This window comes from Streptomyces sioyaensis, from assembly GCF_004122735.1.
GTDB classification, from domain to species: domain Bacteria; phylum Actinomycetota; class Actinomycetes; order Streptomycetales; family Streptomycetaceae; genus Streptomyces; species Streptomyces sioyaensis.
In genome coordinates this window covers 1-53,082 of sequence record NZ_SDIF01000043.1, presented here as the reverse complement: position 1 = coordinate 53,082, position 53,082 = coordinate 1, and the positions used below count along the sequence as shown (strand labels likewise).

Below are 53,082 nucleotides of genomic sequence, written 5' to 3'. Positions count from 1 at the left end.
TCCTTCACCCCGTCGGTCGGCGGGGGCCGCGGCTTCTCCCGCCCCGCCCCCGCCGACCGACGGGGTGAAGGACGGCCGGGGCGGCGGCGGACCGGTGTACGGCGCGGGCGGCGGGGTGCCGTCCTCCCAGCGCTGGGTCTCGTTGTTCCAGCGGGCCTCCCCGCCGCGCTTCATCGTCAGCCCCCCGCCAGGGCCGCGACCGCCTGGCCGACCGCGGCGCCGGAGGCCAGCAGGCCCACCACGGCTCCGGCGTCGGCCAGCGCCGTACGCAGCCGGGCCACCCGGCCGGGCCCGGCCGCACCCGTGTCCGCGATCTCCGTTTCGGTCTCGGCGAGTTCGCCGCTCAGCGCCGTGACCTGCGGGCTCTGCACCGCCCGGGACAGGTCGTCGCGCAGCGCCCGGACGGCGCGCAGCAACTCCTCCTGCGCCGGGTCCGCGGGGGCGGCCCCGCCCTCGTAATGGGTCACGGTGTTGTGGTCGCCGATGGCGAAGGCGCCCCGGACGCTGCCGATGTGGATGCCGTTGCCGCGCTCGTCAGCCGTTGCCACGCTCGGTACTTCCCTTCTAAGCGGAGCCACGATGGGCGGTGTGGTGGGTGATCGTGTTGTGGTCGCCGACGCCGACGGCGCCCTGTGCGGACTCGATGTAGACGCCGCCCTCGGCGACATGCACCACCCGCTTCTCGAACTCGGCGGTCTGATAGCCCGCCTCGTGCAGCGCCGTGGTCACCCCCGCCACCACCCGCTGCTGCACGGTCCCCAGGTAGCGGGCGACGTCCATGTCCTGGAAGAGCGACGACTCACCGAAGGAACCCAGTTCGCGTACGGAGGCACCGGGGCCTTCGGGGAGCGCCGCGCCATGTCCCGCGGTGCCCAGCCGCCAGCTCGACAGCAGACCGCGCAGCAGCGTGAGGAGGGCGTGTCCGGCGGAGCGCGGGGTGCGGGACAGCGCCCACACCGCCTTGCCGAAGTGGTGGTGGTGCCGGTACTGGTGGGCGAGCCGGTCGGCGTCCTGGAAGAGCTGCCGCAGCGGCAGCAGCACATGCGGCGCCACTTCCAGCATCAGCATCCCGCCCTGCGTGTGCACCCGTACGAAGAGCGTGGTGACGATGCCCTCGTCCCAGCCGCCGATCCGGATGCGCAGGAAGTGCCGACGGGTCTCGCCGCCCTCCTCCACCGCCGCCGCGCGGTGCCCCTCGAACTCCGCCGGGGCGTACGGCGCCGCCGCGCGGGTCGGCAGCCCCTCGGCCGGCAGGAAGACGCACTCGTCGATCTCCAGCGACCGCAGCCGGTCGCGCACCGCGGCCGCCGCCGCCGGCGAGCCGTGCGGCGACGGCACCCGCAGCGCCGCCACCAGCGGGACGATCCGGGCCAGGATGGCGCCGTTGTCCAGCGGTTCGGGCTTGCGGTCCGCCCGGGGGTTCAGCTCCACCGGCAACGACCAGGTCTTGTACGGGTATCCGGCGCCGCAGAACGGGTCGGCGGCCCGGTACATCACCAGCGGCCCGTGCTGCTCGATCCGCACCCGCTCCCGCAGCCGCTGGAAGCGGTAGCTCTGGGACCGTTCGGCAGGGTCGGACATGACGTCGGGGAAGCGTTCCCTGGACAGTTCGCGCGCCAGCGCACGGGCGAACTGGCCGCGCTGCAGCGCGACCAAGGCGGCCAGCGCCAGCGGCAGCAGCAGCGCGATCCACACCCGCAGCAGGGTGGCCCCACCGCCGCCCCCGAGAGAGGAGGCGCCCATTCCCTGACTGAGGGCGTACTGCCATGACGGGCCGCCGGACGAGCCGTAGCCGTCCGGGTCGCCGCTCGTCAGGGGGTTGAGGGCGTCCGGGAGGGGCGAGAACAGCCATTCCACGCTCACGTTGGCCCCGCCGCACGCCACCGCCAGCAGCGACAAGCCGAAGAGCGTCAGCGACAGCCGTCCGTACCAGCGCAGTACGAAGGCGCACGGCACGGCCAGCCAGCGCGGAATCGGCGCCCGGCGGACGGCGCGGCCGAGCGCCATCAGGAGGATGGGGAAGACGTAGAGCACCACGAGGCCCGAGGACAGCGGGATGGCCACGATCCATAACAGCAGGATCGCCGCCGCCCAGCCCAGTTCCAGCCGCCGGGCGCGCAGCGCATGGGCCAGGACCCGGGCGGCGTCGATGCCCAGGGAGGGCGCGGCGAACCGCTCCTCGTGGACGTACAGCTCGTCGATGACCGCGTCACGGAAGGTGTCGTCCAGGTAAGTGCCGGCGCACAGCAGCCGGGTGGCCTCGCTGGCGCCCGGCGGGGTCACGGGGAGCGGCGGGGGTGCGGCGCCCTCCGGTGGCCGGCCCGAGGGCCGGGGGCCATCAGGCTCTCCTTGCTGCTCGGGCACATCCGTACGAGCCATGGTCCTCCCCCGAAACACCAACCGGCCGCCCCGATGGCCGGAGTTGGCGAGCGAGCTGCCGGTGGCCGGGCACAGGACGGTGCGAAGCCGCAGCATAAGCGAGCGGAGCGTTCCGTGTCAGCGCGATAACCCAAGGTTGCTCCGCGGCCCGCGGACCACCCGGCTGCGCGTCTTCCCTGCGGGGGTCAGACGGCCGCGGGGAACTCCCCGTTCTTGAGCGCCGCGACGAAGGACGACCAGCCGCCCGTCGGGAAGACCAGCACGGGGCCGTGCGGGTCCTTGCTGTCACGGACGGGGACGGCGTCGGGGATACCGGGGGCTATTTCGATGCAGTCCCCGCCGTCGCGGTCGCTGTAGCTGCTCTTCATCCAGGTGAGGGCCACTTCGATGCAGTTGCCGCCGTTGTCGCCGCTGTAGCTGCTCTTGGTCCAGGTCACCGCGCCGAGTTCGTGCCTGTCCATGCTGCTCGTACCCTTCCATCGCGTCGCTGATCAGAGCGGCGGACTCCCGGGCTGACAGAGCGTCCGCCCTGAGCACATCATAGGTCTGGCTGTGCCGGGCGTAGACGGCCGGATCATTGTTGAAGTAGCCACGGTCCACCGATTCCGAGTACACCCAGCGTTCGTCGGCCAGTTCGATCAATGACACGGAACTGAGAGGGCGGACGAGCCCGAAGAGGTCTGCCGGGGCCACCTGGATACGGATGTTGGAGCGCTGCCCGACGCTCAGCAGATGCGCACACTGGTCACGCATGATGTTCGGACTCCCCACCGCGTTGCGCAGACAGCTCTCGTCCAGGACAGCGACGTACAGCGGACCGCCCTCGGCCAGAAAGCGCGGCTGTCGGCTCAGTCGAGCCCGGACGCGTGACTCGACCTCGTCGGAATCCGTGCCACGGCGGCTGAACAGCACGCGCGCATAATCCGGCGTCTGCAACAGGCCCGGGATCACCTGCTCTTGATACTCCCGCAGCGCCACCGCCTCGGCATCCATCTCCGCCCGCCGCTCGAACCAGTCCGGATGCTGCACCTCCGGATACCAGTCGATCCGCCCCCATAGCCGCAGCAGCACTCCGCCCGTCGCCAGAAGCTCATCGCACTGCTTGGCGAACGTCTCCTGCGGGACGCGCGTGCCCGCCTCGACGCGTGCCACCTGCGAGCGGTCGCACGGGATCTTCTTCGACAACTCCTCCTGCGTGAACCCGGCCGCCTCCCGGAAGTGCCTCAGCACCTCCCCGAACACGGCGGCATTGGTGGCTGCCGGCCCCTTCGTGGTGCTGCTTCGTCGTCGGCTCACCGCATCCTCCCTGGTGACAGATGGTGAGTGTCACGCGTCTGACGTTGCGGCCCTGCACTACGGGGCGCAACGCTGAACACACCCAACGTAATGGGTCGTTCGGCCGCCTGTGCCGCCTTCTTGCGCAACCAACTTCTGGGAGTCAATGAGCATGAGTTACGACCGGGATGCCGTCCCCGCCCCCGCGCCGGGGCTGCGCCTGCTGCCGTGGGACGGCGAGGGCGGGAAGCCGTGCTACTTGTCCGCAGACGACGCCGGGGGTGTGCTGTCCCGGCTGGCCGATGAGATCGAGGCGGAGCAGCTGTGTGACGGTGCCGATGTCCTCAAGGGCGCGGTGGCCGTACTGAACGACGGCAAGGCCGGGGAGCATGCGGTGCGGCTGGCGCTGCGGGCGACCACGCAGTCCTTCTCAGATGTGCTGCGCGTCGCCGACAGCCGGGGCACTCGCCTGCCCGTGCCCGTATGAGCAGGTCCATATGACCGAGCCCGCACGGCCGTTGTGGACCGTGCGGGCTCGTCGGTGCTGCGGTGCTGCGGTGCTGCGGTGCCGTCCGGACGGGGCGGCCGCGGCGGTGGGTCAGCCGAGGAGGCCGAGACCGCGGACTGCCTCGCGCTCCTCCGCCAGCTCCTTCACCGACGCGTCGATGCGCTCGCGGGAGAAGTCGTTGACCTCCAGGCCCTGGACGATCTCGTACGTGCCGTCCTTGGTGGTGACGGGGAAGGAGGAGATCAGGCCCTCCGGGACGCCGTAGGAACCGTCCGAGGGGATACCCATCGAGGTCCAGTCGCCGGCGGCGGTGCCGTTGACCCAGGTGTGCACGTGGTCGATGGCGGCGTTGGCGGCGGAGGCGGCGGAGGACGCGCCACGGGCCTCGATGATCGCCGCACCGCGCTTGGCGACGGTCGGGATGAAGTCCTCGGCCAGCCACTTCTGGTCGTTGACGGTCTCGGCGGCGTTCTTGCCGGCGACCGTGGCGTGGAAGATGTCGGGGTACTGGGTGGCGGAGTGGTTGCCCCAGATCGTCAGCTTCTTGATCTCGGAGACCGGGGTGCCGGTCTTCTTCGAGAGCTGCGAGAGCGCGCGGTTGTGGTCCAGACGCGTCATCGCGGTGAAGCGCTCGCGGGGGACGTCCGGCGCGGCGGCCTGGGCGATCAGGGCGTTGGTGTTGGCCGGGTTGCCGACGACCAGGACCTTGATGTCGTCCGCGGCGTGGTCGTTGATGGCCTTGCCCTGCGGCTTGAAGATGCCGCCGTTGGCCTCCAGGAGGTCGCCGCGCTCCATGCCCTTGGTGCGGGGGCGGGCGCCGACGAGCAGCGCGACGTTCGCACCGTTGAAGGCCTCGTTCGGGTCGTCCGAGATGTCGATGCCCTGCAGCAGCGGGAAGGCGCAGTCGTCGAGCTCCATGGCGGTGCCCTCGGCGGCCTTCAGACCCTGCGGGATCTCCAGGAGGCGCAGCTTGACCGGCACGTCCGCGCCGAGCAGATGACCGGAAGCGATGCGGAAGAGGAGTGCGTAACCGATCTGGCCGGCGGCGCCGGTCACGGTCACATTGACGGGAGTGCGGGTCATGGCGATCTCCTGCGCGGTGTTTTCCGGGGGCAAGCCCCTGGACCACCATGGTTGGCGGTGGGTGTCCCTGCCCAGCTAGCGAGGTCTCTTGGTATCGAGAGACCCGGCCGTCAGGCTATCGGACCCCCGCCCGCCCAAGGCGCCGGGCCGGTGTGGAACACCTCACCGGGTGCCCCGCGACGTCCGTACGGCGGTCCGCGGACGACTGTGCGGGGGGGGCGCTCTACAGCGTGTCCCGAAGGGGCGGCGGCCGCCCGCGCTATGGAGGGGGGAGTGCGGGCGGCCGCCCAGTGGTGCCACACCCGTGGGGGGATAACCGTCGTCTGCCCGGGATACCGGAGGGCATGCCCCCTGTATTTCGGACAACCTCCGGGGGCGGTGGCACCTGGCCGGAGCGGGCCCGGCGGTCGCCCGCCGGGCCGGTCGTCGTGACGCGCTAGCGGGCCGTCCCGGAGGGGGCGCCGGAGGGGGCCGTGGCACCGGCCGCGGTCACCGGAAGGGGCCGTGAGCAGCCCTTCACGCCTGCCACGGTCGTCCCGCAGGCCGCGACCTTCGCCGGGTCCCCGGACACCGCGACCATCGGGGTGTAGGCGTCGCCGGCCCGTTCGGCGCGCGCCGTGGCGCGGTGGCCGCCGGCGCTGATGGTGGCCTGATCACCCTGTGCGGCACGGCTGATCCGGGCCCAGGCCGTGTGGCAGACGGTGCTGTAGCGGACCTCGATCAGGGTGCGGCCCGCCAGTCCGCGGGACGGCGTGACGGCATGCTGCCCGCCGCACCCCATCTTCTCCGGGTCCTTGCCGGCGCATTCGTCGCCGGTGCAGCGCACCCCGTCCGGCAGTGCCGACTGGACGCGCGGCGGCGGGGCGACCGGTGGCTTGGGAGCCGCCGCCTTCTTCGTCGCCTCGGCGCCCGGGTTCAGCAGCAGGACGGCCGCGGTGGCCATCAGCACGGCGCCGGCCGCACCGACGAGGATCATCGGCGTCCGGTAACGGCCGCCGCGCCGGCCGGTCTTCCCGTCGGCGGGCGCCGTGTCCGGGGACGGGGCCGCCGCGCCCCACGAGGGAAAGTCCGCGCTCGACGGCAGCTGCGACTGCGGCGCCGGTCCGGACTCCCCGGACTCCCCGGCCTTCCCGCCCTTTTCGGCTTTCCCGCCCTTGTCGCCCTTGTCGCCCTTCCCGGACTTCTCGGGCCTGGTGCCGGTCGCGGGCGGTGCGTCCCCGGCCGGCTCGGTGTCCAACTCACCCAGCGCGGCGCGCGCCTGCGCCACGCGTATCGCCTCCATGGTCACGTCCTGGCGCATCTCCGACCGGCTCCAGGCGCGTTCGGCCAGCTCCCAGAGCGTGGTGAGGTGCGAGGGGTGCGCGCCCGTCTGCTCGGCGAGTGCGAGCACGGCGCGCAGTGGCGGCAGCAGCCGGCCGTTGAGATAGCGCTCCCAGGACGTCTTGCTGAAGCCCGTGCTGTCCGCGACGGCGGCCACGCTCAGCCCGTTGCGGTCGATGAGCCTGCGCAGCTGCCCGGTGAACTCCCGTATCTGCGGATCGAGTTCCTCCGGCAGCGCCTTCCAGCGAGGCATTGCCTCCCCCTATCCCCCCGCTACGTGCCAATGCGCGGCTCCCCCGGCCCGCCCTCCTTGCCGCCCCCAGGACCGCCTCCTGGTCAGGACGGCAACCGCTTGAGGACACACGGAAGTATCCGGACATGTACCTCTCGTCCGCACACACTTCGTGCCCGTGCAGTGTGGCATTTCCGGTCGCGACCCTACGAATTCCGTACGAATTCCGATAAGAATCGGCCACGATCGAAGGAAAAAAGGCAGGAGTGCGCCGCTGGGGTGCGCCGCAGGCGTTCTCCAGCGCCCGGCCCAGCCCGGTCACCCCGTCACCCGTCACCCGTCCCCCGTCACCCCGTGACGCACTCCCTGGGGCCGCCGCCCGCCGGATAGAGGCACAGCCGGATGCCGTCGGAACGGGGGGCCGCGGCCATCGGCGTGACGAGGTACCCCTCGGCGTCGAACCGGTCGCGCACCCGCACCGACCGCGGCCGCGCCCCCGGAGCCGACACCTCGATCCGGTCACCGACCCGGCCGCCGCGGAGCCGGCCCCAGACCGCGCCGCACACCGTGCCGTATCGGATCTGAAGGTGCTCTCCCCCGGCGGCAGTTCGCTCGGCCGGCGTCACCAGCTGCTCCGGACGGTCGCAGTACATCGACTCCGGGTCCTTGCCGTCGCACGCCGCGCCCCGGCAGCCGGTCGTCTCGGCGGCCCCGGGCGCGGCGCCCTCGGACGGGCTCCGCACCCCGTCCCGGAAGGCCAGCACCATCACGACCGCCACTACGCCGACGCAGGCCCCGGCCAGCACGGCAACTCCCCGCCGGGGCGGCGGTTTCCGCCCCGCCACGGCCTGCGGCCCCGCGCCCTCCTCCGGGGGCACGCCCTCCGCCGGGGGCACGGCCGCCGCCCGGGGCAGTGCCTCCGCGATCACCGCCGCCCCCGGGGCGCGGGCCGCCGTCTCCCCGGCAGGCCCCCTCCGCGCCGCGTCGGCCGCGCCCCGGCCCGGTGTCGTGCCCGACCGGCCGCGTCCGCTCCAGTCCGCGTCCGCCAGCTCCCACAGCGCCAGCAGCCGTCCGGCCGGCTCCTCCGCCAGCCGGCACAGCGCCTCGACCGCGTCCCGCGGCGGCAGCTTCTTCCCGTTGAGATAGCGCTCCCAGGAGGACTTGCTGTACGGCGTGCGCGCGGCGAGCCCGACCAGGCTCAGCCCCGTACGCCCCTTCAGCTCCCGCAGCCCCGCGGCCAGCAGGGAACACCCGACGCCTTCGCGCAGTTCGCTGCCGGGTCCGCTCACCGGCGCAGCGCCTTCCAGGTGTCGGGACCGATGATCCCGTCCGTGGGCAGCCCCGCCCGGGCCTGGAGACGCTTGACGGCGCGCATGGTCTTCCCGCCGACGATGCCGTCCACCGCGCCCGGGTCACACCCCTGGTAGTGCAGCAGACACTGCGCCTCGACGACGTCCCAGCCGGTCGCGCCGCTGCCCAGAATCGCCGTGTCCGTACGGCTGCGCCCGGCGGACAGGACCCCCGCCCGGCTCCGGACCCGGCACTCGAAGGTCTCCCCGAGCCGGTGGATGAACGACGGTGCGGCAGTAGGAGTCCCGCCTGCCGTCCGGGTGTCCCCGCCCCGCCCGCTCGCCGGGCCGTCCTGCCAGGTCCGGGTGGCCAGCAGCGCCACACCGGCCACGACGAGCACCGCCAGCGCACTCAGGACCAGCGGCCCGACGGGTATCCGCAGGCCCGGCGCGGGAGCGGCCGCAGCGGCGGGCACGGCCCCCGCTGCCGGCTCCGGGGCTGCCGGTTCCGGGGCCGGCGGATCCGGGACCGCCGACGGCTCCGGCTCCGGCTCCGGCACCGGCGGGGCGGCCGGCTCCGCCCGCTCCGCGTGCCACCCCTCCAGGGCGACCTCGTGCAGCGCCAGCAGGCGGGTGGCATCGCCACCGCAGACCCGCGCCAGCTCCCGCACCGCGTCCCGCGGCGGCAGCTTCTTCCCGTTGAGATAGCGCTCCCAGGAAGACTTGCTGTAGGAGGTGCCGGCGGCGAGCGAGGCCAGGCTCAGCCCGCTGTGGTCCTTCAGCCTGCGTAACTGCACGACGAGCCGCACCACTCGATGGTCCAGCGAGTCGGGCAGCCCTTTCCAACGCGACATGTTCCACCCCATACGCGTTCGTTCTCCCCCGAGGCCGCGGCCCCCTGTGCCGCCGATGATGGCGCGAACGCCAGCTCCGTTTCCGCCTTTTACTCTTTCCGCACGCTATCTGGACATGCGTACCGCTCCCTTCGCGCCACCACTTGCGGCGCCGCCGCACGTTGTCGGCTTTCCCGCCGTGCGCTTTGCGGCGCGCCGCACGTTGTCGGCCGTCCCGCCGTGGTGGTTTCTCGCCGTTGCTCCCCCACTGCCTGAAGGGCGTGGGGGAGCAAAGGCGAACAACGCCCACGGCGGGCCAGCCGACAACGTGGGGGGCGGCCGAGGCGCCAGCCGATCAGCGCACGGTGAAGTGGACGATGTCGTCCAGGAACGGGATGTGGATCCACGGCTTGGGCTGCACCATCAGCGCCAGCATCACGATCACGAAGCCGAGCACCCCGTACGTCAGCATGTCGGTGAAGCGGGAGCGCACGGCCAGCATCCCGACCGACGGCAGCGCCCACCGCAGCACCGCGCCGGCCAGCAGGGAGAGCCCGATCACAATCGCTCCGATACGGAACGCGTCGAGCGCCACGAGCAGCAGCCCGACCGCGACCCCGCTCATCACGCTGAGCAGCGGCCACTGCCGGGCGGGCGCGGGGTAGCCGCCCGAGGCGGCCCGCCCGCCGCCCTCCGGCCTGGCGGTGTCGCGGGTCAGCGTCGGAAAGCGGCGTGAGCGCTGCGGCTCGGAGGCCCCCTCCGAATGCGCTTCGGCAGCCATGGCGGGCAATCCCTTCCGGTGTCCGGATCCGTCTGTCAAGGACAGGGTCTCAGGTCCTCGGCCCGACGTCGTCAGCCGGCCGCGCGCTCGGCGGCCTCGACGACGTTGACCAGCAGCTGGGCGCGGGTCATCGGCCCGACCCCGCCCGGGTTGGGGGCGACCCAGCCGGCCACCTCGGCCACGCCCGGGTGCACATCGCCGACGATCTTGCCCGCCTCGTCGCGGCTGACGCCGACGTCCAGGACGGCCGCGCCGGGCTTGACGTCCTCGGGCTTGATGATGTGCGGCACACCGGCGGCGGCGACGATGATGTCGGCCTGCTTGAGGTGCGACGACAGATCACGGGTGCCGGTGTGACACTGGGTGACCGTGGCGTTCTCCGACTTGCGGGTCAGCACCAGCGGCATCGGGCGGCCGATGGTGATCCCGCGGCCGACGACGACCACGTGCGCGCCCTTGATCTCGACCTCGTGCCGCCGCAGCAGCTGGACGATGCCGTACGGGGTGCAGGGCAGCGGGCCCTCGATGCCCAGGACCAGGCGGCCCAGGCTCATCGGGTGCAGCCCGTCGGCGTCCTTGGCCGGATCCATCAGCTCCAGGACCCGGTTGGCGTCGATGCCCTTGGGGAGCGGGAGTTGGACGATGTAGCCGGTGCAGGCCGGGTCCTCGTTCAGCTCCCGTACGACCGCCTCGATCTCCTCCTGGGTGGCGGTCGCCGGCAGCTCGCGCTGGATCGAGGCGATGCCGACCTGGGCGCAGTCGCGGTGCTTGCCGTTGACGTACCAGCGGCTGCCCGGGTCGTCGCCGACCAGGAGGGTGCCCAGGCCGGGCTGCACGCCCTTGGCCTTCAGGGCCTCGACGCGGGTGGTGAGCTCGGACTTGATGGCGGCTGCGGTGGCCTTGCCATCCAGAATCTGGGCAGTCATGTCCCCATCCTCCCGGATGAGGGCGGCTGCCTTCCAATCAGGGCACCCTGGGACGTCCGTGGCCGGAATTGATCATTGCACTTGGACAACGGCCCCCGGACCCAACTGGACAGAGTGAATGCGCAACTAGAAGGATTGACGCGCAGTGCCGCAGGCATCGTCGGGGGGTCGCCAGTGAAACCTGTTTTTCCTCCGCGTCGCGCCGCGCGGTCCAGAAGGACCCAACGGAGGAAAACCGCAGATGAGTTTCGGTGACCCGAACAACCCGTACGGCCAGCAGCCGCCGCAGGCCCCCTACGGCCAGCAGCCGCCGGTCCCGCCTCAGGGACAGCCCGGCTACGGGTACCCCCAGCAGCCCCCGCAGCAGCCGTACGGCTACCCGCAGCAGCAGCCCGTCCCGCCGCAGCAGGGGTACGGCTACCCGCAGCAGGCGGCGGCTCCCTACGGCCAGCCGGGCATGCCGGGCATGGGGATGCCCACGGGTTACGCGAGCTGGGGTGCGCGGCTGTGCGCCCTGCTCATCGACGGTCTGATCGTGGGCCTGGTGCCCGGCATCCTGTACGGCATCGCGGCCATCATGGCGGCGTCCTCCGTGAGCGACTACGACAGCTGCGCCTACGACGACTACCAGTGCCGGGCGGACGCGGCCTCGGCCGGCCCGCCGGCCTTCGCCTTCGTCCTGATCGGTCTGGCCGCCCTGGTGGCCATGGCGGGCGGCATCTTCATGCTCGTCAAGGAAGGCAACACCGGCCAGACCGTGGGCAAGAAGGCCATGAGCATCCGGCTGGTCCGCGAGGACACCGGTCAGCCGCTCGGCTTCGGTATGGCCTTCGTCCGCCGCCTGGCGCACTTCCTCGACAGCATCGCCTGCTACATCGGCTGGCTGTGGCCGCTGTGGGACGACAAGGGCCAGACCTTCGCCGACAAGGCCGTCGGCTCGGTGGTCGTCAAGACCCAGTAGCGGTTCGGGCCCACGCCCGCCGAAGTGCACCACTCCGTGAAGGCCCCCTCGCCACTGCGCGATCGGGGCCTTCGCGGCTCCGTTCACGTCGCTTGAAGGACACCGCTCGTGAGTTATCCCCCGCAGAACCCTTACGGTCCGCCGCCGGGTCAGCAGCCCGGTTACGGCTATCCCCAGCAGCAGCCGTCGCCGTACGGCCCCTACCCGGGCGGCGGCCCCATGCCCGGCATGCAGCCGCAGTACCCGATGGTGATGCCCGGCGGGGTCAAAGCCGCGCGGGCGATCATGTTCGTGCTCGCCGGGCTGAACGTCATCGGCCTGATCGGCGCCGTGATGGGCCTGGGCAGCGTCAGCAAGGCCGCGCACAACACCTCGCCGTACGCCTCCGCGGACGAAACCTCCATGCTGAGCCTCGGCAAGGGCGTCCTGATCTTCGTCATCGTGCTGATCGTGATCTTCTCAGCCGTCGCGATCACGCTGGCCCTGCAGTGCGGCAACGGCGGCAAGGGCGTCCGGATCGGCGCCATCGTCTTCGGTATCGCCAACACCCTCGTGAGCCTGATGACCTTTCCGTTCGGGCTGGTGCACACCGTCCTCGGCATTCTGGTCATCGCGTTCATGTCGAAGGACGAGAGCAACCGCTGGTTCGTCCGGCCGCGTTACTGACCGCGTCGCGCACACGGCGAAGGGCCGCACCCCGGTCGGGGTGCGGCCCTTCGCGCGCGGTGGCCCGCCGGCTCAGTGGAAGAAGTGCCGGGTGCCGGTGAAGTACATCGTCACGCCGGCCTTCGCGGCGGCCTCGACGACGAGCTCGTCCCGCACCGAACCGCCCGGCTGGACCACGGCCTTGATGCCGGCCGCCGTGAGGATCTCCAGGCCGTCCGGGAACGGGAAGAACGCGTCCGAGGCGGCGTACGAGCCCCGCGCGCGCTCCTCGCCCGCCCGCTCGACCGCGAGCTTCGCGGAGTCGACGCGGTTGACCTGGCCCATGCCGACGCCGACCGAGGCACCGTCCTTGGCCAGCAGGATCGCGTTGGACTTCACGGCGCGGCAGGCCCGCCAGGCGAAGGCCAGCTCCGCGAGCTCGGCGGCGGGCAGCGCCTCGCCGGTGGCCAGCGTCCAGTTCGCCGGGTCGTCGCCCGCCGCCTGGAACACATCGGTGTGCTGGATGACCGCACCGCCGGAGAGGAACTTCACGTCGCCGGGCCGGGTCGGCAGGCCCTCGACCTTCAGGACGCGGATGTTCTTCTTCTTGGCGAGGACCTCGACCGCGCCGGCCTCGTACGCCGGGGCCGCGATGACCTCGGTGAAGATCTCCGCGACCTGCTCGGCCAGCTCGACGGTGACCGGACGGTTGACGGCGATCACGCCGCCGTACGCCGAGAGCGGGTCGCAGGCGTGCGCCTTGCGGTGGGCCTCGGCGATGTCCTTGCCGGTCGCGATGCCGCAGGGGTTCGCGTGCTTGATGATCGCGACACAGGGCTCGTCGTGGTCGAAGGCGGCCCGGCGCGCGGCCTCGGTGTCGATGTAGTTGTTGAAGGACATCTCCTTGCCGTGCAGCTGCTCGGCGTTGGCGATGCCGCCCGGCTCACCGTCGGTGTAGAGGGCGGCGGCCTGGTGCGGGTTCTCGCCGTAGCGCAGGGTGCCCTTGCGCTCCAGGGTCGCGCCGACGAACTCCGGGAGCCCGTTGTAGTCGCCCTCGGGGGCGTAGAGGTTGGTGAACCAGGAGGCGACGGCGGTGTCGTACGCCGCCGTGTGCTGGAAGGCCTCCGCCGCCAGCCGCCGGCGGTCGGCGAGCCCGAAGCCGCCGGCCTCGACGGCCCGGAGGACCTCCCCGTACCGCGCGGGGTTGACGACGACGGCGACCGACGGGTGGTTCTTGGCGGCGGCACGGACCATCGAGGGGCCGCCGATGTCGATCTGCTCCACGCACTCGTCGGGCGTGGCACCGGAGGCGACGGTCTCCCGGAACGGGTAGAGGTTGACGATCACCAGGTCGAACGGCTCGACACCGAGCTCGCCGAGCTGCCGGCGGTGGTCGTCCAGGCGCAGGTCGGCCAGGATGCCGGCGTGCACCTTCGGGTGGAGGGTCTTGACCCGGCCGTCGAGGCACTCGGGGAAGCCCGTCAGCTCCTCGACCTTGGTGACCGGCACCCCGGCCGCGGCGATCTTCGCGGCCGTCGATCCGGTCGAGACGAGCTGGACGCCCGCCGCGTGCAGCCCCTGGGCCAGGTCCTCCAGCCCGGACTTGTCATAGACGCTGACCAGCGCGCGGCGGATGGGCCGCTGCGTACCTTCGGTGGCGGTCACGAGATACGTACCTTTCGTCCCTCAATGCGGTAGCCGTTCCGGGCCAGTTGCCCCACGACCTCGACGAGCAGCGATCGCTCGACTTCCTTGATGCGCTCATGCAGCGCGGATTCCTCGTCCTCGTCCCGGACCTCGACCACGCCCTGGGCGATGATCGGGCCGGTGTCGACGCCGTCGTCGACGAAGTGGACGGTGCATCCGGTGACCTTCGCGCCGTACGCGAGCGCGTCGCGCACGCCGTGGGCACCGGGAAAACTCGGCAGCAGCGCCGGGTGGGTGTTGACGATCCGGCCGCCGAAGCGGGCGAGGAACTCCTTGCCCAGGATCTTCATGAAGCCGGCCGAGACCACCAGGTCGGGCTCGTAGGCGGCGGTCGCCTCGGTCAGGGCCGCGTCCCAGTCCGGGCGGCTGTCGTGGTCCTTGACCCGGCAGACGAACGTCGGCAGCTGCGCGGACTCGGCGCGTTCCAGGCCCTTGATCGCGCCACGGTCGGCGCCGACGGCCACGACCTCGGCCCCGTACACCTCCGGGCCCTGCTCGGCGATGGCGTCCAGCAGCGCCTGCAGGTTCGTGCCGGAACCCGAGACGAGCACGACGATGCGGGCCGGACGGCCGGGTCGGGCGGACGGGGCGGGGGCTGGGGAGGAAGCCACGGCGGGGCTCTTTTCCGATCTCGCGTGCTTTGTGTGGTCGTACAAGACTGCGGGTACCGCAGATCCGGGGAACCCTACGAAGGCGCCGACCGTCAGCAACGATACCGGCACACCGCGCGGCCCCCACGGGACGGGGGCGGGCACGGGAGGTAGCGTCAGGCGTAAGACTGCATGCAGTTCGTGCTAACCGGGCGCCGGTCGCGAAGGCCCGCGAACGGACGAGACAAGGGGAAGACGCACACCAGATGACGGACCGACGCCGCCGCGCGGCCCTCCTGCTCCCTCCCGCAGCCACCGCTGGGAGGTACGCCCAGCCCGCCACCGCCCCCGGGACGGTGCTGGTGCCGCGCGAGCGCAAGCCGTCGTCGGCTTCCCCGGACCCTGGCGCACCGGATTCCGCGGGCTCCGACCGCGACAACCCCTTCGCACCGCCGCCGGCCGACGCCCCCGACCAGGAGTGGCGCCCGCGCCACCCCGCCGGCCCGGACGGCCAGGACGGGCAAGACGGACAGGACGAGGCGGGGGCGCCGTCGAAGGACGACGCGGCGCCGAGCTGGGGCAGCCAGTGGAGTCCGCGGCAGCCGGGCCGGCAGAACGGCGGCTTCGGCTCCCGGCCGGGCGGCCGCGGCGGCCCGCAGGGCGGCGGCCCCGGTGGCTCCGGCGGCGGACTGCGCTGGGACCCCACCGACCCGGCCCAGCGCCGGGCGCGCTATGCGCTGCTCGCCGGTATGTGGGCGTTCTTCTGCGTGCTGTTCAGCCTGCCGGAGATCGCGCTGCTGCTGGCCGCGCTGGCGCTGTATTGGGGCGTCAGCGCCCTGCGCGCCAAGCCGGACTCCTCGAAGGCCACCGCCGAGGCGACCACCGCCGCCATGGAGGGCCGCCCCGCCCCCGCCACCGAGCCGGCCCCGGGCGGGCAGCCGGGCGCACCGTCCTCCCAGGGCAGCACCCGCCCGCAGGTCACGGCGGCGATCGCGGGCCTGGTGACCGCGTCGCTGGCGCTGATGATGGTGGCCGCGACCTTCACCGTGCAGATCGTCTACCGCGACTACTTCACCTGCGTGAACGACGCGCTGACCCAGTCCTCCGGCAAGTCCTGCGAGAAGCTGCTCCCCAAGGAGCTGCGCCCGCTGCTGAGCAACCGGGAGTAGGGGGCGGGGGCCGCGCCGGGCTAGTGGCTGGTGGCCGGTGGCCGGTGGCCGGTGGCCGGACAGTGGGTCAGGCGACGGATTCGGGGGCGGCGGCGGGTGCGGTTCCGGCTGCGGCCGCCGCGTCGGGTCGGGAGGCCGTACCGTCAGCGCCGGCCGCGGCGTCCCGCTTCTCCTCGCCCTCCCCCGCGTCCTCCTCCTCGCCCGCGCCCTCTCTCCCGCCCTCGCTCCGCGCGCCCTTGGCGCCTTGCAGCGCCCGGGCGGCCTTCGCGGCCGTCGCGGCCTTGGCTGTTTTGGTGGCTTTGGCGGCCTTGGCGGGCGTCAGGCCCTTCGCACCCGCCCGTTCGCCCTTCGCGCTCGCGGCGCTTTCCGCACTCGCCGTGCTCACCTGGCTCTCCGCGGCCGCCGGCTCGCCCCGGCCCGACGGATCTGCCCCGTCCGCCCCGCCCGCCCCGCCCTCCCGCCGTCCCGTGTGCCGCCGCCAAGCTCGTAGTACGACAGCGCCGGGGATGCCGGTGAGGGCGGTCCAGCCCGCCGCCGCCAGGCCCGTACGCCACCAGCTCGGGCCGAAGGCGGCGAGCGCGCCGGTGCCCAGTGCGCCACCGGAGAGGCCGGCGAGCAGGGCCATGGCGGCGCCGCAGAAGCCGGCCCCCAGGGCGGCCACACAGGCCGTCGCCCACCATGACCAGGGCCCGCCCGCGCCGCCGGGCGGGCCCTGGCCCCCGGGCCGGACCACCGAACGGGCGAGCAGCACCCCCGCGACCATCGGCAGGACGGCCACCGCCCAGGTCAGCGGGCTTCCCGGGCCGGCGTCCGGCACCCCGCCGAGCAGCGGCAGCTGCGGCAGCACGGGATGGGCGGAGGCGCCCAGCGGGCCGACCGTGCTGCCCGCGCCCACCGTGAAGCCGGGCCCCAGGCCGTACGCGGTGCCCCACACGGCCGCGTTGGGGAGCAGCACCAGGCACAGCAGCAGCACCGTGGCACGGCTCGCCCAGTCGGGCGCCAGCTGGAGGAGGTCCTGGCCCACCCGGCCGGCGTGCAGGCCGAGCCCGAGGAGGGTGAGCAGTGCGCCGGAGCCGAGCAGGGCGGCGAGGGCGAAGCCGGCGGCCCGGCCGGCGACGGCACACCGCGCGCCGCTGAAGAAGGTGCGCAGGCCGTCGGGCACCCGGGCGCAGGCGCGCAGCGCCCGGTCGGGCAGCAGATCGGCGCCCGGGTGGCGCAGCAGGCGCCAGGCCGTGGCGGCGAGCGTGGCGACCGCGGTGGCCGGGACGTACACCAGCACGCTGAGGGGCTCGGCGCTCAGCCCGCCGGCGCAGGCGTAGAGCAGCGCGCCGGCCGCGATGCACAGGTAGCCGGTGAGCAGCGCCCCGAGCAGGGTGCGCGGCGCGACCACGGAGGCGGCGCCGGGAGCGTCGCCGGGGGCCGGACGGCCGTCGACCGCGGTCGCCAGGGCATGGCGGGCGGCCCGGTGCAGCAGCCAGACCGGAAGGACCACGAGCAGCAGCGGGGTCACCGCGACCGGGGCCGGGACGCCGGAGGGGGTCCCGGTGCGCACCAGATCACCGCCGTGCGCCAGCAGCCACAGGTCGGCGGCGAGATGCAGGGCCCCGGACGGGCCGCTGTCGGGGGCGGGAGAGGCGACCCAGAGCAGCAGCACGGCGACCGTCAGCGCGCCGAGCCCGAGGCCGGCTGCCGTCACCCCGCCGAGGAAGGCCGCGCCGATCGCCGACGAGCGCTGGGCGGCGGTGCGGCCGTGCGAGGACAACGCGGGGCCACGATCGGTGAACTGGCTCACGCGACCATGCTGCCAACAAGAGGCGTTTCCTCCATGGACTGGCGAAATGCCCGACGTGTCGCGGTGCATATGCTTCTGCGGGTTTTCCACACTGTTGTGTATGACCCAGCCGTGTATGCCCCCGCGCGAGCAGGCCGCCACCGCCTTCGACGAACTCCACACCCGGCACGCAGCCGCGCTGACCCGGCAGGCGTTTCTGCTCACCGGCCGGCCACGGCTGGCGCAGCGGGCGGTGGAGCGGGGGTTCCGGCTGGCCTGGCAGCGCTGGCCGCAGGTCGCGGTGGATCCGGACCCGGCCGGGTGGGTGCGGGCGGCCACCTATGAGTACGCGCTGGCGCCGTGGCACCGGCTGTGCCCCGGGCTGCGGACCGCCCGTACGCCGGACCGGCTCGCCGCGCCGGCCGAACCGTCGGACGAGGCGCTGCTGGTGGCGCTGCTGAGCCTGCCGGCGCCGTACCGGCGGACGCTGGTGCTGCACGACGGGGTGGGGCTCGGGCTGTGCGAGACCGCGGCGGAGATCGAGGCGAGCACCCCGGCCGCGGCCGGGCGGCTGGCCCATGCGCGCGAGCAGATCGCCGAGCGGCTGCCGGAGTTGGGGCTCGGCGGGCACCCGCCGGTACGGCAGGGCGAGATCCTGCGGGCCCGGTTCGCCAGGTTGGCGGCCGCGGAGCAGATGCCGCCGCCCGCCGCGGAGTTCGTACGGTCCGGCAGCGAGCGCGGCGCCGAGCGGACCACCCGGGCCGTCTTCGGGCTGATCGGGCTGTTCGCGCTGGTCACGCTCTTGACGGTGCTCGTCACGCCGGATCACCACACCCCGCCGGGGCAGGCGCTGTCCCGCGCGGCGCACGCCCCGGTGTCACCGGCCCCGCAGCGTGACGAGGGCGCTCACAAGGCCGGGGACGATGCACGCAAGGCAGACCGTGGACACAAGGCAGGGAGTGCACACAAGGCCGGGCGTGGACACCGGGCGAGGAGTGCGCATCGGCACGGGATCGAGGCCGTACGGAAGCGGCTCCGGCAGGCGCGGCTGACGCCCGAGAGCCGTTAGCGGCAGCGGCCCGTTCGGGGGGCGCCGGCAGCGGGCGGCCGGGCTCGCCCAGTCGTTGCCCAGCCGTTCCCGGCCCTTCCCGGACGTTCCCCACCGCTCCCGGCCCTTCCCGGACGTTCCCCACCGCTCCCGGCCCGAACGCACACCGCCGGACCCTCGCCCGGTGACCGGCCCCGGCACGGTGGAAGAAGCTTCCACCGCGACGGTGCGGGGGTCACCGGAGCGAGGGTCCGGCGGTATCGATGACGGACGCCGCAAGGACGTCCGTCCCGTGGCGCAATCAGCCGCCGAGGATCTCGCGGGCCAGCCGCGCGGTCTCCGACGGGGTCTTGCCGACCTTGACGCCGGCGGCCTCCAGGGCCTCCTTCTTCGCCTGGGCGGTGCCGGAGGAGCCGGAGACGATGGCGCCGGCGTGGCCCATGGTCTTGCCCTCGGGCGCGGTGAAGCCCGCGACGTAGCCGACGACCGGCTTGGAGACGTTGGCCTTGATGAAGTCGGCCGCACGCTCCTCGGCGTCGCCGCCGATCTCGCCGATCATCACGATCAGGTCGGTGTCGGGGTCCGCCTCGAACGCCGCGAGGGCGTCGATGTGCGTGGTGCCGATGACCGGGTCGCCACCGATGCCGACGGCCGAGGAGAAGCCGATGTCACGGAGCTCGTACATCATCTGGTAGGTCAGCGTGCCGGACTTCGACACCAGACCGATGCGGCCGGGCTTGGTGATGTCGCCCGGGATGATGCCGGCGTTGGACTGGCCGGGGGTGATCAGGCCGGGGCAGTTCGGGCCGATGATCCGGGTCTTGTTGCCCTTGGACTTCGCGTACGCCCAGAAGGCGGCGGAGTCGTGCACCGCGATGCCCTCGGTGATCACGACGGCCAGCGGGATCTCGGCGTCGATCGCCTCGACGACGGCGGCCTTGGCGAAGGCCGGCGGCACGAAGAGCACGGACACATCGGCGCCGGTCTTCTCCATCGCCTCGGCGACCGAGCCGAAGACGGGCACGTCGGTGCCGTCGAAGTCGACGCTGGTGCCGGCCTTGCGGGGGTTCACACCGCCGACGATGTTGGTGCCGTCACCGAGCATCAGCTTGGTGTGCTTCATGCCAGTGGCACCGGTCATGCCCTGGACGATGACCTTGCTTTCCTTGGTCAGGAAGATAGCCATGGTTGTTGTGTCCTCGTCCTTTACTTAGCAGCCAGCTCGGCGGCCTTGTCGGCCGCGCCGTCCATGGTGTCCACGCGCTGCACCAGCGGGTGGTTGGCCTTCGACAGGATCTCGCGGCCGAGCTCCGCGTTGTTGCCGTCGAGCCGCACGACCAGGGGCTTGTTGACGTCCTCGCCCTTGGACTTGAGCAGCTCCAGGGCCTGCACGATGCCGTTGGCGACCTCGTCACAGGCGGTGATGCCGCCGAAGACGTTGACGAAGACGGACTTGACGTCCGGGTCGCCGAGGATGATCTCCAGGCCGTTCGCCATGACCTCGGCGGAGGCGCCGCCACCGATGTCGAGGAAGTTGGCGGGCTTGACGTTGTTGTGCTTCTCGCCGGCGTAGGCGACGACGTCCAGGGTGCTCATGACGAGACCCGCGCCGTTGCCGATGATGCCGACCTGGCCGTCGAGCTTGACGTAGTTCAGGCCCTTGGCCTTGGCCGCAGCCTCGAGCGGGTTGGCTGCGTCCTTGTCCTCCAGCGCCTCGTGGTCCGGCTGGCGGAACTCGGCGTTCTCGTCGAGGGACACCTTGCCGTCGAGGGCGAGGACATCGCCGCTGGCGACCTTGGCGAGCGGGTTGACCTCGACGAGGAGCGCGTCCTCGGCGATGAAGGTCTTCCACAGGGTGACCAGGACGTCGGCCACCTGGTCGGCGACCTCGGCCGGGAACTTCGCGGCAGCGACGATCTCGGCGGCCTTCTCCTTGCTGACGCCTTCGTTGGCGTCCACCGGGATCTTGGCGAGCTTCTCGGGGGTCTTCTCCGCGACCTCTTCGATGTCCATGCCGCCGGCGACGGAGGCCATGGCCAGGAAGGTGCGGTTGGTGCGGTCGAGGAGGTACGAGACGTAGTACTCCTCGGCGATCTCCGGAGCGGTCTCGGCGATCATCACCTTGTGGACCGTGTGGCCCTTGATGTCCATGCCGAGGATGTCCGTCGCGCGCGCGACGGCCTCGTCCGGGGTCGCGGCCAGCTTGACGCCGCCGGCCTTGCCACGGCCGCCGACCTTCACCTGGGCCTTGACGACAGACTTGCCGCCCAGCCGCTCGGTCGCCTCGCGGGCTGCCTCAGGCGTGTCGATGACTTCACCGGCCAGCACCGGTACACCGTGCTTGGCGAAGAGGTCCCTCGCCTGGTACTCGAACAGGTCCACGCGCGTCCGTCCCTTGTCTTCTCAGAATCGCCGAGTGATCGCGGATCGTTGTCTGCGATGGGCGTGCCGCGAAGGGCAACGTGACGGCGCTGTCACAGGGGAGGCGTACACGGTGTCCGGATACGCGGCATGTCCGTCCGGCAGGTTATCGCCGCGGGCCGTGAGCCCCTAAATCACAGATCACACTCCAGCGGTGATTACCATCACAGATCTTTTGGCCAAGTTACGCCTCCTCGAGATTTCCGCATGTCGGCGGCGAATGGGCGGCGATCGTCCGGCTTCCTACGGGCCGTCGCGTTACGCACCGTATGCACTCGCTTCGGACGAGATGGGCCCCGGTGAGCGGCCGGGCGGGGGAGCGGGGCGGGGTGAAGGGCCGGTGGCCTGTTGCCGGGGATCAACTCCGGGGCTCCGGTGGCCTGTTGCCGGGGTGAGGAAACGCCAAAGCCGGGCGGTCCTCCCCCACAGAGGTCCGCCCGGCTGTTCATGGGTGTTCCGGCATCGGCTGCCGCCGCAGCCGATGAACCGGTGCTACTGGCTCCGAGCCTCAGATGCCCTGGACCGGGAGGGCGGGCAGCGCCGGGATGTTGGCGGCGTTGGTGAGGTCGGACAGCTGGGCCGGCACGGCCGGGACGGCGACGGCGTTGGCCAGGCCGGCCGGAACGGCGTCGGTCACGTTGCCGGGGACGGCGGGCACGGACGGCACGGACGGGAGGGCCACGGCGTCGGTCACGTTGCCGGGAACCGCGGGCACGGACGGCACGGACGGAACGGCCGGCGCCGACGGCACGGACGGAACCGACGGAACCGACGGGAGCGACTTCACCGGGGTCAGGCCCTGCGCGCCGGCGACGGCCTGGTGGGCGGTGCCCTGTGCGTCGGTGGCGACAACGGCGGCCAGACCCTTCGCGAACGGAGTGGCGTCAGCGGCCACACCCTGCGCGAACGGGGCGGCGTGGGCCGCGACTCCCTTGGCAGCCGGCACCACGTCGCCGGCCGCACCCTGCACGAACAGCTGCGCCTGGCCGCCGACCGTGATCACGAACGGGGTCGCCTGGCCGGCCGCGTCACCGGCGAGCCGACCGGCGTTGCCGACCGCACCCTGGGCGACCGGGACGACCTTGACAACGGCGCGGCGGGCGACGGGCGGCAGCACGTCGGAGGCGGCGTTGTCGACGACCGGACGGGCGGTGGCCAGACCGCTCTTGGCCTGGTTCGTCAGCTGCTCGGGACGGACACCCGCACCGGCGAGACCGGCCAGCAGGTTGTCGACCGAACCGGGCGCCTTGGGCAGCGCGGGGGCCTTGGGCAGCGCCGGGGTGGCGGGCAGGCCCTTGGGCAGGCCGCCGGGGAGCTGGGCGGACGGGATGCCCGTGGCGGGCAGCGCCGGGACGGCGGGCAGCGTGCCGTTGGTGAGGCGACCGGCCTTGCCCAGGTCGGCGGCCTTGGCGGTCTTCTTGACGGCCTTGACGGCCTTCTTGGCCTTCTTCACGTCGGCGGTCTTGCGGACCGCACCGGTGTCCGGCAGGCCGAGGCCGTGGGTCAGCTTCTGCACACCGTCCGTCGAGGGCAGGTCCTGGGTCGAGACACCGCCGCCCAGGACGCCGGTGGCCTTGCCCGCCGTCTGCTCAACGGTGCCGGTGACCTTCTGGGCGGCCTTCGTCGCGGTGCCGGTCACCTCGCCGGTGGGCAGCTGCTTGGCGGTGTCGGTCACCGAGCCGGCGGACGGCAGGTCCCCGGCGGTGGGCAGCTCGGCGGCGTTGGCGGCGACGGAGCCCAGGGCCCACAGCCCGGTGGCGGCAGCGGCAACGACTATGGAACGGCGGATGTTGGAGCGCATGGAGGTGAAGTCCTTCGAATTCAAAAAGGGGTGAAAGGGCAGACCTGTCCCGCCCCCGCGCGGCAGGTCCAGTGACAAACGCGGAGCGGTCTGCCCTAGCCCGGGAATTCGAGGATTTCTTCGGCACGCCGACGCGTCGGAGCGCCATCGGCCGTGCGGACGCCACCGGGAATGAGCCGGAAGCGCAGGGAGTTCGCCGGATCGGCGGCGTGCTGGTCCCCGCCACGGGGACCGTGGCCGTCACCCGCACTGTGCGAGGCCGGCGCCACCGGGCCCTGCGGGAGGTGCCCCGGAAGGCCGTGGTGGCCCGGGTCCTTCTCCTCGTGGACGGTGGCCGAGGAGTGCTCGGCGGCCGGCGTGCCCAGGCCGTCGATGAGGTGAGCCGAACGGGCTGCGCCCGCGTCGGCCGGTGCGCCGGTGCACGAATCGGCCGGCCGGTCATCGCCCGGCGTACGGCCGTGCTGCTGCGGACCGCCGTCTCCGGGGCGACCGGTGTGCTCGCCGGACGGGAGGTGTACGGGCAGCGCGGCGCCGGCCGAGTCCCCGATCTCCCGCACGACGCGGCGCACCGGCTGGGTGACCCGGCCGGTGGCCGATGCGGCCTGGTCGGCGGCGGGCCGTACGGCATCGCCCACCGCGTCGGAGGCAGCGTGGGCGCGCTGGGCCAGCTTGGCTTCGGAGCCCTTGCCCTGCGGCGCCAACGCGGCTCCGGAGCCGGAGAGTTCGTCCGCCCGGCCCGCGTGGTCCGCCTGGTCCGCCGCCCCGTCCCGGGTGGTGGCCCGGTCCGGAGTGGACGCCTCGGCCGGGGCCTTGGCCGGGGCCGTGACCCCGGGCAGGTCCGCTGTCCGCGCCCGGTCGGCGGCATGGGCGCCGGGACCGAAGGCGAAGCCGAGGGCGGCGAAGCCCACCAGGAAGAGCCCGGCCAGCAGCGCACGCCGCACGGCCACCGTGCGCGGCAGGCGCACGGCGGCAGGCAGGGCGAGCACAGCGGACAAGGAGGGGACCTTCCCATACGGACGGGGACAACCGGGCTCAGGCCTCGGCGTCACGCGCGTCGCGGGCGATCGAGCGATGTCCTGATCCTTGCATGAGCAGCCAGGTGCCACGCAAGTCCCCCTGGGCCACCTGTCACCGTTGCTCCGCCATGTCCGGTATGGGCAGCGGTCGTTTCTCCAGAGCAGCCGCCATCACGTCGGGGAACAGATCGGGCGTACAGGCGAACGCCGGTGCATCCAGGGCCGCGAGAGCCGCCGCGTGGTCACGGTCGTAGGCCGGTGCCCCCTCGTCGGACAGTGCGAGCAAGGTCACGAACTGCACTCCGGACGCCTTCATCGCGGCGACCCGCTTGAGCATCTCGTCGCGGATACCGCCCTCATAGAGGTCGCTGATGAGGACGACGACGGTTTCGGCGGGGCGGGTGATCCGGGACTGGCAGTAGGCGAGCGCGCGGTTGATGTCCGTGCCGCCGCCCAGCTGGGTGCCGAAGAGCACGTCGACCGGGTCGTCGAGTTGGTCCGTCAGATCGACCACCTCGGTGTCGAAGACGACCAGCCGGGTGTCGATGGCCCGCATGGAGGCCAGCACCGCGCCGAACACCGAGGCGTAGACGACCGAGGCGGCCATCGAACCGGACTGGTCGATGCAGAGCACCACTTCCTTCTTCACCGACTGCGCGGCGCGGCCGTAGCCGATCAGCCGCTCGGGGACGACCGTGCGGTACTCGGGGAGGTAGTTCTTGAGGTTCGCCCGGATCGTGCGGTCCCAGTCGATGTCGCGGTGGCGCGGCCGGCTGATCCGCGCGGAGCGGTCCAGCGCACCGGTGAGCGCGGCGCGGGTGCGGTTCGCCAGCTTCTTCTCCAGCTCTTCGACGACCTTGCGGACGACGGCGCGTGCGGAGTCCTTGGCCGTCTCCGGCATCAGCCGGTTGAGCGAGAGCAGGGTCCCCACCAGGTGGACGTCCGCTTCGACGGCCTCCAGCATCTCCGGCTCCAGCAGCAGCGCGGACAGCCCCAGCCGGTCGATGGCGTCCCGCTGCATCACCTGCACCACGGAGGAGGGGAAGTACGTACGGATGTCGCCGAGCCAGCGCGCCACTCCGGGCGCCGAGGCCCCGAGTCCCGCCGAACGGCTGCCGCCGCCGGCCCTCTTGCCGCCGTTGCCGCTCTTCCTGCCGTAGAGCGAGGCCAGCGCCCCGTCCATCGCCGCGTCCCGCCCCCGCAACTCGCACCCCGTACCGTCCGCGCCACCCCCACCGAGCACCAGCCGCCAGCGACGCAGCCGTTCGTCCTCGGAGACGGTGGCTTGAGCCGATGCGGTCGCTGATGCAATCGCTTGAGCCGATGCGGTCGCTGATGCAATCGCTTGAGTCGGCTCGGCCGGACCAGTCGCTCCGGTCGGGCCGATCGGCTCGGCCGGAACCGTTGGCTCGGCCGGACCAGCCGGCCCTGCCGGTCCGGTATGCCCTTCCGGCCCGCTCGGCTCGCTGTCGAAGCCCTGCTGTTCGATTCCCAGGAGCAGGCGCAGTGTGGGGAGTACGGCGGCGGCGCGGTCGCGGTCCAGGCCGGGGCCGAAGCCGGGCGCGGCGGCGTCCGGGGCGTCGCCGGGCGGCCGGCGGGGCGTTGCCATGGGGCCGCGGCGGATCAGCTCGCCGAGGGTGCGCCGCACTCCTGCCTCGTACTCGGCGAAGGTTCTGCGCAGCAGCGGCAGCACGTCCGTGAACGCCGCGTCCGGCACCCCGGTCAGCCAGCCGTCGACCAGCGCGAGCAGCCGTTCGTCGTGGACCAGCAGCATGCCGCCGTCCCCGCCGCCGACGAAGCCCTCGACCCATCCGGCGGCATCGACGGGCGGGGAGCCCGGCGAGAGGGCGAGCCCCATCAGCCGCTCGGCTCCTTCCTCCCCCAACTCGCCGTCGTCCAGCAGGAGTCTGACCGCTCGGCCGCGGATCAGCCCCGGTACGGCGTCCCGTTCGCTCACCGTGTGCAGTACCGCGGCCCACCGCGCCCGCAGGCTCTTGGGGGCCGGCTGCTCTCCGGACTCCGGCCGGCCGAGGAGGCCGACGGCCTGATGGGTGGCGTCGAGATGGCCGCGCATGGCGGCGGCGCCGTCGGCGTCCAGGCCCGCGCAGGCCGGCGGCAGTCCGACGAAGACCCGTTCGGCCAGGCCCATGGCGACCTCACGGAGCGCCGCGGATTGCGTGCCGCGGACATCGCCGTAGCGCACGGACCGGACGAGGGCGGGCAGCGCCTGGGCGAGATGGCCCACGTCCGCGTCGAGCGCCGCGCGGTCGGACAGTGCCTGCATCACCACCGGGAGGGCGTCGGGGAGTCCGGCGAGCAGACAGCGCTCGGCGAGCGCCGTCACCCCGGCGAGCGTGCCCGCCCCGGAGGCCCCGGAGGCCCTTGGCGCCCCTGACGCCTCGGCAACCGCCTTGGCGGTGGCGGCCGAGAGCACCGTCGTGCCCCAGATGCCGGCCTCCGCGACCCGCACCGAGAGTTCGGGCTCCCAGCGCAGCCGCCAGGTCTCCCGGAAGGTGCCGGTGCTGCCTCGGGAGTCGGCGGGCTCTCCCCAGGGGATGCCGAGCAGCCGCAGCCGGTGCAGCAGGCGGCTGCGCGCGGCGTCGGTCTCCTTGCGCAGATCCAGCTCCAGCTCCCGTTCCCGGGCCTCCGGTGTGAGCCGGAGCGTGCGCCGGGTGCGGGCGATGTCCCGTTGCAGCGGCACCGCGGGGGCGTCCTCCGGGACCTCGCCCAGCGCCTCACCGACCACCAGCCGGTCGTGGATCAGCGTGGACGGGGCGTCGGAGCCGTCGCCCATGACGGCCCGGATCGCGTCGTCCAGCTCCGTCAGCCCGGCCAGCGGGCGGCCGCGCACCGTGGCCAGCCCCTCGGCGAGCCGCACCGCCTCGATGACGTGCGCCGACGAGACGGCGTAGTCCTCCTCCCGGAGCAGCCCGGCGGCCTTGGTCAGCCAGCGTTCCACGGGGCGGTCGGGGGCGCTGAAGAGATGGCCGTACCAGCCGGGCGAGGCGATGCCGGCACCGTAACCGCTGTGCCGGGACAGCCGCCGGTGTGTCCAGGGCACCCAGGTCACCGTCGCCTTCACCTTCGGCAGGCCCTTGAGCAGTTGCCGGTCGGCGGCCACGGTGGTGCGCTGCGCCAGCGCCGGGACGTGCCAGGCTCCGCACACCACGGCGATGTTGTCCCCGAACTCCTTGCGCGCGGCACGCAGCCGCAGCCGCATATGGGCCTCGCGCACCGGATCACGGTCATGGCCGCCGTCGCCGTAGGCCTCCCGCAGCGCGCCCATCGCCTCGGCCAGCGCCGCGAACGGGGCGGCGGCGTCCGCATCGGGCTCTCCCTCACTCTCGGCTCCGCTCCGTCGGGAGGTCCCCCCGCCCCCGCGGTGCTCGACCACGTCCTCCCACCAGCGCTCGGGATCGTCGTACCCGGCCGCCTCGGCCAGCACCCGGACCGGATCGACCCGCACATCGGCCTGGGTGCCCTGATCCTCCTCGGGTCCCTCCTGGGTGCCCGGTTCCTCGTCGGGGCCCTCGCCGCCGGACCGGTCCCCTTCCGCTTGCTCCCCCTCAGGCCCTTCGCCGCCGGACTTCCCGCCTTCCGGCTGCTCTCCCTCCGCCGGTTCCCCGTCCTCCCCCATCGCCAGGGAGTGGGCCGCGGGCAGATCGATGAAGCGGACGGGGACGCCGTGCTGCAGGGCCCAGCGCAGCGCCACCCACTCCGGGGAGAACTCGGCCAGCGGCCAGAACGCCGCGCGGCCGGGGTCGTCCTGCGCATGGGCGAGCAGCGCGACCGGCGGTCTCATCTCCTCCCGGGCGGCGAGCGGTACCAGCTCGTCCGCCTCCGGCGGTCCCTCGATCAGGACCGCGGCGGGGGTGTACTGCTCCAGGGCGGCGCGCACCGCCCGTGCCGATCCGGGGCCGTGATGCCGCACCCCGAGCAGCAGCGGCCCGGTCATGCGCTCACCTCACGGCAGGCGCGGTAGAAGTCCTTCCAGCCGTCGCGCTCGCGCACCACCGTTTCGAGGTACTCCTGCCATACGACCCGGTCCGCGGCCGGGTCGCGGACCACGGCGCCCAGAATGCCCGCGGCGACGTCCCCGGAACGCAGCACGCCGTCCCCGAAGTGGGTGGCCAGCGCGAGGCCGTTGGTCACCACCGAGATCGCCTCGGCCGTGGAGAGGGTGCCGGAGGGTGACTTGAGCTTGGTCCGGCCGTCGGCGGTGGTGCCGGAGCGCAGCTCGCGGAAGACCGTGACGACCCGGCGGATCTCGTCCAGCCCCTCCGGCCCGGCCGGGAGGTCCAGCGAGCGTCCGATCTGCTCGACCCGGCGCGAGACGATGTCCACCTCTTCGTCGGGGGTCGCGGGCAGCGGGAGTACGACGGTGTTGAAGCGGCGGCGCAGTGCGCTGGAGAGTTCATTGACCCCGCGGTCGCGGTCGTTGGCGGTGGCGATCAGGTTGAAGCCGCGGACGGCCTGCACCTCCTGCCCCAACTCGGGGATCGGCAGGGTCTTTTCCGACAGGACCGTGATGAGCGTGTCCTGTACGTCGGCGGGGATCCGGGTCAGCTCCTCGACCCGCGCGGTCATGCCCTGCGCCATCGCACGCATCACCGGACTGGGCACCAGCGCCTCGCGGCTCGGGCCGTTCGCGAGCAGCTGGGCGTAGTTCCAGCCGTAGCGGATCGCCTCCTCAGGAGTGCCGGCCGTGCCCTGCACCAGCAGGGTGGAATCGCCGCTGACGGCCGCCGCCAGATGCTCGGACACCCAGGTCTTCGCCGTGCCGGGCACGCCGAGCAGGAGCAGTGCGCGGTCCGTCGCGAGGGTGGTCACCGCGACCTCGACGATGCGGCGCGGGCCGACGTATTTCGGTGTGATGACCGTGCCGTCCGCGAGCGTGCCGCCGAGCAGATAGGTGGCGACCGCCCACGGCGAGAGCCGCCAGCGCTCCGGCCGCGGCCGGTCGTCGGCCGCGGCGAGGGCCGCGAGCTCCGCCGCGAAGCTGTCCTCGGCATGCGGCCGCAGCGCCGCGCCGCCCGCGGCTTCCGGGATCGTCCCGCTCGCCGGATTCTTCGTGTCGTCCGCCGCCCTGAAGCTGTTCCCGGACATGTTTCCCCCTCGTCCTCACGTCTGCGGCCGGCACCGCGAAACCGCTGCGGCCGCTTGCGGAATCAAGCCTGCACCAGACCACTGACAACGCCCCGAAAACCGGCACTGGCCTGCGAGTTCGGCACGGTCGGGGGTGATTGTCAGTGGCGGGTCGTAGCGTCGGGGACATGAATCCGCAGGGGGAACGCTGGACGACGGATCAGGTGCTCGCGCTGGCGCCTGGCGAGGCATCACGCAAGGCGGGCGGCAAGCTCGCGGCACCCGAGCCGTGGTCGGAAACGGGCGCGGACGAGGCCGCGCTGTGGGGGCAGTGCAAGGGCAGCGGAAAGCAGCCCTACCGGACCGTGGTGGACCTCAACGGCCCGGCTTTCACGTGCAGTTGCCCGAGCCGTAAATTTCCGTGCAAGCACGCGCTGGGGCTGCTGCTGCTCTGGGCGGGCGGCGGGGACCGGGCGGTGGCGGCCGGGGAGCCGGCGTCGTGGGCGGTCGAGTGGCTGGCCGGGCGCCGCGAGCGCGCCGGGCGGCCCGCGGGTGCGGCACCGGGCGGGGGCGCCGGGTCGCGTGCGCCCGCCGCCCCGGAGGCCGCCGAGCGGCGGGCCGCCCGCCGGATGCAGCGGATCGGCGCCGGCGCCGTGGAACTGGAACAGCGCCTGGAGGATCTGCTCCATTCCGGCCTGGCCTCGGCCGGACGCGCCGGTGGGGGCGATTCCCCTCCGGGTGGTTCCGGGAGCGCGGGCGGCTCCTGGGACGAGACGGCCGCCCGCATGGTCGACGCCCAGGCACCCGGACTCGCCGCGCGGGTACGCGAGTTGGGGTCGGTGGTGGCATCCGGCGCCGACTGGCCGGCCCGGCTGCTGGAGGAGTGCGCGCTGCTGCACCTCCTCGATCAGGCGTTCCTCGGCCTCGACCGGCTGCCGACTCCGCTCGCGGCGACGGTCCGCTCCCGCGTCGGACTCACCACCGAGGCGGCGGAACTGCTGACCGGACCCGACGCGGCAACGGTCCGGGACCGCTGGCTGGTGCTCGCCCAACAGGACAGCGACGACGGCAAGTTGCTCACCCGCAGAATCTTTCTGCGGGGCGAGCGGACCGGCCGGATGGCGCTGCATCTCTCGTTCGGGGGCCCCCACCGCCCGCTGGACCTGGCCCTGCCGCCCGGTCTGGTCCTCGACGCGGATCTCGCCTACTACCCCGGCGCCCGCCCGCTGCGTGCGGCCCTGGGCGAGCGGCACGCCCCGGCGGCCCCTGGACCGGTGCCACCCGGCTGCGGCATCGATGCCGCACTGACCGCGTACGGCGATGCACTGCGCGACGACCCCTGGCTGGATTCCTGGCCGGTGGTGCTCACCGACGTCACGCCCATACCGGGCCGCGACGGGGCGGGTTGGCAACTGGCCGATGCGGACGGGGAGTCGGCGCTGCCGCTGGACCCGCGCTGTTCCGGCCGGGCCAGTCGGTGGCAGCTGGCCGCCATATCGGGCGGGGCACCGGTCACGGTCTTCGGCGAATGCGGCCACCGCGGCTTTCTGCCACTGACCGTCTGGGACCCCACCCCGGTGTCCCTGTGACCCGGCCCCCGGCTCCGCCCGCCGCGGCTCCCGCCCTCCGCGCAAGCCGTCCACGCAAGCCGTCCACCACCGATGCCTGGAAGACCGGAAGAAGGGCACGACGAGCATGACGAGCACCACGAACATCATGCCCCCCACGAACATCACGCCCACCACAAACGTCACGAGCAGCACGAGCAGCACGAGCAGCACCTCCACACCCCCCGCAGCCGCCTCCTTCGGCCGGGTCGCCCCGGCCGACTGGTCCGCCCTCGTGAGTGCCGCGCTCCTCGGGACCGAGCGCCGGACCCCGCCGGTGGCGATGCGGCCCGGTCAGGGCAGCGCGGCCGCACTCCTGGACGCGGCCGCGGTGAGCACGGTGCGCCGGCGCGCCGCGCTGCGCCCTGCGCCGGCCGGCGAGCGGCCCGCCCCGGCCCCGGCCGATCCGCGGCCCCCGCTGCCGCCCGCGGCCCGCCGCCGGCTCTCCCTGCTGCTCGCCGACCGCGGCGGCGCCGGAGGCAGCAGCCGCCGCGGGACGGCCCCCGACCTCACCGAACTGCTCCCGCAGTGGCTGGCCGCCGCCGACGGATACGGCTACCGCGCCCCGGAGGCACTGCTTCCGGAGCTGCTCGACGCCGCCCGGGCCCGTACGGATCTGCGGTCCGCCGCGCTGGCGCTGGCGGGACCGCGCGCCCTGTGGCTGGCGCGACTCAACGACGCGTGGAAGTTCGCGCTCCGCGGGATCGGCGGCCCGGCCGGGTTCCCCCTCGGTGACGACCCCGAGGGCGTACGGCAGCAGTGGGAGGAGGGCCTGTTCGCGGAGCGGGTCGCCCTGTTGACCGCGCTGCGCCGGCACGACCCGCCGGCCGGCCTGGCGCTGCTGGCCACGACCTGGTCCACGGAACGGGCCGAGGACCGCCTGATGTTCCTCGACTCGCTGCGCGAGGACCTCTCGGCGGCGGATGAGCCCTTCCTCGAACGGGCACTGTCCGACCGCAGCCGCAATGTCCGCGCCACGGCCGCCGAGTTCCTCTCCACCCTCCCCGGCTCCGCGTTCGCGGCCCGTATGGCCGAGCGTGCGCACACCTGCATCGGCCCGGACCGTACGTCGGGCACCACGAGGATCTCGGTGGAGGCGCCGCACGAGTGCGACGCGGCGATGCAACGGGACGGCGTGGCACCCAAGCCGCCCTCCGGGCGGGGCGAACGGTCCTGGTGGCTGGGCCAGTTGGTGGAGGCGACACCACTGGACAGCTGGCGCGAGCGCTTCGCGGACCGGGCGCCGGCGGCGATCGTCGCGCTGCCGGTGGCGGACGACTGGCGGACGGAGCTGCACGACGCCTGGTGCCGGGCCGCGGTGCGCCAGCAGAGCGCCGACTGGGCGCGGGCGCTGCTCGGCGCGCCGGGCGCACCGCCCCAGGCCGCCGAGGTCTCACCGGCCGGCTCGTCGCGGGATCTGACGAAGCTGCTGGCCGTGCTGCCCGGGGACGAACGGGCCCGGTGGGTAGCGGAGTTCATCGCGGCGCACGGCTTGTCGGACGCGTTCCGGATGCTCGGGGTGTGCGCGGTCCCCTGGGCGGAGCCGCTGGGCCGCGCCGTCGTGGACGCACTGGACATCGCCCGGGACGCGGGCAGCTACCCCTGGAGCTTCAGCGGGGTGATGGGTCTGGCCGAGCGCTGTCTGGACCCGGCGGCCGCGGACCGTCTCGACATGCTCACCGCGGTCACGGACGAGCCGGAGGGCGCCTCACCGGGCTCCGGCGGCTACTGGTCCGAGGCCTTCCAGCGCCTGGTCGGCACCCTGCGCCTGCGCGCCACGATGCGTGCCGAACTCACGCCGCCGCCCGCCGCCCCCGTGCCGGCCGGGGAATCCGCTCGGAGGACGCCGTGACCCGCCGCGCCCCGGCCGCCCCAGGGGGTGTCCGCGTGGTGCACGTGCCCGGCGCCGCCTCAGACCGCCAGCGAGCGCACGTTCGCCTGGACCCACTCCACGATCGAGGCGGTCGTCGCGCCCGGCGTGAAGATCTCCGCGACGCCCTGTGCCTTGAGCGGCGGGATGTCGGCCTCGGGGATGATGCCACCGCCGAAGACCTTGATGTCCGCCGCGTCGCGTTCCTCCAGGAGGGCGATGACCTTCGCGAAGAGGGTGTTGTGGGCGCCGGAGAGGATGGACAGCCCGATCGCGTCGGCGTCCTCCTGGATCGCGGTGTCGACGATCTGCTCCGGGGTCTGGTGCAGCCCGGTGTAGATCACCTCCATACCGGCGTCCCGCAGCGCCCGCGCGATGACCTTGGCACCCCGGTCGTGCCCGTCCAGACCCGGCTTGGCCACCACCACACGGATCGGCCCCGACCTGCCCGCCGCGCCCTGGCTCCCCGCTTGCGCCCCGTCCTGCCGAGCCACACTCATCACTGCCTCCAAGCCATGCACGGCACTGTGGTGCCGCCGAGCCGACAATCGATCGCGCGACCGCGATCCGGCGGCCACGAGCGTGAACGAACGTTATCGCCAGCATCCCGTACCCAGCCGTTTCGTGACATCCGGGGAGGGGGAAATCACACCTGGGACACGTTCGCTATGCGCCGCGTTCCACGTGTCGTCACGCCACGGCCTTGTGGCGGAGCGCACGCGGGCCGGGCGCACGGGGAGCCGCAGTCGAACCGCGCCGCCGGGCGCGCATCAGGGCAGGCCGCGCCGCGGGCCCGCCGTCGCTGCGCATGGCTTCCCACGAGGGCATACGGGGGTCACGGTCGCCTCCCGCGTGCCGTTCGGGAGGTCGGCATGCAGGCCCTGCCCTTTCTCTCCGCACCCCTTCTGCTCGCGCGCCTTCTCGCTGCACCGCTCCAGTGCGCGCGCCGGCTCCCCACCCACACCTCTCCCCTTCTGCTCCGCAGCACGGTCGTCGACCTGGCGGTCCTCGCCGCCCATGTGCTGCTCTATCCGACCGGTATCTCCCAGGAACGCCCCGTCCCATGCCCCGCACCGCCCCCGTCCGCCGAATCTCCCGACGGGCGTCCGACGGACGGGCGGCTGACACCGAAGGTCCCGCAGCCCGCCGTCGCTGCGCCCACGCTGCTGCCGACCGAGGGCCGGGCGCATCCGCCGGTCCTCCTGCTCCACGGCTTCATCGACAACCGCTCCGTCTTCGTCCTGCTGCGCCGCTCGCTGCTCCGACACGGCTGGTGCCATGTCGAGGCGCTCAACTACTCCCCGCTGACCTGCGATCTCCGTAAGGCCGCCGAGTTGCTCGGCCGTCATGTGGCGGAGGTGTGCGCGCGGACCGGTCATCGCCGGGTGGACATCGTGGGCCACAGCCTCGGCGGGCTCATCGCCCGCTATTACGTCCAGCGGCTCGGCGGCGATGCCCATGTCCGTACCGTGATCACGCTCGGCACCCCGCACTCCGGCACCCGTATCGCGCCCCTGATGTCGGCGCACCCGATCGTCCGGCAGATGCGGCCCGATTCCGAGGTGATCGCGGAGTTGTCGCTTCCGGCACCGAATTGCCGCACCCGATTCGTGGCCTTCTGGAGTGAGGCGGACCAAGTGATGATTCCGGCCACGACGGCCAGAATCGACCACCCGGATGTGATCGCCGAGAACGTGCACGTCGCGGGCGTCGGACACCTCGCCCTGCCGGTCAACGGCACCGTCGCCGCCGGAATACGCGCGGCACTGACCTCGGCGGAGGAGGCGGAAGGGGCGGCGGACACCATTTCGGTGGCCTGACCCGAGGCCGTACCCACGGCTACCGACGGCCTGCTCCCGGCCTGCTCGCGCCTCATGCGAGGCGTCAGTGACGCTCCACGGGCGACACGATCTTGACGCGTTGTCGAACAAGCCTCGAACGAGGCGCCAAGAGCGCGCATGGGACCGCCGAAAGGCGGCCAAATGCCCGGTCTGGCCGAACGCAAAACCAGTTGAAGATTGTCGCCATCGCAAACCGCCGGGTACAGTCGCCGCTAATTCTCCTGCTGCCGAGGCGAAAGAGAAGTTGGTGAACGACCGTCACCCATCGGAGGCTCAGCCTCCGACCGGCTCTCCTTCCGACGCCTCGTATGCGCACTATCCGGCCTACGACTCCTACGGGCAGCAGTCCCCGGACGGCACCGCCCAATACGGCGACGGCGACCCGCTCTTCGGCTCGCTCCCCGGCTCGTACGAAACCGGCATGTACGACACCGGCACCTATGACACCGGGATGTACGACACCGGTGCGTATGGCGCGGGGGCGTACGGGATGAGTGCGTACGGCACGGGCACCTTCCACACCGGCGCGTATGACGGCGGGGCCGGTCCGGCCGATGGCGGCCAGGCCGGCGATGTCTACGGCACCGGCGCGTACCCCACGATGCAGTGGGACACCGGCGGCTACGACACCGGCGCCTACGCCGTCGCCGACCCGCAATCGGCTGCCGGAGGCTACGACCCGTACGCGCACACCGGCTACGAGCAGCCGGCGCAGGAAACCACCGGGTACTCCCCCTCGTCCACGTACGACACGGCCGGGTACGAAACCGCCGGATACGGGACGACCGCGTACGAAGCCACCTCTTACGGGTACGGCGGGTTCGACACCGGAAGCTTTTCCACCGGAGGCGTTGCCACCGGCGGCTGCGACACCGGCGGTTACCCGACCGGCAGTTACGACAGCGGCAGTTACGCCACCGGCGCCTACGAGACGGCCGAGACCTTCGAGAGCACCGGCGGCTTCGACGCCCTCAGCCGGCAGGCCACCGCACTCCAGGAGACCGCACTCCAGGAGACCGCGAGCTACGAGGCCACGGCGATCTGGTCGACCACCGACCAGGGGCTGATCGCCGGGATCCCGGCGCAGGCCGGCCCGCCCGCGGCCGAGACCGCCCACTGGGACGGCACCGCGTGGGACGAGACCGCACCCTTCGAGACCGCGCCCTTCGAGACCGCGCACGCCGGGAGCGACCGGCACGGCAGCGGCCCGTACGAGTCCGACGGCTACGACGGGTACGACACCGGGCAGCACGGCGCCGACGGCAACTCCCCCGCCGGTGGCGCCGAGGAGCACGGCGGCCTGAGCGACGCCGCCGCCGTGGCGGACGCCATGACGCAGGCCATGCCGATCCCGGTCGCGGCCGACGCCCCCGCCGGCCGCCGGGCCGCCCAGCCGGAAGCCGGGAAGGCCGTCCGCGGCCGGGGCCGGCGGCGCCCGGCGAAGCGGTCGGCGCTGCTGACCGTCGCCGTCCCGTCGGTCGCCGCCATGGGCGTCTGCGCCGTGGCCGCCGCGTCCGTCGCCCACTTCGGCGGGGACGACAAGGCGGAGACGACCGCGCAGGCCGCGCCCGACGCGGGGGCCGTCAAACCGGCCGCGGCGAACAGCAAGCTCGACACCCAGCTCGCCGGACTCAGCGCCAGCGCGGACGACTTCCGCGACCGGGCCAGCCGTACCCAGGAGCGGATCGACCTCAAGGAGCGCCAGGCGCTGGACCGCAAGCGCAAGGCGGAGGCGGCGGCCCGCAAGGAGGCCATGCGCCCCAAGTTCGTGCTGCCGGTGACCCAGCACGGGCTGAGCGCCACCTTCGGCCAGGCCGGCGTCAACTGGATGTCCGTGCACACCGGAATCGACTTCCCGGTCAGCTACGGCACCCCGGTCATGTCCGCCACCGACGGCACCATCCGCACCCAGTGGAACTCCGCCTACGGCAACATGGCGATCGTGACGGCGCCCGACGGCACCGAGACGTGGTACTGCCATCTGAGCAGCACCAAGATCCGCTCCGGGCAGGTCAAGGCCGGTGACCGGATTGCCTATTCGGGCAATTCCGGCAACTCCACCGGGCCGCATCTGCACTTCGAGGTGCGCCCGGGCGGCGGCGCGGCGGTCGACCCGCAGCCGTGGCTGCGGGACCACGGCCTCAACCCGAACTGACCGCCCCCCGTTACCGCTTCCCCACCTACAGCTTCTCCACCGGCGCATACCGCAGCAGCAGCCGCTTGGGCTTCTCGCCGCCGAAGTCGATGGTCGCCTCGGCGTTGTCGCCGCTGCCCTTGACGCCCACGACCGTGCCGAGCCCGAAGCTGTCGTGGGTGACGCGGTCGCCGATGGCCAGCGCGACCACCGGGCGGTCCTTGGTGCGGCGGGTGGCGAAGCCGCTCGGCCCCTTGTTGCGCGACGACGACAGGCCGGAGCCGAAGCCGCCGCCGCCCGACAGCGCGCCCATCGACGCGGACGGCGTCGCCTGGCCGGTCCGCTTCCACTCGACGTACTCGCCCGGGATCTCCTCCAGGAACCGGGAGGGCGGGTTGTACGAGGGCTGGCCCCAGGCACTGCGCATCGTCGAGCGGGTGACATAGAGGCGCTCGCGGGCGCGGGTGATGCCGACGTAGGCCAGCCGGCGCTCCTCCTCCAGCTCCTTGGTCTGGCCCAGCGCGCGCATGTGCGGGAAGACGCCGTCCTCCATGCCGGTCAGGAAGACCACCGGGAATTCCAGGCCCTTGGCGGTGTGCAGCGTCATGAGGGTGATGACGCCGCTGCCCTCCTCGTCCTCGTCCGGGATCTGGTCGGAGTCGGCGACCAGTGCGACCTGCTCCAGGAAGTCGGCGAGGGTGCCGGGGCTCTCTTCACCGCGGTCCTGCTCGAATTCCAGGGCCACCGCGGCGAGTTCCTGGAGGTTCTCGATCCGGGTCTCGTCCTGCGGGTCGGTGGAGGCCTGGAGCTCGGCGAGGTAGCCCGTACGCTCCAGGACCGCTTCCAGGACGGTGGCCGGGCCGGCGCCGGACTCGACGATGGTGCGCAGCTCCTCCATGAGGACGTTGAAGCGCTTGACGGCGTTGGCGGAGCGGGCCGCCATGCCGTACGCCTCGTCGACCCGGCGCAGCGCCTGCGGGAAGGTGATCTTCTCGCGGAGCGACAGGGCGTCGATCATCGCCTCGGCGCGGTCGCCGATGCCGCGCTTGGGGACGTTCAGGATGCGGCGCAGCGGGACGGTGTCCTCGGGGTTGGCGAGCACCCGGAGATAGGCGAGGACGTCGCGGACCTCCTTGCGCTCGTAGAAGCGCACTCCACCGACGACCTTGTAGGGCAGCCCGACCCGGATGAAGATCTCCTCGAAGACCCGGGACTGGGCGTTGGTGCGGTAGAAGACGGCGACATCGCCGGCCTTGGCGTCCCCGGCGTCCGTCAGGCGGTCGATCTCGTCGGCGACGAACTGCGCCTCGTCGTGCTCGGTGTCGGCGACGTAGCCGGTGATCCCGGGGCCGCTGCCGGCGTCCGTCCAGAGGTTCTTGGGGCGGCGGTTCTCATTGCGCTCGATGACGGCGTTGGCGGCGGACAGGATCGTCTGCGAGGAGCGGTAGTTCTGCTCCAGCAGGATCGTGGTCGCGTCGGGGTAGTCCTCCTCGAACTGGAGGATGTTGCGGATGGTGGCGCCGCGGAAGGCGTAGATCGACTGGTCGGCGTCACCGACGACGCACAGCTCGGCCGCGGATTCGGCGGGGCCGACCAGCTCGCGGACGAGGGTGTACTGGGCGTGGTTGGTGTCCTGGTACTCGTCGACGAGGACGTGGCGGAAGCGGCGGCGGTAGTGCTCGGCGACATCCGGGAAGGCCTGGAGCAGATGGACCGTCGTCATGATGATGTCGTCGAAGTCCAGGGCGTTGGCCTCGCGCAGCCGCGCCTGGTACATCGCGTACGCCTCGGCCAGCGTCTTCTCGAAACCATCGGATGCCGTCCCGGCGAAGGTCTCCTCGTCGATGAGCTCGTTCTTGAGGTTGGAGATCTTCGCGCTGAAGGACTTGGGCGGGTAGCGCTTGGGGTCCAGATCAAGATCGCGGCAGACCAGGGCCATCAGGCGCTTGGAGTCGGCGGCGTCGTAGATCGAGAAGGACGAGGTGAAGCCCAGCTTCTTGGACTCGCGGCGCAGGATGCGGACACAGGCGCTGTGGAAGGTGGAGACCCACATGGCGTTCGCCCGGGGGCCGACGAGCTCCTCGACGCGCTCCTTCATCTCGCCCGCGGCCTTGTTGGTGAAGGTGATCGCGAGGATCTGGCCGGGGTGGACATGGCGCTCGGCCAGCAGATGAGCGATGCGGTGGGTGAGCACCCGGGTCTTGCCGGAGCCGGCGCCGGCGACGATCAGCAGCGGGCCGCCGGTGTGCACCACGGCGGCCTTCTGCTCGTCGTTGAGCCCTTCGAGCAGCCTGGCGGGGTCGAGGGCGGGGCGGGCGGCGCCGTCGCGGTAGTACGTCTCCCGGGGGCCGGGTGCGTCGTATTTCCCGCCGAAGAGGTCGTCGGGGATCTCCTCGGGGGCCGGCTCGTGCTCGTCCTCGGGAGGCGGCGGGGGCTCCTCGCCCTTGTGGCCGAGGTCCGCCAGGAAGCTGTCGTCAAAGAGGCTGCTCATCGCCCACCGAGTCTAGGCCGCCGCACTGACAGCCCGCCGCGGAGTGCCGATTGTCGGCGGAATTCGGGGCTCGACGGCGGGGCGCAGATCAGCGGGCCGGGTCCGGGGCGGCCAGGCCGGCGCCTCGTGTACCCGAATCCGACATCTGCCACAACAACCCCCGGATCGCGTTCAGGTCACAAAAAGGTTTCGGGCATATCGAACATCAGCCTTCACAGGAGCCACACGAGTTGGCTAACGTCCTCGCTCAGGCGGCCCGCCTCCCCGCGTACGACAGCGTCCGCACGAGCCGCCGCGCCGAGTCCGGCCCTGCCCCACGGCACCCGGAGCCGGGGACCCACCAGCACCACCGGGGTGAATCGATCCGTACGGCCGTCTCAGGCGGACGTCAGGACCGTAGGGCAAGCCTTCCGTCATCGACACCGCCCGAACCCGACAGCTAACCCGGTAGGCGGTCCACGGAAGGAGTTGCCGGTCTTGGCGTCCCATCGCAAGCCGCGCACCAGCGTCCTCGCCTCGCCCGGAGGCCGCCGCACGGCTGCCGGGCTCACCACCGCAGCCCTCGCGTCGGTCACCCTGCTCTCGCAGTCCGCCGACGCGGCCCCCCGAGCGCCCAAGCCCACCATCGAAGAGGTCAAGAAGAAGGTCGACGACCTCTACCACCAGGCCGAGCTGGCCACCGAGAAGTACAACGGGGCCAAGGAGCGCGCCGACGAACAGCGCCACACCGTCGACGGCCTGCTCAATGCCGCCGCCAAGCGCGCCGAGCAGATGAACCGGTCCCGGCACCAGCTGGGCATGTTCGCCTCGGCGCAGTACCGCACCGGCGGGATGAACCCGACGGCGCAGCTGATGCTCGCCAAGGACCCGCAGCAGTTCTTCGACCGCAGCCACCTCATGGAGCGGCTGACCAGCCGGCAGAAGCAGGCCGTCACCGACTACCAGGAGCAGGCGGCCGCCGCGGCGCGCCAGCGGGCCTCGGCGACCGACAGCCTGGAGCGGCTGCAGAAGTCCCAGGCCTCCCTCAAGGAGTCCAAGCGCTCCGTCCAGGACAAGCTGTCCGAGGCCCGTCAGCTGCTGTCCCGGCTGACCGCCCAGGAGAAGGCGCGGCTGGCCGAGCTGGAGCGCCAGAAGGAGGCGGCCGCCAAGCGCAAGGCCGAGGAAGAGGCGCGCAGGCAGCAGGAGCGCGAGCGCCAGCGGCAGCAGACGGGCGGCGGTTCGACGGGCGGCCAGACCGGTGGCAGCTCCGGCGGCAGCTCGACCGGCGACTCGTCCTCCACCAAGGCAGAGAAGGCGCTCGCATTCGCCCGCGCCCAGATCGGCAAGCCGTACGTCTGGGGCGCCACCGGCCCCAGCTCCTACGACTGCTCGGGGCTGACGCAGGCGGCGTGGAAGGCGGCCGGCGTCACGCTGCCGCGGACCACCTGGGACCAGGTCAAGGTCGGCCAGCGGGTGGCCACCAAGGATCTGCAACCCGGTGACCTGGTCTTCTTCTTCGACGACATCAGCCACGTCGGGATGTACATAGGCGGCGGCAAGATGATCCATGCCCCGCACCCGGGCGCCAGCGTCCGGGAGGAGTCGATCTACTACATGCCGATCTACGGGAGCGTCCGCCCGGGCTGAGGCCCGGCGCCCTGTGCTCCCCCACCGAACCACCCCCCACGGCCACCCCCCACACGCCACCGCGCGGCCATCGCCTCCGGATCCGGAGTGCGAGGACCGCGCGGTGTGCTGTTTTGGGGCGGAGGTCCGCTTGCGCCTTTGTGGCGGTGGTCCGCTTGCGCCGCTCAGGTCCAGAGCACCGCGATGAAGATGTTGGCCACGGTCAGCGCACCGACCGCGCCGAAGAGCGGCTTGGCGACCGTCTCCTCGTCCCGCTTGACGTAGACCAGCGCCAGGATCACCACCAGCACGGCCATCTTGATGCCGATCTTGATGGTGTTGACGTGGTGGCCCTCGGCCTGGTTGAGGCCGACCAGCGCGACGCCGGTGACCAGCATCGTCAGCGCGCCGTGCAGCATGGCCGGCACGAAGCGGGCGGTGCCCGCGCCCATCGCCTTCATCTGGGTCATGAAGCCGCCGAGCAGGGCGGCGATGCCGATGATGTGCAGGCCGACGAAGAGATTGATTACTACGTCCATAGTGCGGGATCGTAGCCGCCGCATAGCACGGCCCCGCGGGCAGGGCGCCCACAATCGTCGCTTCGGTCATGCCGGACCGGTACCGGCCGTGCAGCCGCCGACGGCACGGTCATCCGCACACCGGCACCGGTCGAAAGCGAACAATGCCGGGCAAGTGGGCTCCCTGGCGCGACACCCAGGCTTAGCGTCCTCCTCCAGGCGGTCGACTCCCCGCCTTCGCCGGCCCCCCACCGGCGTCCTGTCGGCCGTCCCGCCGCGAGGTGCGGCGGCGGTTCGTTGCCCCCGTTGCGGACCGCCGCCGGCCCCGCGGCTCGAAGGGAAGGAAGTGACGGCCACCGTGGCCTCGCACCGCAAGCCCAGGCAGCATCCGCTCGCCTCGCTGACCGGCGGCACGCGCACCGCCCGTACCGCCGCCACGCTGGCACTCGCGGGTGCCGCCACCGCCACCGTCTTCGACGGCACCGGCCAGGCCGCATCCCCGCCCACCCCCGCCCAGGTCAAGGGCCGGATCAACGCGCTGTACCAGGAGGCAGAGGTGGCCACGCAGAACTACAACGGTGCGAAGGAAGCCGCCGGCACCGCACGCCAGGAGCTGAGCAGGCTGCAGGACGAGGCCGCCCGCCGGACCCAGAAGCTCAACACCGCCCGCACCGAGCTGGGGGCCGTGGCCGCGAGCCAGTACCGCTCCGGCGGGGTGGACCCGACCGTACGGCTGCTGCTGTCCGCGGACCCGCAGCGTTATCTGGACGGCGCCGCGGTGCTGGAGCGTGCGGGCAGTCATCAGGCGACCGCGGTGGCCGGTTACGCGCGCCGGCTCGGCAGCGTACGGCAGGTCCGGCAGCGGGCCGAGGAGACCGCGGAGCGGCTGGCGGCCACCGAGGCCACCCTGAAGAAGCACCGGGTCACGGTCGTCCACAAGCTGGACGCCGCCGAGCAGTTGCTGAGCCGGCTGACCGCCGAGCAGCGGCAGCGGATGGCGGGACGGGACGGTGTCGGCACGGACGGTGTCGGTACGGCCCGTACGGCACGTGCGGACCGGGGGACGCGCGCGGACGGCCCCCTCGACGGGATCGCCCACGGCCCAGGGGCTGCCGCGGCCGCCGCCCCCAACCCCCGTGCCGCGCGGGCCGTTTCCTTCGCCTACGCCGCCCTGGGCAAGCCGTACGTCTGGGGCGCGACCGGACCCTCCGCGTACGACTGCTCGGGACTGACCCAGGCCGCCTGGAAGTCCGGCGGCGTCGCCCTGCCGCGGACCACCTACACCCAGATCAGCTCCGGACCGCGGATCGACCGGTCCCAACTCGCCCCCGGCGACCTGGTGTTCTTCTACTCCGGCATCAGCCATGTGGGGCTCTACATCGGGGGCGGCAAGATGATCCACGCACCGCATCCGGGGGCGCCGGTACGGATCGCGCCGATCGACCAGATGCCGTTCGCGGCGGCTACCCGGCCGGCTTAGGACGGGTCGGGGTGGGCCGGCCGGGACGGCCGGGACGGTCGGCGGCGGCCGGCCCGGCTGGGGACTGCCGGCGGCGGCCGTACCGGCTCAGGACTTCCGGCGGCCGCCCGCCCGGTTCAGGTCCCGGCTCAGGTCCCGGCTCAGGGGCTTGAGCGCGGGACCGGACGGAGGGCTCACGCCCGGAGGTACATCCCCAACCAGCGGAAGATCTCCGGTACCTGATGGCGCCACACCACCATGGTGTGACCGCCCGCGTTCGCCGGGATCAGCTGGACGGTCACCGTCGTCGGACGCTTCGCGAGCTGGCGCAGACCGATGCCGGCCTGGTAGCCGTCGCCCGCCGCGCCCGACACGTACAGCGCGGACCGCGGCGGCTTCCCTGCCGCGTTGGCGGACTTCAGGATGTGCAGCGGGTTGGACTCAATGCGCAGCTTGGGGTCCTTGCCGGCGAGCGAATCGCGTTCCAGCGCCGGGTCGTTGTAGCCGGACATGGCGACCCCGGCGCGGTAGCGGTCCGGGTGGGACAGCGCGAGCTTGGCGGCGCAGTGCGCGCCGGCCGAGTAGCCGGCCAGGGCCCAGGAGTCCGGCTTGTCGCCGGCCCGGAAGTTGTCGATGACCATCTTGCGTACGTCGACGGTCAGCCAGCTGTCGGCGTTGACCTGCCCGGGGACGTTGACACATCCGGTGTCCGCGCCGGCGAGGAGATCGGTGCGCGGCGCCACGAGGATGGCCGGCTTGATCTGGCCGCTCTGCATCAGCGGCTGGAGCTGTTCGGCCGCGTGGATCGAGCCGAACCAGGACTTCGCCGAGCCGGGGTAGCCGGGCAGCAGCTCGACCACCGGGAACTTCTTGTTCCGGTAGGCCGGGTCGTTGTACTGCGGCGGCAGCCAGACGTACACCTCGCCGACGACCCCGGATATCCGGCCCTTGAGGTCGGTCATCTGCACACCGGGGCCCACCTTGGGGTCGTCGGCCGGGCGGAACCGCTGTATCTGCTTGGGCTCGTTCTTGATCTGCTGGCCGCCCATGCCGTCGGGGCCGAGGTCCCGGGCCGCCGCGACATGGCTGTCGGTGCCGAGCAGATCGCCCCAGGTGTCATAGAGGTTGTTGGCGTTGTTGACCAGGACGAAGACCACGGTGATGGCCGTGGCCTGGGCGAACAGGAGCATCAACAACCGTGCGAGGCCGCGCACCAGGGGTGGCCCGGCTATCCGCCCCCACAGGGCGAGCGGCAGCACAACGGCCACAATCAACAGCGTGATCGAGGTGAGAAAGAAGGGCGTGCCCGTCAGGCTCATCGGGTCTCGCTTCCAGGACAGCTACGCGAAGGATGGGGATGGTTCCGGCCCCGCCTTCGGCAGTGAGCCTCTCCGCGCCGTTAGATGGCGATCCGCGTCGTCCTGGTTGCCCGTCTTTGGTGCTTCTTTACACCCCCGTCACACCCGCCTCCGTCGTCCGCCGCTCCTCGGCTCCACGCGCCGGGCCCGCAGGTCAGACCAGTCGCCGGGCCGCCGCCCAGCGCGTCAGTTCATGGCGGTTGGAGAGCTGGAGCTTGCGCAGCACCGCGGAGACATGGGACTCGACCGTCTTCACGGAGATGAACAGCTGCTTGGCGATCTCCTTGTACGCATAGCCGCGGGCGATCAGCCGGAGGACCTCCCGCTCGCGCTGGGTGAGGCGGTCGAGGTCCTCGTCGATCGGCGGGGCGTCCGTCGAGGCGAAGGCGTCCAGGACGAAGCCGGCCAGCCGCGGCGAGAAGACCGCGTCGCCGTCGGCGACCCGGAAGATCGCGTCGACCAGGTCCGTACCCGTGATCGTTTTGGTGACATAGCCGCGGGCACCTCCGCGGATGACGCCGATGACGTCCTCGGCCGCATCCGAGACGGAGAGCGCGAGGAAGCGGACCGGGCGCTCGGCGTCGGCCATCATCGCGGCGCTGCGGCGCAGCACCTCGACGCCGCCGCCCCCGGGGAGGTGGACGTCCAGGAGGACGACCTCGGGGCGGGTGGTGGTGATGACCGTGACCGCCTGGTCGACATCGGCGGCCTCGCCGACCACCTCGACGCCGGTGCGCCCCGTCTCGCCGATCTCGGCCTGCACGCCGGTACGGAACATCCGGTGGTCGTCGACCAGCACGACCCGTACGGTCCGGTCCCCGGCCGCCCCGCTGGCGGCCCCGTCCTGCTGTGCGCCCTCGCTGGTCATCTCTTCCGCCCGTCCTTCGGTGTCTGCCCCGTCATCATCCCGTGCGCCGGCCCGCGGTGTCGCCACCGGCCGCCCGCGGCCCGGCGCCGTCATGCGTCGTGCTCCTGCGCCGCGCGTTCCATTTCCAGCTCGACGACGGTGCCGCCCTCGGGAGCGGAGCGCAGCCGGGCCGTCCCGCCGTTGCGCTCCATCCGTCCGATGATGGACTCCCTTACGCCCATCCGGTCCTCGGGGACCGCGTCCAGGTCGAATCCGGGGCCGCGGTCGCGCACCGAGACGAAGACCGTGCGGCCCTCCACCTCGGCGAACACCTGCACCGCGCCGCCCTCGCCACCGTACTTGGCGGCATTGACCATCGCTTCGCGTGCGGCCTGCATCTGGGCGCCGAGCGCCTCGTCCAGCGGGCAGTCACCGACGACCACGACCTCGATGGGGACGCCGTGGTGGTCCTCGACCTCGGCAGCGGCCTTGCCGACCGCCTCCGCCACGGTGGCCGGCTCCTCGTCCTCCTCCTTGCCGCGGCCCTCGGGCTTGTAGAGCCAGGCGCGCAGTTCGCGCTCCTGGGCACGGGCCAGCCGCGCCACCTCCCGGGGGGCGTCGGCGTTGCGCTGGATCAGGGTGAGGGTGTGCAAAACCGAGTCATGGACATGGGCGGCCACTTCGGCCCGCTCCTGGGCACGGATGCGCATCAGCCGCTCCTCGGAGAGGTCCTGGGTCATCCGGACGAGATAGGGGCCCGCCAGCAGCGCGATGCCGACGACGACGGCGAGGGCGGCCTGCAGCACCGAGCCGAGATGGCGCACCGATCCCTGCAGCACGACGATGATGGTCACCCCGACGCAGACCAGCAGTACACCGGCCGCGCCGCGCAGCACGGGCAGCACGCCCTTGCGGCGGCCCAGCTCCAGCCACTGGGCGCGACGGGAGTTGTCCGCCTGACGCCACACCAGGGCGACACCGGCGCCGATCAGCAGCACCGGCCAGACATAGCCGTCGGCCCGGCCCAGCTGGAACCGGGAGGCGACGATCGAGGCGCCGATGAGCAGCGCGATCAGTGCGAAGACCTGGCCCCGGTCGGGCTTGTGCCGCGGCAGGCGGCGCTTCCCGTCGGCCGCGGCGGGGTGCCGGTGCTCCACGCCGCCGACGCCCAGCGGGACGAAGAACCAGAACGCGGCATACAGCAGGGCGCCCATGCCGTCGGCCATGAACAGGGCCACGAACACGATCCGCACCCAGGAGACCGGCAGCCCGAGATGCCCCGCCAGACCGCGCGCGACACCGCCGAGCAGCCGCCCGTCGGCGCTGCGGTACAGCTTCCGCACGGGCGGGTCATCCGGGTCCGGCGCCGGGGCGTAGCCCGTCTCGGCACGGGGTGGGGCGGTGGTCATGTCCCCGATGGTCACACGACGCCGCGGCACGGGGCATCAGGGACGACCCTGAAGCCGTCCCTGAACTTTCACCACGTGGCACCAGAGGGGCGGGGAGCCGGACCGGGGCCCAGTGGCCGGGCCTGGCGTCCGGAGCCGGAGTGGGCGGCAGGCCCAGGGTCCGGTGCCGGTCGTCAGCTGGTCGGATCGGACCGGCGGAAGCCGTCCTTGATGTGCGTGAAGAGCTGCTCGTACTTGGTCCAGTTGTCCTTCGGCGCGGTCACGCAGATCGCGTACTCCTTGGCGCCCTCGCGGCCGAACCCGAGGTCGACGCCCCGGAAGGTACGGGCCCGTCCCTGGAAGGTGAACTCCCAGATCGCGGCGGGGTCGCCCTGGTATCTCGTGGGCTGCATCCGCAGCCGCGAGTAGACGGGGTACAGCTTCTTGAAGGACGCCTCCACGTCCGTGAGGTGCTGCACCTGGTCGGGCGAGGAGAAGTCCAGGGCGCTGAGAGTCACCTGGGCGCGTTCGGCGTCGGAGGAGTAGATGATCTCCCGTCCGCTGTCCCTGACCTGCCGCTTCCAGCCGACGGGCAGCGGGAAGGTCACACCGAGCGCGGACTCGGTGATCTTGCGGTAGCCGGCGGGGAGAGCCGGCGGCGGGCCGAGTTTGTTGTCCGGGACACGGGGGCGCGCCGGGACGTCCTTGTCCGAGGCCTCGTTGGCCACGCCGGTGTCGTCGCGGTGCGTCAGGTACCAGGCCGTGCCCACCCCGCCGCCGGCGACCAGCACCCCGACGACGGTCCAGACCGCAATCCGGGCGCCCCTCCGCCTACGGGGCTTCTTGCCGCTGGCGGGGACGGCCACCGGGCCGGTCATGGCCTCGCCGCCGGCGTCCGCACCCGTACCGGTAGCGGTACCGTTCCGCGTCCCGGTGCCCATGCCGTTTCTTGTGCCGGTGCCCGTGCCGTTCCGTGTGCCGGTGCCGTTCGCGGCGTGCTCCGGGGCGGCGTCTTCCCCACCCATGGGAGCCACGGCCCGGGTCGGCGCCTCCGTCGTCCCGTTCGTCGCGGCCGAGTCCGGGGCGCCACGCCCGACCGTGCCCAGCGCGAGCGTCGGCCAGCCGATCATCGCCGTGTCCACCTCGGCCTCGGTGGCCCGCAGCGCCTGCTCGACGACCTCGGCCGACGGCCGGTCCTGCGGCTCCTTGGCCAGCAGCGCCTCGATCAGCGGGGCCAGCGAACCGGCATTGCACGGCGGCTCGTGCGGGTCCATGGCAATCGCGTAGGCCGTCTCGACCGCGGTGTTCTTCCGGAACGGGGGACGCCCCTCGACCGCCTGATAGAGCGTCGCGCCCAGCGCCCACAGATCGGAGGCGGGCCCCGGGGTTCCGCCCTTGACCCGCTCGGGCGCCAAGTAGTCGATGGAACCCACCAGCTCACCGGTCTTGGTGAGCGTGGAGGTCCCGCTGGCGACCGCGATACCGAAGTCGGTGAGCACGACCCGGCCGTCCTCACCGAGCAGGACGTTGCCCGGCTTGACGTCCCGGTGCAGCACACCGGCGGAGTGTGCGGCACGCAGCGCCGCAATCATGCCGCGGCCGATACGGGCGGCCTCGCGCGGGGTGAGCGAACTGTCGGCCCGTGCGGCTTCCTTGATGGCATCGCCGAGAGTCGTGGAGGGGACGTATTCCATGACGATGCAGGGCAGCCCGGCGTCGTCCACGACGTCGTGCACCCCCACCACATTGGGGTGGTTGATGCGCGCCGCGGCCTGCGCCTCACGGGTGGTGCGCTCATGACGCGTTGCCAGCTCGTCCTCTTCGAGCTGCGGCGAGACATGCAGTCGTTTGACCGCCACCTGGCGCCCGAGGAGTTCGTCCCGGGCTCGCCAGACGGTCCCCATACCGCCCTGGCCTATCCGTTCAACCAGGCGATATCGCCCGGCGACCAGTCGCCCCTCGTTCACCGACGCCGCCTCCGTCACCGCACGCCCCTCCGGAGCCCCGTACGTACGTATCCAGGGCGCAACGATAGTCGCCACCGCGCGCGAACAGGCCTGTGGCCACCACACGTACACGCCCTTCTTTCATGCCGCGGCAACAGCCCGGGGTCATATGCGAACCCACGAGGGATTTCACCACCCCCCTGGGGCGCCTCGGGGCTGCCGGCCGCAGATCTCAGGGATCCGCCAGGGTTTTCACCGATGCCGCGGTCCGGCGTTCCTTGTCACCATGGGCCCATGAGCGATACAGCCCCCGTCGAGGAACCGGCGCCCGGCGACCCTGCCGGCCCCGCCGGTCCCGCCGGTCCCGCCCCGGCGCCTGCCCCGCTGCGCCGCAGCCGGCGCCACAAGGTGGTCGGCGGGGTGTGCGCCGGACTGGGCCGGCAGTGGGATCTCGATCCGGTGATCTTCCGGATCGTGCTCGCCGTGCTCTCCGTCGGCGGCCTCGGCCTCATCGTCTACGGCTTCGCCTGGCTGCTCATCCCCCTCGACGGCGAGGAGGAGAACGAGGGCCGCAGGCTGCTCTCCGGCCGGGTCGAGGGCTCGGCTCTGACGGCCCTGCTGTTCGCGCTGGTCGGCTGCGGGCTGTTCCTGACCACGCTCGGCAAGGGCAGTATGATGCCGTTCGCCATCATGCTGATGCTGGCGGTGGCCGGCTCCGCCTATTGGTCGCGCCGGCGCCGGCAGATGGGGGCGCAGGGCCCGGAGTCGCTGGACTCCGCCACCGCACATGCCGTCGCCGATGCCCCGCCCGAGACCAAGGCGCCCCCGGTACCGGCCTTCCCCTCCTGGTGGCGCGACCCGCGCTCCAGGGAGGCCGGCGGTCCGGCCTACCTGTGGGGGCCGGACAACACCCCGCTCCCGCTCGACATCAACTACCGGTACGAGCACGGCACCGGGGCGCCCACCGCACCGCACGGCGCCGGGACCGGCGGGAACCGTCCACCCGGCGACGCCTCCACGCCGCCGCACGGCACCCCTCCCGCCCCACGCAGAACTCGCCACGGCGGCCGGTCGATCGGCGGCTGGACCTTCCTGCTCGCGCTGCTCGTCGGCGGCGGCACCGCGCTCGCCGTCTCCCGGCAGGACGGCCTCGTCCCGTCCCTCCAGGCCGGGCTGGCGTGTGCGCTGGCCGTCTTCGGCCTCGGGCTCGTCCTCAGCGCCTGGTACGGACGGACGGGCGGCGGCACGGTCTTCCTGGTGGTACTGACCGCCCTGCTGCTGACGGGGGCGGCGGTCATGCCCCGCAACCTCACCGCCGACTGGCAGAAGCGCACGTGGACGCCCACCAGCGTCGGTGCCGTCCGGCCGCACTACGAGGTCGGGGCGGGGGAAGGCACGCTGGACCTCGGTGACCTCCCCCTCAAGGCCGGCCGTACGGTCCACACCAGCGTGGACGTGGCCTTCGGCCGCCTGGAGGTGCGGCTGCCGCAGGGAGTCAGCGCCCGGCTCCATGTCTCGCTCGGGCTCGGCGATGTCCAACTCCCCGGTGAGTCACCGCACGACGTGGACCTGTCGGGGGGCGACCGGCAGCGGACCATCGTCCTGCCCGCCGACGGCCTCAAGAAGGGCGAGAAGCCGCGCGGTTCGGTGGATCTGGACCTCCACATCGGCGCCGGGCAGGTCGCCATCCAACGCCTCGCGCCGGACTCCGCCCCGCCGGCTCCCGTCGCGCCGACCGCCCCGACCCCTCAGGGAGCCGCCCGGTGAAACGCCACCCCTTCGAACCGGCCCGCCTCATCGCAGGCCTCGCCGCCCTCACCGTCGGCGTGGGCTACGGCCTCGACGCCCTCGGCCTCTGGCAGGCCCCCGGCCTCTGGTTGTTCCTGGCCCTCCCCGTCGGCCTCGCCCTCTCCGGCATCGCCGCCGCCTGGACCTCGTCCCGCCGCCACCGCACACCGCCCACCGACCCACCGCCCGTCACACCGTCCTGACCAGGCACACACCCTCCTGGCCGGGCAGCGCCCTCACACCCCGACGGGCGCCGCCCCCGGCCGCCCAGTCACCCCAGCCCCGCAGTCGCCCGGTCACGCGGCTGCCCCGCCACCTGGCAGGCTCCCGCCCGCCTAGCCGTACAGCTGCGCCCCGTGCCGCTTGCGGCGGTTCGCGAGGGCGGAGTCCAGGGAGAACCTCGGTGTCCCGGCCAATACGAGCGGGACCCAGGCCATCAGGTAGGCCAGGTCGTTGCCGTAGTAGTACGGCGTGGTCGCCCAGCTCACGGTGAGCCACAGCATCAGCGAGATCAGCGCACCGCCGAACGCCGCCAGCCGCCCCAGCAGGCCCACCAAGGTCCCCAGGCCGACCGCCAGTTCACCGGCCGCGATGGCATAGCCGAAGATCACCGGATTCTGCTGCGCAAGGTCGATGAGCTGCGGAAACGCCGCCGCGTCATGGACTTGGCGCAGCGTTTCGCCCAGCGACCCCGCACCGGAGGCGGACAGAAACGCCGGGTCCGTCAGCTTGTCGATGCCTGCGTAGAGGAAGGTGGCGCCCAGGAAGAGCCGCAACGGGAGCAGCGCATGGCGCGCCCACTGTCCCCGCATTCCGGTGGCGGGGCCGTCCAGGCTCGCACCTCCGAATTCGGCACCCATCGTGCGATTCGCATGAACCATGACGTCCGCCTCTCCGTTGCCACCGGGCGCAGACGATTGTGCCCGCGCCCGCGCCTCGTGGGGAGATACGTACGCACATGCGCAAGAGGTTCAACGGACGGCTGCACTTCCGGCGGCCGGGGCACACAGAAACGTCACGTCCCGACGGTCACGCCCCGGCCGTCACGCCACCGCGGACGGCCCTGCCGACCACGGCCGTCAGAGGGGACCGCCCGGCAGACGAGACGCCTCGCGACCCTCCCCCCGACGCCCCGAAGATCCGGACACCAGGAGTCCGGGAGACCGGGAGACCGGGAGACGGAGACCAGGCGGGAATCCAGGAATCCGGGGATCCAGGAACCCGGGGATCCAGGAGTTCCGGGAGACCGCGACCCCGGAGAACACCCCCACCCCTCAATCCAATCAATCCAATCAATCCAGGATGTCCAGCGGATAGCCCGCCGTCTCCACCCCCGCGGCCGTGATCACCCGGACCTTCACCCGGCCCGGCTCGACATCGACCGGGACCGGGACCGTCAGCACCCCGTCCGTGGGATTGGTGAAGCCGCCGGCCACCGGGACCAGGGGGACGGGGACATGGACATCGCCGATCCGCACCACGGTCTGGGCAAGCCGGTCGGGCGTGCCGGCGCCCGGCGGGACGAAGCCGGCGCCGCGGATCTCGATGTCGTCACCGGTGCGGACCGGTGCCGCGAGATCGCCCAGCTCACGGGAGCGCACCACGGAGAGGATCACCGGCCGGCCGCCCGTCACCAGCTTCCCCATCAGCGAGGTCGTCCCGGAGAGCCCCGCCAGAAGCACCAGCCCCCAGGGCAGCTGCGGCAGTTCGTTCGCCTGCCGCGCCAGTCGTACCAGGGCGCAGCCCAGGACGGCGGCGTTCACCAGGACGTACTGCACGTCCAGGAAGCTGCCGCGCCCCGCGTCGTCCGTCAGCAGATCGGCGGCGCGCGGCCGCTCCGCGGGAACCTTCTGCAGCCACCCGGACCGCACCCGCGCGCCGACCAGCCCGTACGCCAGCACGGCCACCCCGCAGGCGACCGCAAGCATCGTCAGCAGGGAGCCGGACCGTGCGAACGCCAGGCCCTGGAGCAGGGTGCGCCGCGCCTCCGGGGTGCCGGCCAGCGCCAGTTGTACCGCGAGCGTCAGGACGGCGTACAGCACCGCACCCGCCCAGCCGGCCGCCACCGTCCGCGAGGTGGACAGCCGGCCGTCCTCCCCGATCAGCGGTGCCAGCGCCCCGCCGTGCGCCCGGTGCCACCAGGCCGCCGCCGTCACCCCCAGCGCCAGTACGACGGCCGCGAGCAGCCCCGCCGTCCGGGTCGCCGTCCAGCCGTGGGCGAGGGCGGTCAGCGCCTGTCCGAGCAGCACAGCCACCACCGCGCCCCAGACGCCGAGCAGGGTGCGTCGCCGTACCGTCGTCAGCCAGGTGACCCGCTCGGCCGCACGCCGCTTGGTCAATTCCCGTGCGGAGAGGGTGAGTTCGTCCGAGACCCACTGCCGGGAGGCGCCGGCGGAGCGGGCGAGCCCGGCCGGCACCCCACGTCCGGCGGCGAAGTCCTCCCGCATTGCGACGAACGCCGCAACCGCCTGTCGGTGCCCCACGCGGGCGCCGTGCGGACACTGCCCGCAGCGGCACTCGCCGCCGTCGGCGCCCTCCCCCGGCTCACCCGCACCGGCCATCCCGCCCGCCGCATCCACCGCCACGTCCGTTACCGCCCGCCACCGTCATCAACTTGTCCCGTACAAGGGGGAATTGTGCCGTAGAAAGCCGGGTGCGATATCAAACATCCAGCTGGCGGCGGGTGGTGGGCGCATCGGCGCGTTGACGTACGGCGCCAGAAGAGCCGGAAAGCCGTGCGCGCCCCGACATTTCCGTACCGGCGTGCGTATCTGTACCCCGGCATTTCCGTACCGGCGTACGCATCCGTACCCCGACATTTCCGTACCGGCGTGCGTATCCGTACCCGGCATGCCGTACCGGCGTACGCATCCGCCCGCACGCCTGACCAGCCGTGCGCCAGGAAATACGGGCAGGTCCCCCATTTGGGCGAACCGGGGTACGGCGACGGCTGAGCCGTCCGCGTGCTGCGCAAGCTCTCGCCGTGTGCCACGTACCCCAACCGCACAGGTCACTCAGCGCGCCCCGGCCGGAGGGACCACCGCCGCGCCGGTCCGGCGACCGGCCCGGCGCCCGTTCCCCGCAACTCCTGCGCGCCCTGGGGCGCCTGGCACCCAGGCTGCTGGCGGCCGCCGCCGTATGTCTGCTGCTGACCGGGGCCGCCGCGCTGCTCGCCACCGCGCCGGCGGCAGCCGCCCAAGCCCCGGGCGGGCGCCCGATCAGCGGCAATCCGGCTGCCGGCGACAACTGCGCGTACGCCGGGACCGCACCGCCGGTGGACGTGCCGACCGGGTTTCCCATGCCGCACGGCTGGCACTTCCCCTGCACCCGGACCACACCGCCGGCTCCGCCGACCCACCCGCCGGCCCCTCGTCCGCGCACCCCCAGGCC

General features: G+C 72.7%; 40 protein-coding genes, 3 pseudogenes and 1 riboswitch. Of the genes and pseudogenes, 14 read left to right on the top strand and 29 right to left on the bottom strand.

All coding sequences use genetic code 11. The features are described from left to right. Positions 1 to 176: 176 nt before the first annotated feature. The 4 genes and pseudogenes from EST54_RS17045 to EST54_RS17030 form a co-directional block, all read right to left on the bottom strand. Positions 177 to 548 carry a hypothetical protein gene (locus EST54_RS17045; RefSeq protein ID WP_129248488.1) on the bottom strand — a complete coding sequence of 124 codons (372 nt, stop codon included), beginning with the start codon at positions 546 to 548 and terminating at the stop codon, positions 177 to 179. A 16-nt stretch (positions 549 to 564) separates the two neighbouring features. Next, positions 565 to 2,379 (bottom strand): hypothetical protein, encoded by a 1,815-nt coding sequence (locus EST54_RS17040; RefSeq protein WP_167511554.1) that lies wholly within the window; start codon positions 2,377 to 2,379, stop codon positions 565 to 567. A gap of 185 nt (positions 2,380 to 2,564) precedes the next feature. Next, positions 2,565 to 2,840, bottom strand: coding sequence for a DUF397 domain-containing protein (locus tag EST54_RS35470; protein ID WP_244942547.1), 276 nt, complete (start codon positions 2,838 to 2,840; stop codon positions 2,565 to 2,567). Between the two features lie 85 nt (positions 2,841 to 2,925). Continuing rightward, a pseudogene (locus EST54_RS17030) lies at positions 2,926 to 3,609 on the bottom strand (helix-turn-helix domain-containing protein); the annotation flags it as partial. Between the two features lie 217 nt (positions 3,610 to 3,826). Between EST54_RS17030 and EST54_RS17025 the strand changes: the two are divergent. Beyond that, entirely contained in the window at positions 3,827 to 4,141 is a 315-nt protein-coding gene (locus tag EST54_RS17025; RefSeq protein WP_129248486.1) for a hypothetical protein, read from the top strand. Positions 4,142 to 4,252: 111 nt separating this feature from the next. On the opposite strand, the gene EST54_RS17020 is transcribed toward EST54_RS17025, so the two are convergent. The 6 genes from EST54_RS17020 to EST54_RS16995 all read right to left on the bottom strand — a co-directional run bounded on the left by EST54_RS17020 (position 4,253) and on the right by EST54_RS16995 (position 10,626). Next, the gene (locus EST54_RS17020; protein ID WP_129248485.1) at positions 4,253 to 5,245 is read right to left on the bottom strand and encodes a malate dehydrogenase; all 993 of its coding nucleotides are present in this window, start codon (positions 5,243 to 5,245) and stop codon (positions 4,253 to 4,255) included. A gap of 436 nt (positions 5,246 to 5,681) precedes the next feature. Then, positions 5,682 to 6,818, bottom strand: coding sequence for a DUF2690 domain-containing protein (locus tag EST54_RS17015; protein ID WP_129248484.1), 1,137 nt, complete (start codon positions 6,816 to 6,818; stop codon positions 5,682 to 5,684). Positions 6,819 to 7,144: 326 nt separating this feature from the next. Beyond that, entirely contained in the window at positions 7,145 to 8,086 is a 942-nt protein-coding gene (locus tag EST54_RS17010; RefSeq protein ID WP_244942546.1) for a helix-turn-helix domain-containing protein, read from the bottom strand. Further along, the gene (locus EST54_RS17005) at positions 8,083 to 8,940 is read right to left on the bottom strand and encodes a peptidoglycan-binding protein (protein ID WP_129248483.1); all 858 of its coding nucleotides are present in this window, start codon (positions 8,938 to 8,940) and stop codon (positions 8,083 to 8,085) included. The genes EST54_RS17010 and EST54_RS17005 overlap by 4 nt, the downstream gene beginning before the upstream one ends. Positions 8,941 to 9,274: 334 nt before the next feature. Beyond that, positions 9,275 to 9,700 carry a DUF3017 domain-containing protein gene (locus EST54_RS17000; RefSeq protein ID WP_129248482.1) on the bottom strand — a complete coding sequence of 142 codons (426 nt, stop codon included), beginning with the start codon at positions 9,698 to 9,700 and terminating at the stop codon, positions 9,275 to 9,277. Between the two features lie 71 nt (positions 9,701 to 9,771). Continuing rightward, positions 9,772 to 10,626 (bottom strand): bifunctional methylenetetrahydrofolate dehydrogenase/methenyltetrahydrofolate cyclohydrolase, encoded by an 855-nt coding sequence (locus EST54_RS16995; protein ID WP_129248481.1) that lies wholly within the window; start codon positions 10,624 to 10,626, stop codon positions 9,772 to 9,774. A gap of 241 nt (positions 10,627 to 10,867) precedes the next feature. Here EST54_RS16995 and EST54_RS16990 point away from each other — a divergent pair, with 241 nt between their 5' ends. Further along, on the top strand, positions 10,868 to 11,587 hold the full coding sequence (locus EST54_RS16990) for an RDD family protein (protein ID WP_129248480.1): 720 nt from the start codon (positions 10,868 to 10,870) through the stop codon (positions 11,585 to 11,587). A gap of 108 nt (positions 11,588 to 11,695) precedes the next feature. Then, complete coding sequence (locus EST54_RS16985; protein ID WP_129248479.1) at positions 11,696 to 12,253, top strand: hypothetical protein; 558 nt, start codon at positions 11,696 to 11,698, stop codon at positions 12,251 to 12,253. 72 nt (positions 12,254 to 12,325) lie between these two features. Here EST54_RS16985 and purH read toward each other — a convergent pair whose 3' ends face one another. Both purH and purN read right to left on the bottom strand, forming a co-directional pair. Further along, positions 12,326 to 13,897 (bottom strand): bifunctional phosphoribosylaminoimidazolecarboxamide formyltransferase/IMP cyclohydrolase, encoded by a 1,572-nt coding sequence (purH, locus tag EST54_RS16980; RefSeq protein ID WP_129248478.1) that lies wholly within the window; start codon positions 13,895 to 13,897, stop codon positions 12,326 to 12,328. Beyond that, positions 13,894 to 14,550, bottom strand: coding sequence for a phosphoribosylglycinamide formyltransferase (purN, locus tag EST54_RS16975; RefSeq protein WP_129248477.1), 657 nt, complete (start codon positions 14,548 to 14,550; stop codon positions 13,894 to 13,896). The genes purH and purN overlap by 4 nt, the downstream gene beginning before the upstream one ends. Before the next feature lie 245 nt (positions 14,551 to 14,795). Here purN and EST54_RS16970 point away from each other — a divergent pair, with 245 nt between their 5' ends. Further along, positions 14,796 to 15,698, top strand: a complete 903-nt coding sequence (locus EST54_RS16970; RefSeq protein ID WP_167511553.1) for a hypothetical protein — start codon at positions 14,796 to 14,798, stop codon at positions 15,696 to 15,698. A gap of 67 nt (positions 15,699 to 15,765) precedes the next feature. On the opposite strand, the gene EST54_RS16965 is transcribed toward EST54_RS16970, so the two are convergent. Continuing rightward, the gene (locus EST54_RS16965) at positions 15,766 to 17,490 is read right to left on the bottom strand and encodes a cell division protein PerM (protein ID WP_203525405.1); all 1,725 of its coding nucleotides are present in this window, start codon (positions 17,488 to 17,490) and stop codon (positions 15,766 to 15,768) included. A 100-nt stretch (positions 17,491 to 17,590) separates the two neighbouring features. Between EST54_RS16965 and EST54_RS16960 the strand changes: the two genes are divergently transcribed. Further along, complete coding sequence (locus EST54_RS16960) at positions 17,591 to 18,538, top strand: SigE family RNA polymerase sigma factor (RefSeq protein WP_129248476.1); 948 nt, start codon at positions 17,591 to 17,593, stop codon at positions 18,536 to 18,538. 280 nt (positions 18,539 to 18,818) lie between these two features. On the opposite strand, the gene sucD is transcribed toward EST54_RS16960, so the two are convergent. From sucD to EST54_RS16930, 7 genes and pseudogenes are all read right to left on the bottom strand, one after another. Beyond that, a complete protein-coding gene (gene sucD / locus EST54_RS16955) occupies positions 18,819 to 19,703 on the bottom strand; it encodes a succinate--CoA ligase subunit alpha (RefSeq protein ID WP_006603733.1) in 885 nt (294 codons plus the stop codon). A gap of 20 nt (positions 19,704 to 19,723) precedes the next feature. Then, positions 19,724 to 20,899: an ADP-forming succinate--CoA ligase subunit beta gene (gene sucC / locus EST54_RS16950; RefSeq protein WP_129248475.1), complete on the bottom strand. Its 1,176-nt coding sequence runs from the start codon at positions 20,897 to 20,899 to the stop codon at positions 19,724 to 19,726. A 547-nt stretch (positions 20,900 to 21,446) separates the two neighbouring features. Then, positions 21,447 to 22,739: a hypothetical protein gene (locus EST54_RS16945; RefSeq protein ID WP_129248474.1), complete on the bottom strand. Its 1,293-nt coding sequence runs from the start codon at positions 22,737 to 22,739 to the stop codon at positions 21,447 to 21,449. 95 nt (positions 22,740 to 22,834) lie between these two features. Next, the gene (locus tag EST54_RS16940; protein WP_129248473.1) at positions 22,835 to 23,734 is read right to left on the bottom strand and encodes a hypothetical protein; all 900 of its coding nucleotides are present in this window, start codon (positions 23,732 to 23,734) and stop codon (positions 22,835 to 22,837) included. Between the two features lie 133 nt (positions 23,735 to 23,867). Further along, positions 23,868 to 24,656 (bottom strand): VWA domain-containing protein, encoded by a 789-nt coding sequence (locus EST54_RS35465; protein ID WP_239013117.1) that lies wholly within the window; start codon positions 24,654 to 24,656, stop codon positions 23,868 to 23,870. A gap of 486 nt (positions 24,657 to 25,142) precedes the next feature. Further along, a pseudogene (locus tag EST54_RS35455) lies at positions 25,143 to 27,710 on the bottom strand (DUF5682 family protein); the annotation flags it as partial. Next, positions 27,707 to 28,861, bottom strand: a complete 1,155-nt coding sequence (locus EST54_RS16930; RefSeq protein WP_129248471.1) for an ATP-binding protein — start codon at positions 28,859 to 28,861, stop codon at positions 27,707 to 27,709. The gene EST54_RS16930 and the pseudogene EST54_RS35455, both read right to left, overlap by 4 nt. A 167-nt stretch (positions 28,862 to 29,028) precedes the next feature. Between EST54_RS16930 and EST54_RS16925 the strand changes: the two genes are divergently transcribed. Beyond that, a complete protein-coding gene (locus tag EST54_RS16925; protein WP_129248470.1) occupies positions 29,029 to 30,429 on the top strand; it encodes an SWIM zinc finger family protein in 1,401 nt (466 codons plus the stop codon). A gap of 127 nt (positions 30,430 to 30,556) precedes the next feature. Further along, on the top strand, positions 30,557 to 32,299 hold the full coding sequence (locus EST54_RS16920; RefSeq protein ID WP_372448221.1) for a DUF5691 domain-containing protein: 1,743 nt from the start codon (positions 30,557 to 30,559) through the stop codon (positions 32,297 to 32,299). Between the two features lie 59 nt (positions 32,300 to 32,358). On the opposite strand, the gene EST54_RS16915 is transcribed toward EST54_RS16920, so the two are convergent. Next, a complete protein-coding gene (locus EST54_RS16915; RefSeq protein WP_129248469.1) occupies positions 32,359 to 32,817 on the bottom strand; it encodes a cobalamin B12-binding domain-containing protein in 459 nt (152 codons plus the stop codon). Positions 32,818 to 33,189: 372 nt separating this feature from the next. Between EST54_RS16915 and EST54_RS16910 the strand changes: the two genes are divergently transcribed. Then, positions 33,190 to 34,137 carry an esterase/lipase family protein gene (locus tag EST54_RS16910; RefSeq protein ID WP_174857449.1) on the top strand — a complete coding sequence of 316 codons (948 nt, stop codon included), beginning with the start codon at positions 33,190 to 33,192 and terminating at the stop codon, positions 34,135 to 34,137. A gap of 268 nt (positions 34,138 to 34,405) precedes the next feature. Further along, positions 34,406 to 36,313, top strand: coding sequence for a M23 family metallopeptidase (locus EST54_RS16905; RefSeq protein ID WP_129248468.1), 1,908 nt, complete (start codon positions 34,406 to 34,408; stop codon positions 36,311 to 36,313). Between the two features lie 25 nt (positions 36,314 to 36,338). Here the strand turns inward: EST54_RS16905 and pcrA are convergent, their stop codons facing one another. Beyond that, a complete protein-coding gene (gene pcrA, locus EST54_RS16900; RefSeq protein ID WP_129248467.1) occupies positions 36,339 to 38,783 on the bottom strand; it encodes a DNA helicase PcrA in 2,445 nt (814 codons plus the stop codon). 285 nt (positions 38,784 to 39,068) lie between these two features. Then, positions 39,069 to 39,253, top strand: a riboswitch (cyclic di-AMP (ydaO/yuaA leader). 7 nt (positions 39,254 to 39,260) lie between these two features. Here pcrA and EST54_RS16895 point away from each other — a divergent pair. Beyond that, a complete protein-coding gene (locus EST54_RS16895) occupies positions 39,261 to 40,409 on the top strand; it encodes a C40 family peptidase (protein ID WP_129248466.1) in 1,149 nt (382 codons plus the stop codon). A gap of 164 nt (positions 40,410 to 40,573) precedes the next feature. Here EST54_RS16895 and EST54_RS16890 read toward each other — a convergent pair whose 3' ends face one another. Then, on the bottom strand, positions 40,574 to 40,927 hold the full coding sequence (locus EST54_RS16890; protein ID WP_129248465.1) for a hypothetical protein: 354 nt from the start codon (positions 40,925 to 40,927) through the stop codon (positions 40,574 to 40,576). 325 nt (positions 40,928 to 41,252) lie between these two features. Between EST54_RS16890 and EST54_RS16885 the strand changes: the two genes are divergently transcribed. After that, a complete protein-coding gene (locus EST54_RS16885; protein WP_129248464.1) occupies positions 41,253 to 42,386 on the top strand; it encodes a C40 family peptidase in 1,134 nt (377 codons plus the stop codon). Positions 42,387 to 42,559: 173 nt separating this feature from the next. On the opposite strand, the gene EST54_RS16880 is transcribed toward EST54_RS16885, so the two are convergent. From EST54_RS16880 to EST54_RS16865, 4 genes are all read right to left on the bottom strand, one after another. Continuing rightward, a complete protein-coding gene (locus EST54_RS16880; protein ID WP_129248463.1) occupies positions 42,560 to 43,684 on the bottom strand; it encodes an alpha/beta hydrolase in 1,125 nt (374 codons plus the stop codon). A gap of 193 nt (positions 43,685 to 43,877) precedes the next feature. After that, positions 43,878 to 44,591, bottom strand: coding sequence for a LuxR C-terminal-related transcriptional regulator (locus EST54_RS16875; protein WP_129248462.1), 714 nt, complete (start codon positions 44,589 to 44,591; stop codon positions 43,878 to 43,880). 89 nt (positions 44,592 to 44,680) lie between these two features. Then, positions 44,681 to 45,979, bottom strand: a complete 1,299-nt coding sequence (locus tag EST54_RS16870) for an ATP-binding protein (RefSeq protein ID WP_129248461.1) — start codon at positions 45,977 to 45,979, stop codon at positions 44,681 to 44,683. Between the two features lie 173 nt (positions 45,980 to 46,152). After that, positions 46,153 to 47,862: a serine/threonine-protein kinase gene (locus tag EST54_RS16865; protein ID WP_239013119.1), complete on the bottom strand. Its 1,710-nt coding sequence runs from the start codon at positions 47,860 to 47,862 to the stop codon at positions 46,153 to 46,155. 336 nt (positions 47,863 to 48,198) lie between these two features. Here EST54_RS16865 and EST54_RS16860 point away from each other — a divergent pair, with 336 nt between their 5' ends. Together EST54_RS16860 and EST54_RS16855 are read left to right on the top strand one after the other, a co-directional pair. Next, a complete protein-coding gene (locus EST54_RS16860) occupies positions 48,199 to 49,671 on the top strand; it encodes a PspC domain-containing protein (protein WP_129248459.1) in 1,473 nt (490 codons plus the stop codon). Then, on the top strand, positions 49,668 to 49,895 hold the full coding sequence (locus EST54_RS16855) for a hypothetical protein (protein WP_129248458.1): 228 nt from the start codon (positions 49,668 to 49,670) through the stop codon (positions 49,893 to 49,895). Before EST54_RS16860 ends, EST54_RS16855 begins: the two co-directional genes overlap by 4 nt. A 132-nt stretch (positions 49,896 to 50,027) precedes the next feature. On the opposite strand, the gene EST54_RS16850 is transcribed toward EST54_RS16855, so the two are convergent. Both EST54_RS16850 and EST54_RS16845 read right to left on the bottom strand, forming a co-directional pair. Then, the gene (locus EST54_RS16850) at positions 50,028 to 50,573 is read right to left on the bottom strand and encodes a TQO small subunit DoxD (RefSeq protein ID WP_129248457.1); all 546 of its coding nucleotides are present in this window, start codon (positions 50,571 to 50,573) and stop codon (positions 50,028 to 50,030) included. 411 nt (positions 50,574 to 50,984) lie between these two features. Continuing rightward, the gene (locus EST54_RS16845) at positions 50,985 to 52,253 is read right to left on the bottom strand and encodes a hypothetical protein (RefSeq protein ID WP_129248489.1); all 1,269 of its coding nucleotides are present in this window, start codon (positions 52,251 to 52,253) and stop codon (positions 50,985 to 50,987) included. Between the two features lie 422 nt (positions 52,254 to 52,675). On the opposite strand from EST54_RS16845, the pseudogene EST54_RS16840 reads away from it, so the two are divergent. Further along, a pseudogene (locus EST54_RS16840) lies at positions 52,676 to 53,082 on the top strand (hypothetical protein); the annotation flags it as partial.

What these genes read in the sequence shown, in the direction of transcription:
- EST54_RS17040 (WP_167511554.1), bottom strand. Translation starts at nt 2,379, where the DNA reads ATGGCTCGTACGGATGTGCCCGAGCAGCAAGGAGAGCCTGATGGCCCC.
- EST54_RS35470 (WP_244942547.1), bottom strand. Translation starts at nt 2,840, where the DNA reads ATGGACAGGCACGAACTCGGCGCGGTGACCTGGACCAAGAGCAGCTAC.
- EST54_RS17025 (WP_129248486.1), top strand. Translation starts at nt 3,827, where the DNA reads ATGAGTTACGACCGGGATGCCGTCCCCGCCCCCGCGCCGGGGCTGCGC.
- EST54_RS17020 (WP_129248485.1), bottom strand. Translation starts at nt 5,245, where the DNA reads ATGACCCGCACTCCCGTCAATGTGACCGTGACCGGCGCCGCCGGCCAG.
- EST54_RS17015 (WP_129248484.1), bottom strand. Translation starts at nt 6,818, where the DNA reads ATGCCTCGCTGGAAGGCGCTGCCGGAGGAACTCGATCCGCAGATACGG.
- EST54_RS17005 (WP_129248483.1), bottom strand. Translation starts at nt 8,940, where the DNA reads ATGTCGCGTTGGAAAGGGCTGCCCGACTCGCTGGACCATCGAGTGGTG.
- EST54_RS17000 (WP_129248482.1), bottom strand. Translation starts at nt 9,700, where the DNA reads ATGGCTGCCGAAGCGCATTCGGAGGGGGCCTCCGAGCCGCAGCGCTCA.
- EST54_RS16995 (WP_129248481.1), bottom strand. Translation starts at nt 10,626, where the DNA reads ATGACTGCCCAGATTCTGGATGGCAAGGCCACCGCAGCCGCCATCAAG.
- EST54_RS16990 (WP_129248480.1), top strand. Translation starts at nt 10,868, where the DNA reads ATGAGTTTCGGTGACCCGAACAACCCGTACGGCCAGCAGCCGCCGCAG.
- EST54_RS16970 (WP_167511553.1), top strand. Translation starts at nt 14,796, where the DNA reads ATGACGGACCGACGCCGCCGCGCGGCCCTCCTGCTCCCTCCCGCAGCC.
- EST54_RS16960 (WP_129248476.1), top strand. Translation starts at nt 17,591, where the DNA reads ATGACCCAGCCGTGTATGCCCCCGCGCGAGCAGGCCGCCACCGCCTTC.
- sucD (WP_006603733.1), bottom strand. Translation starts at nt 19,703, where the DNA reads ATGGCTATCTTCCTGACCAAGGAAAGCAAGGTCATCGTCCAGGGCATG.
- EST54_RS16945 (WP_129248474.1), bottom strand. Translation starts at nt 22,739, where the DNA reads ATGCGCTCCAACATCCGCCGTTCCATAGTCGTTGCCGCTGCCGCCACC.
- EST54_RS35465 (WP_239013117.1), bottom strand. Translation starts at nt 24,656, where the DNA reads ATGCCGGAGACGGCCAAGGACTCCGCACGCGCCGTCGTCCGCAAGGTC.
- EST54_RS16930 (WP_129248471.1), bottom strand. Translation starts at nt 28,861, where the DNA reads ATGTCCGGGAACAGCTTCAGGGCGGCGGACGACACGAAGAATCCGGCG.
- EST54_RS16925 (WP_129248470.1), top strand. Translation starts at nt 29,029, where the DNA reads ATGAATCCGCAGGGGGAACGCTGGACGACGGATCAGGTGCTCGCGCTG.
- EST54_RS16920 (WP_372448221.1), top strand. Translation starts at nt 30,557, where the DNA reads ATGCCCCCCACGAACATCACGCCCACCACAAACGTCACGAGCAGCACG.
- EST54_RS16915 (WP_129248469.1), bottom strand. Translation starts at nt 32,817, where the DNA reads ATGAGTGTGGCTCGGCAGGACGGGGCGCAAGCGGGGAGCCAGGGCGCG.
- EST54_RS16910 (WP_174857449.1), top strand. Translation starts at nt 33,190, where the DNA reads ATGCAGGCCCTGCCCTTTCTCTCCGCACCCCTTCTGCTCGCGCGCCTT.
- pcrA (WP_129248467.1), bottom strand. Translation starts at nt 38,783, where the DNA reads ATGAGCAGCCTCTTTGACGACAGCTTCCTGGCGGACCTCGGCCACAAG.
- EST54_RS16890 (WP_129248465.1), bottom strand. Translation starts at nt 40,927, where the DNA reads ATGGACGTAGTAATCAATCTCTTCGTCGGCCTGCACATCATCGGCATC.
- EST54_RS16880 (WP_129248463.1), bottom strand. Translation starts at nt 43,684, where the DNA reads ATGAGCCTGACGGGCACGCCCTTCTTTCTCACCTCGATCACGCTGTTG.
- EST54_RS16875 (WP_129248462.1), bottom strand. Translation starts at nt 44,591, where the DNA reads ATGACCAGCGAGGGCGCACAGCAGGACGGGGCCGCCAGCGGGGCGGCC.
- EST54_RS16870 (WP_129248461.1), bottom strand. Translation starts at nt 45,979, where the DNA reads ATGACCACCGCCCCACCCCGTGCCGAGACGGGCTACGCCCCGGCGCCG.
- EST54_RS16865 (WP_239013119.1), bottom strand. Translation starts at nt 47,862, where the DNA reads ATGGGGACCGTCTGGCGAGCCCGGGACGAACTCCTCGGGCGCCAGGTG.
- EST54_RS16860 (WP_129248459.1), top strand. Translation starts at nt 48,199, where the DNA reads ATGAGCGATACAGCCCCCGTCGAGGAACCGGCGCCCGGCGACCCTGCC.
- EST54_RS16850 (WP_129248457.1), bottom strand. Translation starts at nt 50,573, where the DNA reads ATGGTTCATGCGAATCGCACGATGGGTGCCGAATTCGGAGGTGCGAGC.
- EST54_RS16845 (WP_129248489.1), bottom strand. Translation starts at nt 52,253, where the DNA reads ATGGCCGGTGCGGGTGAGCCGGGGGAGGGCGCCGACGGCGGCGAGTGC.